The organism is Asticcacaulis sp. (assembly GCF_035497195.1).
In the GTDB taxonomy this organism is placed as follows: Bacteria; Pseudomonadota; Alphaproteobacteria; order Caulobacterales; family Caulobacteraceae; genus Asticcacaulis.
In genome coordinates this window covers 54,743-110,753 of sequence record NZ_DATJDZ010000017.1, presented here as the reverse complement: position 1 = coordinate 110,753, position 56,011 = coordinate 54,743, and the positions used below count along the sequence as shown (strand labels likewise).

Below are 56,011 nucleotides of genomic sequence, written 5' to 3'. Positions count from 1 at the left end.
CCTTGTCGGGCGCATTGTGGGCGTATCGTCCGATGTCAGCCGGGTGCTGATGGTGACCGACGTGACCAGCCATGTGCCGGTGATGATCCTGCGTTCCGACGCCCGCGCCATGATGAGCGGTGACGGCGGCGGCTATCCCAAGCTCGATTTCGTGCGTGGCAAGGACAGCGTAAAGGCCGGTGACCAGATCCTGTCGTCGGGCGATGGCGGCATCTTCCCGCGTGGCCTGCCGGTGGGCGAAGCGGTCAAGGGGGTCGATAATGTCTGGCGCGTCCGGCTCTATTCCAACCGCTCGGCGATCGATTTCGTCAAGGTGTTGCTGTTCAAGGATTTCTCGCAACTTCCCAACCGCGATACGATCCTGCGTACGCCGCCGGTCAGCGATGTGCTGCCGCCGCCCGCCCTGCCGGCGGTGCAGCCGGCGGCTTCATCGGCTGCCGCTGATAGCGCCTCGGTATCTTCCGCGGCTGTCGTGCCCCCAAAACCGGTCACCACCCCTGCGGTGACGAAACCCAGGCCGAACCCTGTGGCGTCAAGCTCGGCTGCATCAAGTTCTGCCTCCAGGCCGGTTACGCCCAAACCTGTCGCATCTGCATCTTCATCCGCCGCTGCGCCGATAGTGCCCGAACTGAAGCCCTACGTGCCGCCGGCGACGCCGGTGACCGAACCATCGGGGCAAAACTGATGAAAATGCCGGGGATGCTCGGTCTGAAAAAGCGCGGCTTCGGCGGCACGGTGATCAATCGTGGCGTCCGCGCCAGCATGGCGTCCAAGATCATCACACCGTGGGACTGGATTCTGGCGCCGGCCCTGATGAGCGTGGCCCTGACCATTGTCCTGGCCACTGCCTTTCAGCCCTTCGGTTTCTACCTGCCAGAACCGGTATCGCCGTTTATCCTGGCCTTTGCCTGGCCATTGATCCGGCCATCCTACATCGCGCCATTGGTTTTGGGGGCGCTGGGTTTTTTCCTTGATTTTTTCTGGGGCGCGCCGCTTGGCTTCTGGACGTTCAGCCTGGTGCTGGTCTACGGCGGGCTGGCTCTGGTGCGGACCTACCTGATCGGTCAGGAGTGGATTGTGCTGTTCGGCCTTTTCCTGTTGACCGAACTGGTGTTTTTCGGCCTGTGCGTTCTGCTGACCTTTATCGATACCGGCGCTGTGGCCCGTCTGTGGGGCGTGGTCGAACAGGCCTTCGCCACCACCTTGATGTTCCCGTTCGTATTGATGCTGCTTGAAAAGTACGTCCATACCGACGTCCGGTTTATGTGAGGGCGGTGAAAAATGGCTGAACCCTCCCTCGTCTTTACCGATGTCAACGAACGCCAGGGCATGTTCACGCGCCGCATCTTCCTGATGGGCGGCCTGGTAGCGTTCGGCATGTTCGCCCTGACCGGCCGTCTGGCGCATCTGCAAATCGTGCAGGGCGGCAAGTACAAGAAGCTGTCGGCCGCCAACCAGTACAATTTTCGCCTGGTGACACCGCCGCGTGGCGATATCTATGATCGCAACGGCAAACTGATCGCCGGTAACCGGTCGTCCTTTCGTGTGATGATCGAGACGAACGAGGTCAAGAACATCGACGATACGCTCGATCAGGTGTCCTACGTTCTGCCGCAGACCCTCTCCAGCCGCCGCCGTATCCTGCGCGACATCAACCAGAACCAGCGCTCGGTGCCGACCATCATCGCTGCCGATCTGAGCTGGGAGGATTTCTCCAGGGTCAGCCTTTATGCCAATGATATCCCCGGTGTGGTGGCGGACAGGGACGAGTTGCGCGCCTATTATTACGGCGGCGCCTTTTCGCATGTTGTCGGCTACGTGTCGAAAATCAACCAGAAGGATCTCGATAACGAAAAGGACGCGTCGGAAACGGACATCAACCTGCTGCACCACCCCAGCTTCCGCATCGGCAAATCGGGCATTGAACGCGCTTTCGATAAGGAGCTTCGAGGCGTAGCTGGCGGTAAGAAGGTGGAGGTCGATGCGCGCGGCAAGGTAGTGGCCGAGGATGGCGAAGGCTCGATCGAACCGATCCCCGGCAAGGACCTCGTGCTCACGCTTGACGCTGACATTCAGCAGCGCGCCATAGACGTGTTCGGTGAGGATTCCGGTTCGTGCGTCATGATGGACATTCACACAGGCGAAGTCCTGTGCATGACCTCCAGCCCCGGGTTTGATCCCAACCTGTTCGTTTCCGGCATCTCAAGCGATGCCTACAAACTTCTGTCCGATTACGACCATATTCCCTTGCTCGACAAGGCCCTGACCGCCACCTATCCGCCCGGCTCAACCTTCAAGACCCTGGTCGCGCTGGCGGCGCTTGAACATGGCTTTGATCCGAAGACGACCCATACCTGTAATGGGGTGTTTCCGTTCGGCAATCACGTTTTCCACTGCGACAGGCACCACGGCACGCTCGATCTGCACGGCGCCATTGTGACATCCTGCGACGTCTATTTCTATCAGTGTGCCCTGGCTGTGGGGCCGGACAAGATCGCTGATGTGGCGCGCAAGTTTGGTTTGGGCCAGATTTTTGATATCGGCATCAGCGGGCAAAAGGCAGGGGTTGTGCCCGATCGCGCCTGGAAGGCCGAATACTTTAAAAAGCGCGACCCTCGCAATACCAGGTGGCTCGCCGGCGAGACCCCATCGATGGGAATCGGACAGGGCTTCACCAACGTAAACGCCCTGCAAAATTGTGTGGCGGTCGCCCGCCTTGCCAATGGCGTAAAAGCTGTTCAACCGCGCCTGATCAAATCGATCGGTGGAAAACCGTACAAGGTGGCTGAGTTCGAAAACCTGGCGGCCGACCCGGCGCATATCGCCTTTGTTCGCGCCGCCATGGCCGATGTCACCGCAGCCGGGGGCACCGCCGCGGTTTCGGGAAAGCTCGATCTCGGCCCGATCATGATGGCGGGCAAAACCGGTACGGCCCAGGCTCATACCTATGGGTCAGGTTCACGCGCCACCCTGCATCTCGAATGGGAAAAACGCGACCACGCCTGGTTCGTTGCCTTCGCCCCGGCCGATGCGCCCAAATACGCCATGAGCGTTATCGTTCAGCATGGCGGTTGGGGCGGGTCATCGGCCGTGCCCAAGGCGCGCGAAATCATGCGCATGGCCCTACTGAAAGATCCGGAAATCCAGAAACGTATTGTCGGCATAAATCCAGCGGACCTGGTGGACAAGCCCTTGACCGACATCCCCGATCCTGAAAACGATACCGGCGCAGCACCTCCGCCCCCCGATATTGTGCCGACAAGCACATAGGTAAACAGCATGGTTGATTCTGCCCTTTCCCGTCCCGGACAACGCGATCGCTACGAAAGCAAGATCGCCCAGATCGACTGGCTGTTCGTCGGGCTGCTGTGCGCCCTGACCGGCATCGGCATTCTGATGCTGTACAGTGTTGGCGGCATGAGCTGGCAGCCGTGGGCCTATAAGCAATTGATCTTTTTCAGTGTTTGTCTGGTCATGATGTGCGCACTGGCCTTGGTCGACCTGCGTGTCTGGCTGATGGGCGCCTACTGGTTCTACGGCGCTTCGCTGTTGCTGCTTGTCGCGGTCGAGGCGGTTGGTGATGTGCGTATGGGCGCCCAGCGTTGGCTGAGCATCGGCGGATTTGGTTTCCAGCCGTCCGAATTCATGAAGCTGGCTGTCGTCCTGGCTCTGGCGCGGTTTTATCACGAGTGCTCGGCCAAGGATGCCAACCTGTCATGGAAACTGCTGATTCCGGCCGCCATGATCGGCGTGCCTGCCACGATGGTCATGCACCAGCCCGACCTTGGCACCGCCGTGCTGATCTCGCTGACCGGGGCCTCGGTTATGATTTTGGCGGGCCTGAACTGGAAGATTATTGCGACCGCCATCACGGGTGCGGTCATTACGGTACCGCTGGCCTTTCAATTTATTCTGCATGACTATCAAAAGCAGCGCATCGTAACCCTGCTTAATCCCGAAGCGGACCCCTCCGGGGCTGGCTATCACATCCTGCAATCGAAGATCGCTATGGGGTCTGGCGGCCTGCTCGGCAAGGGCCTCGGCCTCGGCTCGCAGAGCCAGCTCAACTTCCTGCCGGAAAAGCATACCGACTTCATCATGGCGGCGGTTTGCGAGGAACTGGGCTTCGCCGGTGGCTTCGTCATCTTCCTGCTCTATGCCCTGATCATCCTGATGGCTCTGCGCATGGCCTCGCTGTCACACTCGCATTTCGGCCGTCTGGCGGCGGCGGGCGCCACGGCGACGTTCGCGCTGTACGTGCTGATCAACGGCGCCATGGTCATGGGCCTGTTTCCGGTGGTCGGCGTGCCGATGCCGCTGGTCAGCTACGGCGGTTCGGCCATGCTGATGGTCATGACGGGCTTCGGTCTGGTGCTTGGCGTAAAAGTTCATCGCTATCAGGAATTGCCTAGGCAGGCCTCCATCTTCCAGCGCTTCGAGTAAAAGTCAGGTCTTTGGCCGACTAGCGAGTTGGCTGCGCTTGCAGGCCTCGGCGGCCCCGTATCAATCATACCTGCGTCGCTTGCCGCCTGCTATTCGTCGCATATCTCTGATTTTTACGCGCCGGTGCCGTGAAGTAATCCGCGCTGATTTTTTATGCTGGAGCAGGCACTGTCAGCCTATGTCCCCGCCTGAACTCCCTGTCAGCAAGACCGAAAGCCAGCGCGCCCTGTGGGCGGCGGCAGCAATTTTCGTGATCATCGGGCTGGTTATCGCGGCCATCCTGATCGCGCCGTCAGGCCCGCCAGATAAGCCCGGCGCGGATAATAATAACAAACCAGCCGTCGCGGATCCGGTCGCCAATGGGGCCATGACCGGACGGACAACGCCGGTTACACCTTAACTCAGGGCCACCAGGGCCTCATCGGCCGCCGAAACCAAGCCTTCGAGAATGCCCGGATCGCTCGATGAATGTCCGGCTTTTTTCACCAGATTGAAGCGGGCTTCCGGCCAGGCTTTCTTCAGATCCCAGGCGGTGGTCATCGGCGTTACCACATCAAAGCGGCCCTGCACGATCCAGCCGGGGATATGGCGGATGCGCCTTATATTTTCCAGCACCCAGTTTTCGCTTTCGAAAAAGCCGCCGTTCTTGAAATACCAGCTTTCGATGCGCGCGAAGGCCAGGGCGAAGGCCGGATCGGAAAATTTCGAGGCCGTTTCCGACGGGCCATCGATCGACAACGTATCGCCTTCCCAGCCACTCCAGGCGAGGGCGCAGCGCACGCTTTCGGCGCGATCCGGGCCATTTAGCCGCTTCACATAGGCAGAGAGCAGGTCGCCGCGCTCGGCTTCCGGAATCGGGGCGATAAACTTCTCCCAGATGTCGGGATATAAATGGCTGGCGCCCGATTGATAGAACCAGTCGAGTTCGGGTTTGCGCACCAGGAATATGCCGCGCAGGATCAGACCGCTGACATGATCCGGGTGGGTGAGGGCGTAGGCGAGGGAAAGCGTCGATCCCCATGAGCCGCCGAAAACCACCCATTTGTCGATGCCGAGTTTCTGTCGCAGGGTCTCGATATCGGCGACCAGATGCCAGGTGGTGTTATCCTCCAGCGATATGTCTTCCGAGGCGTGCGGCGTTGATTTTCCGCAGCCGCGCTGATCGAGCAGGATGATGCGATAACCATCGGGATTAAAATAGCTGCGCAGGTTGGGTGAGGTGCCGCCGCCGGGGCCGCCGTGCAGAACCACGACCGGCAGGCCTTCGGGATTGCCGCTTTGCTCATAATATATCTTGTGTTTGCCGCCTGTGGGCATATGACCGCTGTCATAAGGCTCGATATCGGGGTAAAGGCCGCGCACCGGCGCGCTTTTCTTGGGATTTACAGAGTCGGTCATAATCTTGAGATCAAATGGGCAAAGGGTTGGATATCACTAAGACGTAAAATGCCCGCGCTCACAACCCTTTTCCCTCTCACGACTTTGCGACGCCAGGCCATATTCTATGCCCTGGCCTATGCCGGCACGGGCGCCTCCTTGCCGTTCATGCCGCTGTGGCTGAAGACGCATGGCATGACCGCCAGCCAGATCGGGCTGATCCTGGCCGCGCCGCTGTTGCTGCGGGCGTTCAGCGGGCCGGTCAGTGGTTTGTGGGCCGACAGTTTCCGGCTCTACCGGACGCCGCTGATCGGGCTGGCCTGCGGTGGGGCGCTGTTCTATGCCCTGATGGTGATGGGCGGTGTCTTTCCGGCGGCGCGTTTTCCCATTTATCTAATCCTGTTCACGCTCGGCTTCAGTTGCATGACCAGTATTGCGCCGTTGAACGATTCCATGACTATGCAGTTGTCGCGTCTGGAGAATTTCGCCTACGCCATTCCGCGCGCCATCGGTTCTAGTGCCTTCATCGTCACCAATATTGTGCTCGGCTTTATCCTGCTGGTGATGCCAACTGACGCGATTCTGATCTGGCTCGTGGCCGCTGCCGTCCTGACGGCGCTGGGCGGCCGCTACCTGCTGGGGACACTGGTGCGTCCCGGACATGCGCCTCTCGGCACAACTGGCGCCGGTTTCAGCCGGTTGAAGGTGCTGATGCGTGATGAAGGCTTTCTGTGGCTGCTGGTGGCCGTTGGCTGTTTGCAGGCGTCACACAGTTTTTATTATGCCTTCTCAACCATCATCTGGAAAGAACGCGGTCTGTCTTCCAGCACCTGCGGCTATCTGTGGGCGGTTGGCGTGATGGCCGAGGTCGCCTTCATGTGGCTGGGCGAGGGGATCAGGCGCAAGGCTGGCCCGTGGCGGATGCTGGTGATTGCCGGTGTATTCGCCGTGGTGCGCTGGGGCGTGATGGCCTGTTCGCCGCCGCTGTGGGTGCTGTATCCGCTGCAATGCCTGCACGCCTTGTCGTTTGCCGCGACCTACCTGGCCGGGCTGGAACTGGTGCAGCGCCTGACGCCGAAGGGCTATGAAAGCCTGGGCCAGACGGTCAATGCCGCCTATGCCAATGGGGTGATGATGGGGATAGGCACGATCGTCTCCGGCGCGATATACACCGTTTTTGCTGTTAAGGGCTATGGCGTTATGGCGGGTGTGGCGGGGCTGGGATTAGGTTGCGCCGTGTGGCTTTATAGCCAGCGTGCACGGTTGCTGGCGATAAGAACCTAGCCCCACAACTCCGGCGTCGCCGGATGCAAAATCGAGCCGGTGATTTCCAGTCCGTGCTCGCGGTCGCGCGCCAGCAACAGAGGGCCGTCGAGATCAACAAAATCAGCCCCTTGCGCCACGATCATCGCCGGAGCCATCGACAGCGATGTCGCCACCATGCAGCCGACCATGATGCCCAAACCGGCTTCGATGGCTTCCGCTTTCAAGGCTAAAGCTTCAGTCAGGCCGCCGGTCTTGTCGAGCTTGATATTGATATGGCTGTAAAGCCGCGAACAGCGGTCCAGTTCCATGCGGGTATGCAGGCTTTCGTCGGCGCATAAAGGCATCGGACAATCATAGCCCAGCAACTGCTCGTCTTCGGAAACCTTCAGTGGCTGCTCGATCAGCTTGACGTCAAGCTTTTTCATCTCCGGCGCAATGCGCTGCAAATCCTCGAACGAAAGTCCTTCATTGGCATCGACGATCAACCGGGCATGCGGCGCCTTATGGCGCACGGCCTCGACGCGATCGAGATCATCGGCGGCGCCGATCTTGAGCTTGAGCACCGGCCGCCGGCCATTGACCGAGGCCTGCGCCCCCATCGCTTCGGGTGTGTCGAGGCTCAAGGTATAGGCCGTTTTTAGCGGATCGAGCCGTTTCAAACCGGCGGTCCGCCAGGCCGGGATGCCGGTCAGCTTGGCGTTCAGATCCCATAGGGCGCAGTCGATGGCGTTACGCGCCGCGCCGGCCGGCAGCAGGTCGTGCAGGTCGCTGAAGCTCAAACCGCTTTCGATACGATGGCGCACAGCCTCGATATCAGCCAGCGACTGCGCGATGCTTTCACCATAGCGGGCATAGGGCACGGATTCGCCGCGCCCGGTATGCCCCTGATCCTCAAGCTCGGCATAAAGCACACGCGCCTCGGTCTTCGAGCCGCGGGCAATGGTGAAGCGTCCGGCAATCGGGAAGGTTTCTTCGCGGAGGATCAGTCTCATATCAGGTCGCTGATGGCGGCATCGAGCAGCAGGTAGGCGCGGCCGGAATCGCTGGCCAGCACTTCATTCAGCCCCTGGATCACGTCCTTGCCAAGCAGCGCCATATTGATCTGCTGGTCGTAGAAGGTGGCGAAATCATTGGCCTGCTGCCGCAATTGCGCGTCGGACAGCAGCCGGCGGCTGAGTCGGCGGATGGCGGCGGGCGCGACGCGGCGGACCACGAGGCGGGCGCCTTCATTATCTTCGGCCATGATGGCGCCGATCACTTCCTCGATCCGGGCGCGGCCGAGCAGGGAGGCGGCATCGACCCCCATGGCGCTGACCTCGGCGATCATCAGGTCGTCCAGGCTGTCGAATTCCGGGTCGTGCGGTGGCTCGACCGTCGTTTGCGGCTGGGCGGCGGCCGGTGAAGGGGGGGCGGGTCTATCGCGGCCTTCCATGCCGCCGAGCAATTCGCGCCATGACCAGCCGTCCTGAACGGCGCGGGCCGGTTGAGCGGCGCGTGGCGCAGGTGCGGGAGACGGCCGTATTTCCGAAGCCGGCACACTCAGCGGCAGCAGACGGGCGCGCGTGACGGAAGGCTGGATCGGAGGTTGCGCCGGTGGCGGCGGTTCGGGCGATCTGCGAGCGGGGGGCACGGCGCGGCCATAATCACGTTCGCGTGGCGCCGGTGCGGCCACCTGAGGCAAGGACTGCTCGCCGGATATGACACCCATCAGGCGCACCGCCTCGGTCAGCATGTCGTAATTGCGCTTTACCCGCTCCTGGAAAGCCGTATCGACGGCCTCGGTTTCCTGAGAGGCCTTGCGGGCGGCTTCCAGCATGGCGTTGATGCCGTCTTCAACGCTCTGGCGGATTTCGACGATGCGCGCCTGAGCGATGGTCGGTAACTGGTCGGCGCCGCTGGCCAGGTCGTTCAGGGCCTCATTCACCTCGGCGATGGTCTGGCGCGTATGGGCGAAGCTGGCGTCGAGCTTTTGCGCCGTATGGTCGCCGGCCTCGCCGATCAGATCGGCCGATTCCTCAATCAGCCGGCGGGCGGCGGCGAAGCGCGTATCGAAGACCTCATCGGCCTTTTTGCTGGCTTCAAAGATCGATTCGTTGAGGCGATCGACGCGCATCTGGGCGGTTTGCGACGCCTGGTCGGCGGCGCGTTTGGCGTCCTCGGCCGAGGCATTGAGCTGTTCCAGCGCCCGGCGGGTTTCATCGACCAGATCATCACGCGCATCGGCGGCCATGACCGAGATATTGGACAGGGTGGCGTGAATGCGTGTCTCGAAGGCTGTGCGTTCGTTTTCTGCGGCGCCATGCACGGCGTGGAAATGCTCCTGCGCCGAAACGACGATATCGCGCAGCACATCGATGCCGCGCGCCGAGGTTTCGCCAAGATCGACGGTGGCGACACGGGTAATCGACAGCGCCTCGGTCAGTTGGGCGCGCTGGTTTTCGATATGGACGGCGAAATCTTCCTGGTCGGCGCGCAGGGAAAGGGCTGCCGAAACTAGTCCGGCGCGTTGCTGCGACAGGCCTTCCTCGACGCTGCGCACCTGATCGGCGACGCCGGAACCGGCGGTTTCCAGGCGTACCGTCTGGCGGTCGAGATCCTCGCTGGCGGTGCGGGCGACATCGGCCACATCGGCGGCGGCATTGACCACGGCGCCGGTCGAGGCGGCCAGGCTGGCCTCGGCTTCGCGCAGTTGCGTCTGGGCGAGGTCCGAGGCGTCGGCCACCATGCGGGCCTGGCGATCGACGGCCTCGATAATGCTGCTCGACTGGAGGCCGAGCGACTGGCTGAGCGCCCCCATGCTCTCGCGCTCGTGCGCCAGGGACTGGGTGATGCTTTGCGCCGCCGAGCGGGCGCTGGTCGCGGCCTCGGTTAGGCGGTCTGTTTCGGCTTTCAGTTGGGTGCTCAGTTCGGAAACATCGGCGTGAGCGAGGCGGACGGCGCGGACGGCGTGATCGACCTGTTCGCGCAGGGCAGCTACCAGGTCGCCGGTCTGAGCGGCAGCGGAAGCGGCGGGCGCCATCAGGGTATCGGCCAGTTGCGCGGCGCGATCGGCCTGGCGCGATAATATGGCGGCATTGCGCAGGGCGAAGGCGGTGGCGAAGATCAGCCCGGTCGGGAAGAGGGCGAGGAAGATCAGGACAACGATCCTGAACGGCTCATAGGTGAGGGCGGTCAGGTCGCTTTGGGCGCCCAGCGCGAAGGCGGCCAGGCCGCAAGCCCACAGCAGGCTGGCGAACGTGGCCAAGCCCCACAGCACGGTGGACGACGGCGCGTCCTTGCGGGCGACATTTTCCGGCTTGACCTTGTGCGGGCTGACGGCGCGGGCCGGTTTCGCCGGCGTTTTGTGTGTTCTGGCCGGCGGCGTGGTTTCAGGGGGCGCTTTCAGCCTGGTCATGATTTCAGAAATGTCCAGAACGGTTTCCGTGGGGGCAGGAGACGGCGTTGGCGCGCTTTCCGCCTGGGGCTTTAGTTCCGGTTCGGGCGTGGTGGCTGGCTCAGGCACGGGGTCGGGCCTGGTATCCGGCGCGACATGGGTCGGGTTGTCAAAGGGCGCTTCGAGAATATCGCCTGTTTCTTCCGCCTCTTTCACGACAGGCGTTGTCTCTTCCACTGTTGCTTCCGGCGCTGCTTCCGGTGTGTCGAAAAGCGGCCGCAGCTTGGAGCGGCCGAAAATATTCGTTTTCGGTTCGGACGGATTGAGCGGGGGGCGGGGTGGTTTCATTCATCAGTATCCTGAGGCCAGTCGTACCTGAAGCCGGTCTTTTTCAGTCGTGCGGCGTATTTTTCGGGAGAGAGGCGCGCTCTCCCGGCAGGAGAAAGCTACGTCAACTTACGCTTTTCGCAAAGCTTTTTGTCAGGTTTCGACCGAATCAGCCGTGACGGGAGGCTTCGTCTGCCGCGGGAGGGGCGTCAGGCATCCGGGTATTGTCAGACTGTGAGACCGGCGCCTGATCTTGCGGCGTAGCCTCCGGGGTGCCGCCGAAATGCAGCAGCGCCGCCGCAATCAGCACGGCGACCAGTCCACTCAGCAGATTTAACAACCAGGACACAGGAAAAGCCTTCGGGTTTGCGGTAGCCGGTGATCACGATATAGGCGATGGGCAAGCAAATTATTGGCAGTAAGCATGGCTTGAATCGCGCCTGGCGGCAATCGGTGCGCGGCGATTATGCCTCGCCTGCGGTAATCGGGTCACGGCTATGGGGATCGGGGCCGTAGGCATTTTCGCCGTCATCGCCCGGTTTCAGCGCCAGAAAGAAAATCAGCCCCCAGCACAGGATATTGGCCAGTATGCCGAGACCGTTCATCAGCCACAGGATAGCGCCGGGCAAATAGCCACCCATAGCCAGTGAGGTCAGGGCCATAACGGCCTGCGGAGCGAGCAGCCAAAGCCAGATGGCGGATCGTCCGGTATCATGCAGCCGCTTGATCAACAGGCAGAGCAGCGGCCAGACCAGCAAAATCCAGCATATACTCAGGATGATCGGGCCATTGACCGAAGGCACGGTGCCAAGGCCGAAGCCAATGACCACCATGATCAGCATGGCGACGGCGATACAGGAGAAGAACTGTGTGCCGCTGATACGGCCATTCGGTGAAAACAGGAATCTGACCATGCGCATCCCCCTCGCTGTTTAGTCAGCCTATGCCTGAGCCAGGGCGCTGTAAAGCATTTGTCGCTGATCCGGCTTTGGGTTATCTGTGGTCAAACCCTTTTGAGAGCCTGTCATGCTGTCCTTTCCCGCCGTTGATATTCGCGACGATGTTCGTCCGGTAGATTTAGCGGCGGTCCTGGCAACGCTGAACAGGCCGACGATCCTCAAGGGGCTGGTGGCGGACTGGCCGGCGGTCGAGCGGGCGAAGCGTTCACAGGCTGACCTGATCGACTACCTGAAAGCGTGCGACGCCGGCAAGCCCGCCGAAACCTTTCGTCAGGCGCCGGGCGGCGACGGCAAGTATTTTTATGGTGATGATCCGCAGGGTTTCAACTTCCAGCGCGCGCCCATTCCCCTGAGGCTGACGCTCGATCGCCTGAACGGGCTGAGAGGGCAGGCCGGGGCCGAGCACATCTATATCCAGTCAGCGCCGCTGAAAGACTACATGCCACGCTTCAAGGCGGAAAACCCCCTGACCGTAACAGGGGCGGAGCCGCGCATCTGGATCGGCAACCGCTCCGTGACCCAGACCCATTACGACGTCAACTATAATCTGGTCTGCATGGTGGCTGGCCGTAAACGCTTTGTGCTCTTCCCGCCCGATCAGACGAAGAACCTCTATATGGGGCCACTGGAGGCGACCATTTCCGGCGTGCCGACCTCAATGGCTTCGCTGGAGAAGCCGGATTTCGACGCGCACCCGCTTTTCAGGGAAGCGCTAAAGGCGGCTACGGTCGCGGAGTTGGAGCCGGGCGACGCCTTGTATGTCCCCTATATGTGGTGGCATCACGTTTCATCGACCGACGATCTCAATGTGCAGGTCAATTATTGGTGGAATACGGTGGGCGCGGAAATGGGCGCGCCGATGCTGGTGCTGATGCTGGCCATGCTGGGGCTGCGCGATCTGCCGCCGGATCAAAATGCGGCGTGGAAGGCGATGTTCGACCACCTTGTTTTTGGCGGCGAAACGGGCGCTCATCTTATGCCGGAGGTGCGTGGAATCTTGGGCGATATGGAACCGGACCAGCGCCTGATGATCCGCCGTGCTATCGGCCGCAATTTGCAGGATTAAGCGTCAGGCGAGGGACCATAGATATTGTCGCCCGGCTGTCCCGGCCAGACGGTCAGGATAACGCCCAAAACCAGCGCCAGTAAATTCCCTAATGCGGACGTCATATAGAGCAAACCCGCTAAATTTTCTTCGGGATCAATAGAATCGCGTCCCAGGAAGGAAATTAAAATCGGCGTAATGCCCGCAAACAGAACCAGGGCAATCCATGCGGTCAGGCTCAGGTCATGCAGCCGTTTGGCCATAAGACAGAACATCGCGTAATACAGCAATACGGTCAGTACCATAGCCAGCCATGTGACCGGCTGATCAAGCATGGCCATCACATCGTCGCTAAGGGCGTCAGGCAAAAATTCAACGCCTTGTAAAATCAGCCAAAGCACCACGACGCAGGCCCAGAAGTTGAGCAAAAATTGCAGGCGGTTGATGCGGCCATACGGCGAGAAGAGGGCGTTGGCGCCGACGAGAATATGATGTTTGGCCATGACGGCGAAGCCCCGGATTATAGCCTGTAATTGATCACAAAAGGCGTGATCTGTAAATCAGCCTTTGTGACGCTCGCGCAGGATATCCAGGACATTTTCGAGCTTCGTTTCGCGCGCCATCAAAAGCACTTCGAGATGATAAAGCAGGTCGGCGGCTTCGTTGTGCAGTTCGTCGAGATCACCGGCGCGACCGGCCAGAGCCGTCTCGAGACCTTCTTCTCCAACCTTCTGGGCGATCTTGGCGACGCCCTTGTGCATCAGGCGAGCGGTATAGCTGTCTGCCGGCGGCGCCTTGGCGCGTTCCTTCACGACATGCGCCAGATGGCCCATGAAGCCGATGCCGGGGGCGTCCTCATGGCCGAAGCACGAGGTCGTTTTGGTATGGCAGGTCGGGCCATTGGGGCGGGCATAGACGAGGAGGGCGTCTTCGTCGCAATCGGTCAGGATACGGTCGAGTTCGAGCGTGTCGCCGGAGGTTTCGCCCTTCTGCCACAGGCGGTTTTTCGAGCGCGACCAGAAGATGACGAGGCCGCCTTGCAGGGTGGCTTTCAACGCTTCGGCGTTCATGTAGCCGAGCATAAGCACCTGAAGGGTGTCGGCGTCCTGTACCACAGCGGGGACGAGGCCGTTACCCTTGGCGAAATCGATTTGGTCGATATCGGCGATGGTGAGCGGATTGGGCAGTTTATGGGCTTCGGGCATAATTTAAGGGCCTTGAAAGTAAGAAACCCCACCACCGCATCGCTTTCGCTATGCTCAGTTGTGCGGTCCCCCTCCCCGACAAGCGGGGAGGACCGATTTTTCTTGTACCTCCCCGCTTGTCGGGGGGGACCGCGCCATTCTTCATGGCGTGGTGGTGGGGTATCTGGCTTTATAGTCTCACCGCTATACCCGCGGCGCGAAGGTCGCGCTTCAGGTCCGGAATAGCAATGATTTTCTTATGGAATACGCTGGCGGCCAGTGCGCCGGAGACATCGGCTTGCTCGAACACGTCCTTGAAATGCTCTGGCGCGCCCGCGCCGCCGGAGGCCACAAGCGGAATATCTATCAGGTCACGAACCAGCCGTAACTGCTTGATATCATAACCCTTACGAACTCCGTCCTGATTCATGCAGTTAAGAACGATTTCACCGGCGCCGCGCTGCTTGGCCTCGACCACCCAGTCAAGCGTCCGCCGGCCCGCCTGACGAATCTTGTCCGGATCGCCGGAATACTGATGGACGTAGTAGTCACCATCCATTTCGCGGCTGTCGATGCCGACGACCACGCACTGCGAACCGGCCATTTCCGCCAGTTCGTTGATCAGGTCCGGGCGTTCGAGCGCCGGGGAATTGATCGACACCTTGTCGGCGCCGCTGTTCAGGCACTTCACAGCCTGTTCGGCCGTGCGGATGCCGCCGGCGACGCAGAACGGGATATCAAGCGCGCGGGCGATCTGCGACACCCAGTTGTAATCAACCGTCCGGCCTTCGGCGGAGGCGGTGATGTCGTACAATACCAGTTCGTCAGCGCCTTCGTCACGGTAGCGCAGGGCCATGTCGACGGCATCGCCGAGGATTTCATGGCCGACAAACTGCACGCCCTTGACGACCTTGCCGTCCTTTACGTCGAGACAGGGGATGATGCGTCTAGCCAACATTGAGCGCTGCCTTTAGGTCAATCAGACCTTCGTAAATCGCCTTGCCGACAATGGCGCCATGCACGCCCAAGGCCTTTAGATCATACAGGTCTTCGACCGATTTCACCCCGCCGGAGGCCTGGATTTCCAGGTCCGGACGCTTCTTGCGCAAAGCCTTCATCAGGTCCATGTTCGGGCCCATCAGCATGCCATCGCGCGACACGTCGGTAACGAGGATGCGCTGCGCCACACCGAAGGGATAATAGTCGAGCACGTCCCACAGGGAAATGCCTGAACCTTCGACCCAACCATGCAGGGCGGCATCGAAGTCGCCATCGGCGGTCGGCAACACGTCCAGCGCCAGGGTGATGCGGTCCTTGCCGAAGTCACGCAGCCAGCCGCGCACCTCTTCGGGGTTCTTCACCGCCGCCGAGCCGACCACGACCGCTGAGACCCCGGCATCAAGCAGGGTCTGGACGTGTTCGCGGGAGCGCACCCCGCCGCCGGTCTGGATTTTGGCGCGTGAGGCCTTGGCCAGACGACCGATCAGTTCATGCTGTTGTGGCGAGCCGGCCTTGGCGCCATCCAGATCAACGATATGGACCCATTGCGCGAACTCCTCATTGAACAGGTTGAGGCGCTTGAACGGATCGGAATCGTATTTCGTTACGGCGTCGAAACGCCCCTGCGCGAGGCGGACGCATTCGCCGTTGATCAGGTCGATGGCAGGGTAAAGGATCATAGTCAGTCCGTATTTTAAGAACCTCCCCTGATGTCAGGGGAGGTGGATTTTTAGCTTTAGCTAAAAAGACGGTGGGGTTAGCTACCGACGGTATAACCCCCTCCGGCCTTTCAGGCCACCTCCCCCTGATATCAGGGGGAGTTCTAAATTTTCAAAAAGCTTTCCAATATCTTTGCGCCGACAGTGGAGGAGCGCTCCGGGTGGAACTGGCAGCCGAACACATTGTCCTTGCGCACCATGGCGGCGAAGGGGACGTCGTAGGTGCTGGTGGCTAGTGTATAGGCATTGACCGGACAGACGAAGCTATGAACGAAATAAGCGAAGTCGCCATCGTTTACACCGGCGGTCAGCGGATCGGCCTTGATGATTTCCAATTGGTTCCAGCCCATGTGCGGCACCACCATATCCGGCGTGGCGGTCATTTTCGTCACCCGTCCGGGGATCAGGCCGAGGCACTCCACATCGCCTTCTTCCGAGCCTTCAAACAGCAATTGCTGGCCGAGGCAGACACCAAGCAGCGGCACTTTCAGCGCACGGATAGTGTCATAAAGTCCCAGTTCGCGGATGCGGGACATGGCGAAACCAGCCGCGCCTACACCGGGTAGGACGACCTTTTCCGCTGCGGCAATCTCCGCTGGATCGGAACTCAGGCGCGCCTCCGCACCCAGCCGTTCCAGCGCAAACAGGACGGAAGCGGTGTTCGCACATCCGATCTCAATAACGGTGATCATGCCAGCATTCCCTTGGTGGAGGGCAAGGCGTCACCTTCAATGCGGGTGGCCTGACGCAGCGCCCGACCGAGCGCCTTGAAACAGGCTTCGGTCTTGTGGTGATCATTGCCGCCGGTGACCTCGACATGAATCGAAGCGCCAAGCGTTTCTGATAGCGACCGGAAGGCGTGTGCCGTCATCTCGGTCTGGTAATCGCCTATGTGGGTCGATTGGAACTCGCCCTTGAAAACGCAGAACGGGCGGCCGCCGAGATCGATCGAGACCTTGGCTTCGGTCTCGTCCATTGGCAGGACAAAGCCGAAGCGCGCCATGCCAACGCGATCGCCGAGTGCGATCTTCAGCGCCTGGCCGAAGGCCAGCATACAGTCCTCGACCGTGTGGTGGGCGTCGATTTCGAGATCACCCTCGCAAGCCAGTTGCAGCGAGAACCCGCCGTGGGTCGCCACCTGATCGAGCATGTGATCGAAGAAGCCGACGCCGGTATGGACCTTGACCGGCTTGGGCTGATCGAGATTAACCTGCACGGAAATACGGGTTTCCTTGGTGTCGCGCAGGATCTCGCCGGTGCGCGGGGCCTTGTCGGCCGGGGCCACATCGAGTGCCCGGAGGATACGGTTATTGGTGGCGACATCGCCAAGTGCCAGCAGCAGGCCGGTCGGCGTCACCTGCGGGGCCAGGCCCAGGCGCTTGAGCGCAGTCTGGGTTTGCAGCAGGGTCTTGGGGCGCAGCAACATGAAGGGACCGTCATTGAGGTCAAAGCTCTCAAGTTGCTTCGATCGTGCCAGAGCTTCGCGCACACGTTCTTGTTCGGCGCGGATCAGATCGACGCGCGATTGCAGAGTGAGCGCCCGTGACGGCGACAGGGCGGCCTCGGCGGCGCGCACGGAAGGCGTGGGCAGGGGATGCGGTTCGCAGAATTTCAGGAGGCCTTGCAGGGTCTTGGTATTGGCGATCAGGGCGCCGACACGGGCGCCGGCCATGCCGAAGAGATAGGACAGGCTTTTCAACACCACCACGTTTGGCTCATTGATCGCCAGTTCGACCATGGTTTCAGCCGTGCAGGCATCGAAATAGCTTTCGTCAATCACCAGAAGGGTCGGGAACAGATCGACCGCCAGGGCGCGGGCGGCCGTGATATCCCACGCCTTGCCATCGGTCTGGCGCGGATTGTGGACCAGACAGAAGCCGCCGCCCTTGGCGAAGGGGCCATTTTCCGGCGGCTTGCGGATGCTGAGATTATAAACCCCGCACAGGTCTTCGAGATAGTGATCCGCCCCGGCCCAGACAAATTCATGACCGTGCACACGCAGGCGGCGCATCAGGATTTCCATGGCGTGAGAGGCCCCGCGCGTCACCTGTAACTGGTGCGTCTCGACACCGTAATAGTCGGCCATGCGTTCGCGCAGAGGTTCCAGCGATGGCGGCAGGGATTCAAGGCCCGCGCCGGAGGCATTCAGGGAAGAGAAGGGCGAATTGAACATCTAAACCTCTAAACGGAAATCAGCGGCAAGTGCGTGAGCCTCAAGACCTTCGAGACGCGCTAATCGGGCAGCGGCGGGAGCAATGGCGGCGGCGCCTTCGCGCGTCGCTTTTTGCACGACAAAGCTGGTCAGGAACGAGCGAACGGTGATGCCATCATGGCTGCGGGCAGCGCCATCGGTTGGCAGGACGTGGCTCGGTCCGGCGGCGTAATCGCCAAAGGTTTCCGCGGCATAGGTGCCGGCGAAGATGGTGCCGGCGGCAGTCAGTTGCGGGATGATGGCATCGACATCGGCGATCTGGATCGCCAGGTGTTCGGGGCCATAAAGATTGGAGACCTCGGCGGCGTCTTGGATCGAGGCCACGATGAACAGTCGGGCCTGTTCGAGCGAAGCGCGGGCGATGGTCTCACGCGGCAGGCGCGACACCTGTGCTTCGACCTCAGCAGAGATCTTTGTGGCGATGTCCGCCGAAAGCGCCACGAGAATAACCTGCGCATCGGCGTCGTGTTCGGCTTGGCTGAGCAGATCGGCGGCGACCAGTTTCACATTGGCGGTATCATCGGCGATGACCAGCAGTTCCGAAGGGCCGGCGGGCATGTCGATGGCCAGACCGGAGACGCGCTCGGTGGCCAGACGCTTGGCTTCGGCGACGTACTTGTTGCCCGGACCAAACAGCTTGTCGGCGGGTGGTGTATTCTCAAAAGCGCCGAGCGCCAGACCGGCAATGGCGTGTGCGCCGCCGACGAGCCACATATCTTCCAGTCCGGAAGCGGCGGCCGTGGCGATCATCATCGGCGCGATCGAGCCATCGCGCGCCGGCGGCATGACGCAGACGCGATTGGGCACGCCAGCCACCAGCGCGGGCACAGCGGTCATGATCAGGGTGGAGAACAAGGGCGCGGTGCCGCCTGGCACATAGAGGCCGGCGGTGGTGATCGGGCGATAGACGCGCTGCAGGCTGAGACCAGGCTTCGGCGCAATCAGTGGGCCATCGGCTGGCAGTTCGGCCTGCTGGAAAGCGCGGACGTTCTCAACCGCCAGTTCCATGGCGGCCAGGTCTCCGGGCGCCAGTTGCGCGCGGGCAGCATCCACGGTGCCTTGGCCGAGCTTCACATAGCGCGGGGCGTGGCCATCGAGCTTGATGGACCAGTCGGTGAGCGCGGCAAAACCGCGGGCTTCGACGTCATCAAAGATCGCGCGCACGGTCTCGGCCACGCGCGGATCGCGTCGGTTTTCCGGACGCGCCAAGGCCGTCTTCCGTTCCGTCGAGCTGAGATTTTTCCAAACAAAGGTCTTCATCGTTTTCACCAAAAGAAAGCAAGAAACCCCACCACCACTGCGCTTCGCTTGCGGTCCCCCTCCCCGACCAGTCGGGGAGGTATAAGAGATTTCTCTTTTTATACCTCCCCAGTTTTACTGGGGAGGGGGACCGCGCCTGAAAGGCGTGGTGGTGGGGTATCTTACTTCACTTATTTCATCATCTTTTCAATCGGCAGCACCAGGATCGCCGAGGCACCCGCCGCTTTCAGCTTGTCGAGCGTTTCCCAGAACACGTTTTCCTGACAGACCGCATGGACGGCGACCGTGTCTTCGCGGCCAGCCAGTTGCATGATGGTCGGGGCATCCGCACCGGGGATCATCCTGATGATCTCATCCAGATGGATACGCGGCGCATTCATCATGACGTACTTGGCGCCGGTGCTCGCCGTCACGCCATCGAAGCGGCGCAGCAGCATGTCATAGGTATGCGCCAGTTCCGGCGCAGGCGCATGGGGCGCCTTGATCAGCACGGCCTCGGATTTCAGCACCAGGTCGGTCGCCTTCATGCCGTTGGCTTCCAGGGTCGCGCCGGTCGAGACCAGATCGCAGATGGCGTGGGCGATCTTCATGCGGGGGGCCACCTCGACCGCGCCGCGCATTTCGACGATTTCCGCCGTGACGCCATTGTCCTTCAGCCATTTGCTGAGGATATTTGGGTAAGACGTGGCGATGCGCTTGCCTTGCAGCCATTTCGGGCCGGTGTAATCGACCTCATTCGGCACGGCGATCTTGAGCGTACAGGAACCGAAGCCGAGGCGCTGGACGATCATCTTGTCGAGATCGCGGTCGGGAAAATGCTCGGCCAAAACGTTAAAGCCGACGATGCCCAGTTCGGCCACGCCATCGGCCACGAAGGTCGGGATGTCGTCATCGCGCACGCGCAGCAGGTCGATTGGCTGGTTTTCAATGCGGTACAGCAGTTCGTTGGCGCCCTTGATGATGCGCAGGCCCGCGCCGGAGATCAGCTCGCCGGAGCGATCTGCCAGACGGCCGGATTTTTGAACAGCAATGCGTAAACGGGGTTCAGTCATAACGTCTTCTTCTTAGAACCTCCCCTGATTTCAGGGGAGGTTGGCCCAACGGGCCGGGTGGGGTTAATTGGCGCCGGCGAGATTTAACCCCCTCCGGCCTTACGGCCACCTCCCCCTGAAATCAGGGGGAGGTCTTACTTTTTCATCTTGTCCAGCACCCGCCGGTACCCCTGATGCGGCATTTCCCTTAAGAAGCGGGCCACGCGGGTGACGGTGGTGGTGCTGGCGCCGGTGCGCTCGGAAATCTCGCGGTACGACAACTGGCCTTCATCGAGCAGGCGCGCCACCTTGAACCGCTCGGCGAAAGCCCGCAGTTCCGAGGGTGTACACAGATCATCGAGAAAGGCTTTCACCTCTTCGATCGATTCCAGACCGAGCAGCGCCTCGGCGAGCGTGTCGGAATCCTGCTTGCTGATTTTCGTGTCGATAGTCATCTGTATCACTGTAGTAGCGTATTATCGTGCTGATACAGCAGGACAAGCAAAGGCGCAAGCTGAAAATGCAGCAATTGATGAGAAGTTTAGCTTCTGAGGCCGATAGCTCTAAAGGTATTTAAAACGTCTACGAAATCAGAGGCTACCTCGTTTGAGGCAAAAGCTGATTTCGGAATAATAAGTGCGCTGTTCTTACCCGTAAAGATCAACAAAGTTCTTTTCGTTTCAACGAAGTCGAGCACGTCAGCCCAAGCAGTCGTATGGCTAGTGCCATTAACCGTTTTAATAATACCTTCAAGCGATGCTTTCAGACTTTGTGGGTATTTACGGACCGGACCACTCAGAAATCGCACAGCTTGCCAAATGTAAATAAGAGCTGGGCTTAATATAAAAACCAGAAACGCAGCCAAAAGTAGAGCCAAAATTACTATAGCAATAACGAGAAAGCCGATCGCCATACCTTTTGTGGCCATACTTATCCCAGGAAAGATCAGACTTTCGCGGGAGTTCCATAGGAGTACGGCGCTGAGCAGGAACATATAAAGTGCTAGACGCCTGACTTCAGTCTTGAATAGCATATTTCGCTTACGCCACTCGCTATAAAATGCGCTGAAATCGCGCAGTGTTAGTTTGAATTCTGGCGTTTCTGTCTTGGTATCGTGCATGTCTGAGGTTGTGCAGTTTTGCCGTTCCTTCGTCAACCGCCAAACTGTTCCTTCGCCGCCAAACCTAACCCACTGGCCACAGACGAAAACCGGTCGCCATAGTTCATCTGTGCCTTCGGAAACGCCGCCTGCATCCCCGCTTCAAAACCGGGCAGGGCAGTCGAGCCGCCGGTCATGAACAGGGTCTGGACCGCATCGGCTTCCAGACCGGCGCGTTCCGTAACGGTTTCCAGCGCCGTAGCCACCACTTTCGCCACTTCCTTTTCGACGCTGCTTATCAGGGTGTCGCGGTCGATATCGAGTTGCCAGTCGGGATCGATGGCGGTGAAATCGACCGTTGTCGTATCAGAGTCCGACAGCGCGATCTTGGCCTTTTCGATGCGGTTGGCGATATCGTGGCCGGCCTGGCGCTCGATGACCTCCAGTAGCCGCGCGGTCTTTTCGCGCTCGCCAGAGAGATAGTGGGTCTGGCGCAGGGAGGTCATGACCTTCTGCGTGTAGAGGAAGTTGATCAGGTGCCAGGTCGCCAGTTGGAAATAGGGCTGGCTCGACATCTCGTTGCCGTTTTTCAGCTTGCCGCGATAGCCGAGATCGCGCATGGCGGTATCTAAGCTCAGACGGGTGTCGAAATCGGTGCCGCCGATATGGATGCCGGCATTGGCCAGAATATCACGAGTAAGCATTTCGCGCTGCCCGGAGCCTAAGCGCAGCACCGAGAAGTCGGATGTGCCGCCGCCGATATCGACCACCAGCACGATTTCCTCGGCGATCAGATTCTGCGCATAGTCGCGCGCTGCCGCCAGCGGTTCATATTCAAACGAGATGTTGCGGAAGCCTTGCGCCTCGGCGATGCCGCGCAGTTCGGCCTCGGCGCGGGCATCGGCTTCGGGATCGCCATCGACGAAATGGACCGGGCGCCCCAGCACCACGTCCTCGATAGTCTCGCCACAGAAGTCCTCGGCGCGCTTCTTCAGTTCGGAGATATAGTAGCCGATGATGGCGCGGAAATCCTGCCGGCGGGTGCCAATCTGCGTCGTTTCCGAGATCAGCCGCGAACCGAGGATCGATTTCAGCGCGCGCATCAGGCGGCCTTCGTAACCGTCGAGATACTGCGCGATCGCCTCGCGGCCAATGCTGACGCGGCCGGTCTCGAAATTGAAGAAGATGGCGGAGGGAAGGGTGACGGAGTCGCCTTCAACCGGCACCAGTTGCAGGTCGTCCTCAGTGCCGACGCAGACTGCGGAATTGGATGTACCGAAGTCGATACCGCAATAGGGACGGGACATGAACGCAAACCTTGGGGAGAAGGGGAGGCGCTGTTTAGCGGTGGGCTTGAGGAAAAGCCAGCGGGAAGTGTTTGAGGAAGCAAGAAACCCCACCACCAACGCGCAAGTTCGCGTCGGTTCCCCTCCCCACCAGAGGTGGGGAGGTACAAGATATGCGGCCTTAAATTTCGATCAGCACGTCCGGCAGTTCGTTGGGATTGTCCTCGCCCGGCGGGAAGTGCACGGCCAGGGCCTCGCCGCATTTCTCAACCGCCGCCTCGAAGCCGCCGGTCAGGTCGCCGCCCTTCACATGCTTCAGCAACACGGCCACTGTCTCGTTCCATAAGGTCTTGTCGACCTTGGCATAAATACCGGCATCGGCGATGACATCGACAAAATGTTCTTCCAGCGCGCAGAAGATCATGACGCCGGTCTGGGCCTGGGTCAGGTGCAGGCCGCGGGCGTAGAACTGTTCCATCGCCTTCTGGTGGGCCTTGCGGTTGCGCGTCGCCTTGGGCGTCAGCCAGAGTTTCAGCCCGGTGAAACGGATCAGCGCATAGACAAGGGCGAAGACGATGACTTGCAGGAAGCCATAGCTGATCAGCACTTCCCAGTCGGCGAAATCGCCGCTGACGCCGATACCGTTCCAACCGAAGAGGCGGCTCATCAGGGGTTCCAGCCACTCATGCGGCAGGGCGCCGAAGGTGGCCAGGAGCAGGGGGGCGATAAAGGCCGCGACCGCTGCCCAGCCGAGCGGGGTTTCGCCGTAATCGAGCGCCTTGGACTTGATCACGCAGGTGATTTCGCCGGAGGTTATTTCCTCGGCCCTAGAGATGGCCGCATTGATGCGGCTGTGGTCTATTTTCAAGGTCATGCTACCAACTCCCCGAACTGCCGCCGCCGCCGAACGAGCCGCCGCCACCACTGAATCCGCCGCCGCCGCCGAAGCCGCCTCCGCCGCCCCAGTCACCGCCGCCACGTCCGCCGCCCAGCAGGCTGCCAAGCAGGAACCACGGCAGCCAGCCACGTGAGAACATCACAAAGATGATGATGATGAAAATAATGAGGGGCAGAGGCAGGCCGCCCTTGCGGCTGCCACCGGTATCGGCGGCCGTTTGTGCGGCCTGCGCTTTTTGAATGGCGACCTGACGATCCTGCGCCAGTTGCGCGATGATCTGGTCGGTGCCGGCCACGATGCCGGCGGAATAATCGCCCGCCTTGAACTGCGGCAGGATGGCGCGCTGGATGATGAGGGAAGACATGGCGTCGGTCATCACCGGCTCAAGCCCGTAACCGACCTCGATGCGGACCTTGCGCTCATTGGGCGCCACGATCAGCAGGATACCGTTGTCCTTGTAGGTCTGGCCGTTGCTGGCCGCCGGTCCGCCGGCCTTCTGGCCAATGCCCCAGTGACGACCGAGCTGATAGCCGTAGTCGGCGATATCATAGCCTTCCAGATCCGGCACGGTGACAATGACCACCTGATCGGTGGTAGCGTCTTCCAGCCCTTTGAGCTTGAGAGTCAGGTCGGCCTTGGTGGCTTCGGAAAGCAGGTGCGCGTCATCGACGACGCGCTGGTTATTCAGGTCGGGGTATTTGGGTTCGGCAAAAGCCTGACCGGCCAATAGACCGGCCATAAGCACAACCAAGACCACCCAGAAGGGTTTAAGAAAACGGTTCATTCCGGGTGGCCTTGCTAGCTACTGACTTAGTTCGAAGCGGGCGCGGCTGCCGGTGCGGTGGCGGCAGGGGCTGCGGGCTTGTCGAAATTGACGACAGGCGCGGTTTCGGCGCCGGCCGAAGCGGTGAAGAGTTCCATCGGCTTGCTGGAGCCGTAGAGGGTCTTCGCCCAGATCACGCTCGGGAAGGTGCGCAAGGAGAGGTTATACGCGGTCGCGGCGGCATTGTAATCGCGGCGGGCCACGGTGATGCGGTTGTTGACGCCCTCGATCTGGCTTTGCAGGGTCAGGAAGTTCTCATTGGCCTTCAGGTTAGGGTAGGCTTCCTGGATAACCATCAGGCGGCCGAGCGCTGAGGACAGGCCGTCCTGCGACTGCTGGAACTGCTTGAACTTGGCCGGGTCATTGATTGTCGAGGCATCGACGTTCACGGAAGTCGCCTTGGCGCGGGCCTCGACCACGGCGGTCAGGGTGCCTTCCTCGTGGGCGGCGGCGCCCTTGACGGTGGCGACGAGGTTAGGCACCAGGTCGGCGCGATTCTGATAGGCGTTCTGGACATCGGCCCAGGATTGCTTGGCCTGTTCCTGCTTGGTGGGGATATTGTTGACCCCACAGCCGGCGAGGCTCAGCGCCAGGCCGGCCACAGCGACAAGACCGAGAATACGCGAAAATTTCATGAAAGGCGCTCCTTTGTTGCCCAATGCGCGGAAGGAAGCCGAACGCGCCCCCACACCGTGATTATGTGGTCCTTCTTAGCGCAATTTAAAGAGGGACAAAAGGGGCGGTTTCATTCCCGGCGCACTTAGCCTTGCAAAGGCTTGCCTCCAGCCCTCAGCTTTTCCGTCTCTACCTTGAGTACGTCGATGGTCTGGCTGAGATAGCGGTCGATAACGGCCAGTTGTTCCGGCGTATACTGGCCTGACATCTGGGTCATGGCGGCGCTCAGGGAGCCATAGATCGGCCCCAGTATCTGCGCGATTTTTTCTGGTTGGCGAATGCGGACCAGCAGGCTGCGGCGGTCGTCCGGATTGGGTTCGCGTTTAGCGTAACCTGCCTTTTCCAGCCGGTCGACAATGCCGGTGATGGCGCCGGTGGTCAGGCCGGTCGCCTGCGCCAATTGGCCGGGGGTGGCTATCTCAAAATCATTCAATACACCGAGGCAGCGGCTTTCCGCCGCGCTCATGCCAAGCGTGCGCGCGACGGTTTCGTGGAAGGTAATGACGGCCGTCGCCAGTTCGCGGCCGAGATTGCGACTTGTATTTATCTTAGACATAAGATATTTATACGTGAGATTTTTTAAAAGGAAAGAAAAATCTCATGCCGGAAACTGAAAAAACTGAGAAAAAATCCTGGTTTTATAAAATACTGCCCGCCCTGAGTCTTTTGGTCATGGCGCCGCTGATTGCCGAACTTTTGCCGGGCGCGACGCGGGTGTCGTCGTCTTTCGTCTTTCCGATCGAAATGCTGATCTGGGGTTCCGGCGCGGTATTCGCGCGCTATTTCGTGCGGCGCTTCCGGTTGGGCTGGTTCAATCTGGTGCTGCTGGCGGTAGCGCTGTCCATGGCGGAGGAACTGCTGATCCAGCAGACCTCATTCGCATCGCTGGTCGTCCAGTTGAAAGGCGTCGAATACGCCCGTGCTTTCGGCTTCAACTATGTCTATTTCATCTGGGCGGTGCTGTATGAAGCGATCTTCGTCGTGCTGATCCCGGTGGCGCTGTGCGAGATGATCTTTCCGAAACGGCGGGAGGAGACCTGGCTCAACATCGGGGGCATGATTCCGCTGCTGGTGCTCTTCCTGCCGGCCTGCTACGCCGCGTGGTACGGCTGGAACATGTCGGCGCGGCCAATGGTCTTTCACCTGTCGCCCTATGTCCTGCCGGTGAATATGGCCGTGACAGGGGCCGTGGCGCTTGCCGCTGTGCTGCTGCTGGCGCTGGGGCCGGCGCGCCGCGTCCTGGCCGCGCCCGCCAAACCGCTGACGCCGCCGCACCCGGTCGTCATGGCCGTGTTGGGCGTGTTGACGAGCGGATTGATTTTTGCGTTGCTCGCTTTAGCGATGGGCATCGCGCCGCAAATAACGCCACTGGCGCCGGTGGCGGCGGGGCTGGTTCTGACGGTTTTGATGCTGGTCCTGGTGCCGCGCTGGCTGGCCTCGCCGCAATGGCGCGTATCGCATATGATCGCCATGACCTACAGCATGGTCTGGGGGAATTGTGCGCTGATGTTCCTTGCCTTCCAGGACGGCGGCTTCGATTTCTACGGCAAGGCCATCCTCGATGCTTTGGGCGCGTTGCTGATGATCTGGCTGTCGGTTCACGCCCTGCGCAAAAAGGCGTAAGCTGACGGGATGATCCGTCGCCTTAAACGCTCACTTCTGACATGGCCGGATGCACACGGCGGGGTTCAGTGCTTCCTCATCGGGGCGCTGAGTCTTTTACTGATCGGTATAGTGGCCGGGCTTGGCGGGTTGCTGACCTGGCAGCCACGGCTCGACGGCTGGCTATTACGCCTGATCAGCGCTCTGTGCGTACCGGCTTTTACCGAGGAATTGATCTTTCGCGGCCTGCTGATACCTGACAGGGGCGAAGTGCATCACCCGATAATTTGGATGACATTTGCCATCCTTCTCTTTGTGGTCTGGCACGTCTTTGAGGCATTGGTGCTGCTTTCGGGCGCGAGACTTTTTCTCCGCCCGATCTTCCTGCTGTGTGCCGCCATTTTGGGTACAGGCTGCGCATTGATGCGCTACCGCACCGGATCGATATGGCCCGCCGTCATCCTGCATGGCCTGTTAGTGTGGGCGTGGCAGGTGTTTTTTGGCGGGCCGGATATCGCTCAGTTGTTACGCTAGGCTGCGCACATCTGAGCTTGCGGCATATGCTTGTGCATGACGTAATCGGTCAGGCCGCCTAATTCCGACGGGATTTCACGGGCAATCTTGAAACCGCTGCGCAGGCAGAAATTGACCGCCGGATCGTGATCCTTGTGGATGCACATGACGACATCCTCAGCCGGCGCGAAATAGTCCTGCGCGGCGCGGATCAGCGCCTTGCCGAGGCCGAAGCCGCGGAAATCGGGCAGAACACACAGTTTGGTGATCCAGATACGGGTGCTTTCGAGGTGCGCCGAGCAGAAGCCGACAGCGATGCGACCGACATATATGACGAGATAGACATGGCCGCGCTGCATAATGTCGTCTTCCAGCCGATCAAGATCAAAGGTCTGGCTGACAAGGGAGTCGATCTGGTCGGGCGGGACACTGGCGCGGTAGGATTTCGGCCAGATCTGCATGGCGAGATCACGGACGATATCGAGTTCGGAAACGGAGACAGGGCGGGTTTGCGGCATCGGGGTCATGGTGTGGCTCCATAACGTCTGGGTGAGTGGGTAAGGCACGTCCTCAGATCGGGCTTTAGCTGGCTCTATAATATGCGCGAAATTAGGGCGAGCTTTGTGTCGCCTCTGTTTTAATAAATCGTTAGGAGAGGTTAACACGGAAATTGTGCGCGGTTAAGTTGTTAAATGAGTGGTAACAGGCTTGTTATGCTACGTGATTTCGCGTCACGCGCGTATAGTTAATGAGACGTAAATATAAATTCTGGCGAACGCTGTCATTCGCTGAATTTACAGCGCCCGCTGCATAACGTAATCGGTAAACGCATAGGGGCCCATCTGTACAGGCACCTCGGCTTCGACCTGGAAACCTGAGCGCAGGTAATAGTTTATCGCCGGCGTATTGTCCTTGTTGACGTAAAGCGCCAGGTCTTCGGCGGTAAAATGACCAAGCGCCGTCTCGATCAGCGCCTTGCCGAGGCCAAGGCCGCGGAACTCATCACGGACATACAGTTTTTTCAGCCACAGACGACCGCCATCTGTATAGGCGGAGGCATACCCGACATCGATCTCATTGACGCGGGCGATCCAGAAGATATGGCCCTCAGTCAACATTTCACGTTCGAGCGTATCGGTAGCGTAGAGGACGGCCAGCATGGCGTCGACCCGATCGGGGCCGATGATGTTGCGATAACATTTCGGCCAGATGATCAAGGCCAGTTCGCGGACAATTTCCAGTTCATCAACGCCGATACGACGTATCCGGACGGTTCTGGCCATAGTTTCTTCCTGTTTATCCAAGCGTTTCCTGTCCTTAGATAGAGACTATGTTGTACAATTCCAGAAACACCAAGAAAATAATACTGTAATCAAACAGCTTATTTCGTTGTCTTGAGCCCGACCACGCGGCCAGGCATACCGGCGGCATCGAGATAGGTCTCTGCTCCGACGCTCTGGCTTTCCAGCACGGTGATGAAGCCGTTGGCGGCCGGTGTCGAACGCATGACGTGCGGCGTGCTGTCGGTCGTTGCGGGGCCGCTGACCAGTGCTTCACCGATAGCGCGGCCTTTCAGCGTGCCTTTTGCAGGCATATCGAAGCCCAGTACATGCGCCAGGGTGGGCGTGATATCGGCATTGGAGACCGGCGCCAGGTCGGCATAGCCCGCCTTGAAATCCGGCCCTATGGCGGCCATGAAGTTGCGCGTATTGGCGCGGGTGAAACCGCCATGATTGCCTTGGCCCTGTTGCAGGTTGGTGTCGGTGATCATGACGGAGCACAGTTCCGGCAGAAGCCATTTTTTCAGGCACGAGGGCAGAGTGTAGTCCGAGAAGCTGACATAGATGGCCGGGCGCGGGGTGAGGGCCGCACCGCGCAGGCCGACCGCGCCCATCGGCAAGGCGCCGGGGATCGGCCCCAGTTCGTCATCGACAAACAGGCCAGCCACATAATCCTGTTTCGTCAGAGCGGCGATGATCCTGGGCGCCAGGTCTTTTGCCTTGGCCGGGTCGAGATAGATCAGGTCCGATCCACCGGATTCAGCGACCGTGATATCGGGATGGGCCGGATCGGCGCCGATTGACGCGCTGTTCTTCGGGTGATCACCATGGATGACGTTGATCGGCGTATTATAGGCGTCGAAGATCGGCAGTTTCAGGTCGCGCGCGAGATCAAGCGCCAGAAATCCCTCCGGCAGGAAGCCCTTCATCGTATCGTCCGGGTAGGACTGCTTCGCCGCCCAGGAGGTCTTCGACTGGCGGCTGATAGTTGAAAAACCATGATCGGCGGTGACGAAGATATCGGTATTGTCGTAGACGCCCAGTTCTTTCAGTTTGTCGATCAGGGCTTGCAGGTTGTCGGAGGCATTGCGTACGGCCGCCAGAGAGGTCGGGCCGTTGATGCCGGGCGACAGGGTGTTGAGGCTGTCGCCGGTGTTGTGCTGGGTGCCATCGGGATCGCGCGACCAGTAGACCAGGGCGAACGGCTTGCCGCTGGCGACGAAGCGCGGCAGGATCACCTTGGTGGCGACGTCGGTGAACCACTGCTGCTGATAGATATTGGCCACCATAACGCCCGGCAGGTTATAGGCGCCGGCGGATTGATTAAGGCCGCGATCGCGCGCCATGGTTTCAACGCCGGCGTCCTTCATGGCCTGAACAACGGCCGGATCAAGCGGAATGGCGTGATCCTTTTCCCAATAGGTTCCGGTCGAGTCGTCGATAAAAATGGTGCTCGCGCCGTCAGAAGCCGTGATGTCCTGGATCAGAACGGGGCCTTCCTTGCCGATGGCGGCGGTCTGGTAATCATGTTGGCGCGCCAGGGCGAGCAAGCTCATTTCGTTGAAATAGTTGTTGCCGTAGATCCCGTTGGTTTCCTTCAGGATCAGGTCGCTTTCCATGAAATGGACGATGCCCGGTTCGGATTTCAGAGGCGGCAGGACGATGGCGTTCGACCATTCGCCGGTATCGCCGATGCCGTGACCGGTGGCGATGGCCGAGGCATTGGCGGTGGTAACCGTCGGGTAGACCGAGTGCGAATTACGGAAGTCGACGCCGTTTTTCTGGATATCGGCGAAGGTCGGCGCGGTGTCGTGATTGACGATGCCATAGCGCAGGCCGTCGGCGACGAAGACGATAACGTTTCTCGGCTTGTCGGCCGCGTGAGCTACGCCGCTGGCGACCAGAAAACCGAAGACCGTCAGACACAGGTTTCGGGTCAAACGACGGGATTTCATCATCATGGCAGGCTCCTCACAAACGCTGACACGTCATAAAGCCTGTACGGTGACACTTTGATGTACAAAGCCTGACCGCAGAGAAATAATGCCGGAGATCAGGCGGCTTAATTGAACTTCAGCTTCCATTATGTTTTCAACTAACATGATCCTGTTGCAGGGGTAATTTCTCGAATTTTGTCGCTTGATCCGGCAAGTGAGAGGATATATTCTCAATTTCATGGCAAATAACGACAAATTTTCCGATCTTGATTCGTTCGACCGCGAACTGATCAAGGTCTTGCGCATTGATGCCCGCGCCACCTCGGCCGAACTCGGTGAAGCTGTGGGGCTTTCGCCTTCCGCCGCGCACCGTCGTGTGAAAATCCTGGAGCAGAAGGGCGTCATCACCGGCTATCGCGCCGTCATCGCCGAAAACGTCCAGGGCAAGCAGGGGACGGTGTTCGTCCATGTCACCTTGACCGACCAGCGCCGCGAGACCTTCGAGAAGTTCGAGAAGGCGGCGTTGGCCTGCGCCGCCATCGAGGAATGCCACCTGATGTCGGGCGAGGCGGACTACCTGCTGAAAATCGTCCTGCGCGAAAGTCTGTCCTATGAGGACGTCCACCGTGATGTGTTGAGTATCATGCCAGGCGTCTCGAAACTGGCGTCGAGCTTCTCCATCCGCACTGTGAAGATGGGCTAATTCGACGTATCGTCGTCGCTGATCGCCTTGACGACATCGGCGCGGTCTGCGGGCGGCAGTTTGTCGGCGGCATTGAGCAGCATATCCTGCGCCACGATCTGCGCCTGATTGTTCTTTTCACGCAGGGCGGCGAAGCGTTTCTGCGCTTCGGCGCGGTTATAATGCGGGCTGGCGATGTAATGTTTGAGGTCGCGTCGCGCCTTGCGCACCTCTGTCAATCGGGCGCGCAGCACCGGTTGGGCGTCAGCCAGGCTGGCCTTGACCGCCGCCTGGGTCGGCGCCGGCATCTGCGCGATATGCGCCTCGCTCAGGGCGATCGGCGCAGTGTCATGCCGGGTTTTGATATAAAGACCGAGTAATATGGCGCCCTGAATCACATTCAAACCGAGCAGCACGGCGATGAGGGCGCCTGTTTTCCAGTTGGGTTTCATCCTAGCCGCCTATGCCAGCCATCAGGGCGACGCCGGCGATATCCAGCGTCTCCCCGGCGGCGATCCCGATGCCGAGACCGAGCGCCACACAGCCCGCCAGGGCTGCCAGTTTGTAACCGATGGCGTATTGCCATTCGGTCAGGGCGCGCCGGGCGTTTTCTGTCACGATCTGCCGCCACGGTTTTTGTTGCGGGTGGCGAAGGGCCTCGTTAATCAGGCGTGCGTGCATATCTGGCGCGGGGGGGGGCATCTCCCATTGGCGCAGGTGTGATTTCAGTTCGGAATCGATTGGATCTGTCATGGCGTCAATCTTTGCTTGAGTCCCTTCTTTCCGCGGAACAGAAGGGCCTCCAGGGCGCTGGTGGTGATGTTCATGATGCGGGCGGCCTCGGCTTGCGAAAAGTCTTCGTAATAGACGAGGGTGATGGCCATTTGCTGCGTCGGGGGCAGGGCGGCGATGGCCTGTTTGATATGGCGGGAAGCGTCCGCCATGATACGCAAATCCTCACCGGTCGGGGCGTTGTCGCTCAATTGCTCGCTGTAATCGTCGAGATTTTCGGACGGTGGTTTTCGCCGGCGCAGACGATCGAGCGCGGCATTGGAGACGATGCGGTAAAACCAGGTGCCGAAAGCGCTGCGCGAGGGATCGAAAAGCGCGGCCTTTTGCCAGACCTTTGACACGGCTTCCTGCGCCACCTCTTCGGCGTCTTCGCGGTTATGCACCAGACGAAAGGCGATGGCGTAGGCGCGGCCCAGATGACGGCCCGCCAGTTGCCGGAAGGCGGCGGAATCCCCGCGCACCACCTGCGTCATGAGCTGTTCATCTGTCTGGAGGGTCGTCATCGGTATTGCAAACGGCCCGCCATCCGCCATGTCGAGGAAATATCTCACTGATCTACGCCTGTCTCTCCATCCGATCAAGCCGGCTGAAGATGATACGCAGCGGGCGGCGAAAAACCTGCGGTCCCCAATAATGGCAAAGAAAAACCTCCGGGATCGCCTGCTCCCGGAGGTTTTTTCTGCTGCGCCGCTCGAACCTGGCGCATTCAGAATTCTTTTGATTTAGCGTCTCAGGCGAGACTTACTGGACGGTTTCCAATACGTCCTGTCGCTGAATGGTCTTGATCCGCTCAATCTCCTCCTTGAGTTTGAGCTTCTTTCTCTTGAGTTCATTTAGGTATAGAGAATCCACGGAGGGGCTTCGCTCCTCGCGGGCAATGATCGTTTTGAGGGATTGATGACGCAGGTCGAGTTCGCGAACTCTCGCTTCAATAGCCATAGGATGTCCTTCAATGTCACAAACGCCGGAACCCCAATGTCCCGGCCCTCATAGAGAACACTCGTATGGCGGCAATGTAGAATCACAATCCGTTTCATTTGATCACGGTAACGAGAGAATTATAGTATAGGGTGTGTTAAACAGTTTTACGTCATGACGAATGATAAAATGAAACCCAATCAACGTCTTATTGTGGCCATAAGTGGCGCGTCCGGAGCAATTTACGGTATTCGGGCGCTGGAGATGCTGAAAGCGGCCGGTATCGAAACGCATCTGGTCGTCTCAAAGGCCGCGACGCTGTCGCTGGAGGCCGAGACGGATCTGTCGCTGGCCGATCTCCAGGCCCTGGCCGATGTCGTCTATAAACCGGCCGATATCGGTGCGGCGATCGCGTCCGGGTCTTTCAAGACACTCGGTATGCTGATCGCGCCCTGTTCGGTGAAAACGCTCGGTGAAATCACCACGGGCGTCACCTCGTCGCTGGTCAGCCGCGCCGCTGATGTCTGCCTCAAGGAACGCCGCCGGCTAGTATTGATGGTGCGGGAAAGCCCGCTGCATCTGGGCCATCTGCGTTCCATGGCGGCGGTGACGGAGATGGGCGCCATTGTCGCCCCGCCGATGCCGGCCTTCTATACCAAGCCGCAAAGTCTTGATGATATGGTGCGGCAGAGCGTGGCGCGGACCCTGGCCCTGTTTGATATTGACGTGCCGATGACGCGCTGGGGCGAGGATATCAGCCTGTGAGTTTTTGGAACTGGGCGGTTAAGGCCTATGGCGGCGAGGGCGTGGCCGAGGCCTGTCTCAGCTTGCAGAACGAGGACGGCCAGAGTGTGCCGCTGCTGCTTTGGGCCGTCTGGCTGGCCAGTGAAGGCTTCGGGATTAGCGACTCACTGGCGGCGGAAGCGGTCGCATTGGCGCGAAACTGGTCGGATGAACTGATTGTGCCGTTGCGACTCCTGCGCCGTCGGTTGAAAACGCAACTGTCAACGGGGGACGAGGCCATGCGGCTGCCCTTGCGCGAAAAAATAAAAGCCATCGAGCTGGAAGCCGAGCGAGCACTGATGACAAGGCTCACTTCGCTTGAGGGATCAGTAAAATTTGAGGAAAATCATGATGTTAAGGTGGCGGTGATGGCCAATTTGCGTGTCATATCCCAGACATGGGGCAGGGGTGTGCCGGAATCCGGATTGTCACGGCTGATCGAAGCCCTTTCGGCGGGGCGTTTTTTGCAGTATAACCTCTAGGATCAGGCGGCTTTCATGCCTCCTTTTGTCCTTTAGCTTCAACCCCTTAAGCCAGAGAGGAGTCGGCGTCTCATGCACGACGACAGCAACATCCGGACCTTGCGCGGAAATGACAATCTGCATCTGGTCAAGTCGGATGGCCAAAACGGCAAGGGGGATTCGGACAAGGATATCGAGCGCCGCATCGCGCAACGCCTCGAAGGCGACCACACCTATATCGGTCTTGTCACCGAAGAAGCGCCCGCCCAGGTGGACGATCTGGAGCCACGTGTTCGCGAACTGCCGATCGACGGCGAAGTGGTGGCCCTGCGTAACGAATGCGCCCTGCTGAAGCAGGAGCACAAGGACTTGGACGATTCGATCAGCGCGCTGGGAATCGTGCCCCTGCCGGACCAGATTCTGATTGCCCGCCTCAAGCGCAAGAAACTGGCCCTGCGTGACCAGATCGCCAAGATCGAAGACAAGATCCGCCCGGATATCATCGCCTGATTAAAAAGAAAAAGCCCCGCTGAGGGGCTTTTTTATGCCTGTTTGGGGCCGGTAGAGCCTTAAGCGGCCACTGTCTCATCCGACCTGGCGCCAATAAAGACGCCCCTGACCCGCAAGTCAGCATCCATCCAGACGATATCCGCCCGCTGACCGATGGCCAGCGATCCGCGCGATGACCCCAAGCCAAGGAAGTGCGCCGGCGCGGTGGCGGCCATGATGGCGGCTTCGGGCAAGGTGCGGCCGATATGCTCGACCGTGTTGCGCACGGCCGTTGCCATATCGAGATCGGAACCGGCCAGCGTACCATCCGGTCCAACGCAGACGCCATCACGGACGGTAATGGTCTGGCCGTTGAGCACGAAGGTCTTGGTTTCGGAACCAACGGTTGGCATGGCGTCAGTCACCAGCATGAAGCGGTCGATCGGACGCGTGCGCAAAGCGATACGCAGGGCGGCCCAGTCAACATGATGGCCATCGGCGATAAGGCCGGAATAGCTGGTCAGGTTTTCCAGCGCCGCCCCGACCACGCCCGGCGCGCGATGATTGAGCGGCGACATGGCGTTGAACAGGTGGGTAAAGCCGGTGATGCCGGCCTTGAGCGCCGCGACTGTGGTTTCATAGGTGGCGTTGGTATGACCGGCGGCCACAATGACGCCCGCCGCCGCCAGTTCGGCGATATCTTCCGGCGTGCAGTTTTCCGGCGCCAGGGTCACCATCGCCTTACCGCGTTTCAGACTTTTCAGCAGGGCTTTGGACTCGGCGTCGAGGGTGCGGAACATCTCCGGATTGTGGATCCCCTTGCGCTGCTTCGAGATAAACGGCCCTTCGATATGGATGCCGAGCACGCCGGGCACGCCTTGAGCTATAGCGTCTTCGGTGGCGCGCATGGCGGCGTCGATCACGCTGAGTTCGTCGCTGATCAGGGTCGGCAGGAAGGCGGTGGTGCCGTATTTACGATGGGCCGCGCCGATGGCGGCGATGCCTTCGGCCGTGGTCTCGTCATTGAACAGCACGCCGCCGCCGCCATTGACCTGGGTGTCGATAAAGCCGGGCAGCAGATAGCCGCCCTGGACATCGATCACCTCACCGGTGGCCGCATGGTCGCCGACCGCCGTGATGGTCTCGCCTTCGCAGGTCAGGGTTCCGCTGATCAGCCGGCCATCGGGTGTGGCGATCTGTGCGTTGATAAAGCTTACGGGGGTCATACTGTCTTGGTGACCTTATTGAGGTGAGGCGGGCTGTCGGGATCGAGACCGCGCGCCACAGAGAGGCTGTTGGCCAGGCGGTAAAAGCTCTGGATTTGCAGGATGGGTTCCAGCGCCGGCACGCTCAGCAGGGCCGGCAGATGGACGGTATTTTCCAGAACGCCGGCCGGATTGGCCAGCAGGACCGAAGCGCCGCGCGCCGCGAATTCCTGCGCCGCTTCGCGCACGCCGTCGCCGGCCGTATCCGAGGTGGCGAAACCGAGGATAGGAAAGCCGTCATTGATGATGGCCATCGGGCCGTGCTTGACCTCGGCGGAGGAGAAGGCTTCGGCGTGCAGGGCGCAGGTTTCCTTGAGCTTGAGCGCCGCTTCCTGGGCGACGGCGAAACCGTAGCCGCGGCCGATAACGAACAGGTTACGCGCCGGTTGCAGCACGGCCAGGGCGGGAGTCCAGTCGAGCGCAAAGGCGGCGTTCAGTTGCGCCGGCAGGTCACGCAGGCCGTGGGTCAGGGCCTCGTCACCCGACCAGGCGGCGACGATAGCCGCCAGGCCGCCGAGCGAGGCGATATAGGACTTGGTGGCGGCGACAGACTTTTCCGGTCCGGCACACAGGGGCAACAGTTCGTCGGCCAGAGCCGCCAGCGGCGAGGCCTCGTCATTGACGAGCGCCACGACATAGGCGCCGGCCTTGCGGTGGGCCTCGACCGTGGTCAGCAGGTCCGGCGAGCGGCCCGACTGCGAAATGGCGATGCACAGCGAATCCGCAGCCACCACGGGCGCGGCGTAGATGGAGGAGACCGACATGGCGGCGGTCGAGGTCGGTACGCCGGTCAGGGTCTCGATCAGGTACTTGCCATAGGTGGCGGCATGGTCCGACGAACCGCGCGCCACGGTGGTAACCGAGCGCGGCGGATTGGCTTGCAGGCGCGCGCCGAGGCGGGCCAGCGCGACCTTGTTATGGGTAAGAAAACGTTCAACCGCCGCGCCGCCTTCGGCGGCTTCGGAGAACATCAACGTCTTTTCGGCGTTGATGAGCGGTTGGGTAAGCGTAGAGGGCATGGTCATTCCTTGAGGGTATCAGCTTATATCGTTGAGTTCGGCGACCACATCGTAGGCGTCTCCGCGATAATAGGACTGGGTGAATTCGGCGGCGCGGCCATCCTGGAGGAAGCCGCGGCGTTCGATAAAGAGACCCGGATCGCCGGGTTTGACGCCAAGGCGTTCGGCCTGTTCCGGCAGGAAGGCGACGGCGCGCAAGCGTTGCAAGGCTCGCACCGGGCGGTGGCCGGTCTTCTCCAGCGCGTCATAAAGCGAACTGGTGACGGCTTCGGGCGATGACAGGCAGTAGCCGGGGATGGTCGAATATTCGAGCGCCATAGTGGTGTTGTCGGCGTAGCGGACGCGGTGGAAGCGGTAGACCAAAGCCCCTGGAGACAGGCCCAGCGACAGGGATTCTTCCGGCGTGACCGCGCCGGCGGATTTCGACACCCATTCCGAATGGGGCTTACGGCCACGCGAGATCATGTCTTCCGAGAACGACGACAGTTTGGAGAAGCTCTTTTCGACGCGCGAGGCGACAAAGGTGCCGGCGCCCCGGCGGCGCGTCAGTAGTCCTTCCGAGACCAGGCCGTCAATGGCCTTGCGCACCGTGATGCGCGAGACGTCGAAATCCTCGGCCAGGTCGCGTTCCGGCGGAATGGCGTCGTCCTGATGCAACTGGCGGCTCTGGATGGCGTCGCGCAGGTGTCGCTGCAATTGCAGGTACAGCGGCGCGGGATCATCCTTGGTCAGGCGGCCAATGGTTTCGGCAAACGACATATCTGGAACCTTTGTAGTCATATAGGATCGGGGTTGGTGGAGGCTCATGAGCGGCCGCCTTTCCCGGACAGTATGGATTTTATCTGCGCCACCGATCGAGCATCGGTGTCGCGCATTCCGGCGCTGACGTAACCGAGCGCAAAGGCCCGGTTGTCGTGCGCCGGCAGGGGCGCACTGCATGAGGCGTGGACGGCGGTGACACCAGAAGTGAGGATCGCCTCGACATTCTCCGTCGTGACGCCCTTGCCGGCCAGGATTTCAATCCGGCCTGCCGCTTGTTTCACCAATGCCGCCAGCCCTTCGATACCCTGCGCCGCCGCTGTAGCGCCGCCGGATGTCAGAATGGTGTCAATGCCGAGCGATATGGCGATTTCGAGCGCTTCCCGCGGATCAGGCACGAGGTCGAAGCCGCGATGCAGGGTGACGGCCAGGCCATGCGCCTTGGCGTGCAGCACCATGCCCCTCATCGCGGCTTCGTCCAGCGCCCCCGAAGTCTGGTTGGCCCCCAGCACAACCCCTTCGAGTCCGCACGCGGCCGCAGCCACGATATCATGGTGCATGATATGCAGCTCATCCGCCGTGTAGGTAAAATCGCCGGCGCGCGGCCGGATCATCGCCCGCGTCGGGCAACCTGTCTCCGCCGCCAGCTTCATCAGGCCGCTGGAGGGCGTCAGCCCGCCTTCGGAAAGCGCCGCGCATAGTTCAATCCGGTCGGCGCCGTTATCGACCGCCGCGCGCAGGCCCGCCGCCGTATCGACGACGACTTCGAGCAGCGGGCTGGTGACGGGGTGATACATGTCAGGCATTACGCGCTCACCGTCTGGTTCAGGCCGTTGCTGACACCGTGGGCCATCAGCAGGCCGCCTTCCAGGGCGTCGTGTTCGGGCTCGGCGAGCAGGGCGCGAGCCTGCGGATCGATCCACGGCAGGAGGATGGGCGCCATGCCGCCGACCAGGCAGACCCTGGCCGCGCCGATGGCGTGCAGGCGGTTGATGTAACGCGCCAGATCGTCGGCCGAACGCTGCACCAGACTGACGGCCACTGTATCGCCGGCATCGACGAACGACATGACCAAGGGGGCCAGGGCGCCATAGTCGCGCGGCTTGGCGGTGGTGACCCAATGAACGATTTCAGACGGATGGCCGCCGAAATGCCCGATCACGGCGCGGGTGAAATCGGTATCGGGCGCCAGGCCGTCCTGACCTTCGAGCGCGGCACGGATGGCGCTGCGGCCGAGATCCGCCGCCGAACCGTTGTCGCAGACCTCGAAGCCCCAGCCGCCAATCTGAATGCCTTTTTGCCTGACCCAGGCATAGGCGTTGCTGCCGGTGCCGGAGATCAGGATGCCGCCGTCATGTCCGGAAAAGGCGCCAAGGCAGGCGGTATGCGCGTCCGATGACGCATCGCAGCGGCCAAATCGCGGGCCGGCCTTGAGAGTGCGCTCGGCGTCTTCGGCGGAGGCAATGCCGGCGAGGCCGAGGCCGATACTGATCTTGCCCCAGTCGCCGGAGGTGTGCCCGGCCTGGACCAGTGCCTGGTCGAGTGTACCCAGTATATTGGCCCACACCATGTTGAGGCCCAGCCGGATATTGGCGGCACCGCCTTCGGCCTCACCCAGCAGAACGCCTTCGGCATTGCGCAGACGGACGCGGCATTTGGTGCCGCCACCGTCAACACCGGCGAAAAGCTGAATACGGGGATCGGGATTGTTCATAAGGGGCAACATAACACGGCTGGCTTTGGACGACTTGTCAGGTTTCGGTGAGGGGGCGGCTTTTCAAATGTCGGCGGGCACCGGCGCAGCCACGATCGTCTTGATCTTGCGGCCGGCGAACAGGCCGAAAAACAGGATATAGGCGTAGCAGGGCACCATGAGGCACAGAAAGACGAGTTGAAAGTCGTAGGTTTCCTTGAGGTGCGCGAAGAGTTGCGGCACAACCGCGCCACCGGCGATGCCCATGACCAGCAGGGCGCCGCCCAGTTCGGTAAGCTTGCCGAGGCCGCGAACGCCGAGCGGGAAGATGGCCGGCCACATCATGGCGTTGGCGAAACCGAGCGCGGCGACGAAGCCGACCGAGACATAGCCCTTGGTCAGGAAGGCGCCGATCGTGAGCGCCACGCCCAGGATGGCTGAGAAAATCAGGTATTTTTCCTGCTTCACGAAGCGCGGGATCAGGATGATGCCGGCGACATAACCGACCAGCATGGCGATCAGAGTGGCGGAGGTGAAATACTTGGTCAGGTCGAGCGGCAGGCCGAAGCCGTTGGCGTAGGTGGTGATGGCATCACCGGCCATGACCTCGACCCCGACATAAAAGAAGATGGCGAGGAAGCCGAAGAACATCTGGATATAGGCGAATTTGCTGCCCTGGCCGTTATCCGGATTGGCGTCGTCGCCAAGCGCCGGCAGGGGCGAGAACCAGGTAAAGACGGCGAGTATGGCGAGCAGGCCGGCCATCATCAGGTAAGGCGTATGGATGCGGGCGGCGAAAGCGTTGAGAATCGCTTCCTTCGCGGCCGGATCAGCGGCGGCCTTCACGCTGGCGTCGAAATCGCTCATGCCGTGCAGGATGAAGGTGCCGACGACGATCGGGGCCAGGAAACCGGCGAACTTGTTGAAGATGCCCATGACGGCGATGCGCTGAGCGCCGCTCTCGATCGGGCCAAGCACCGAAATGTAAGGGTTGGAAGCGGTCTGCAACAGCGAAACGCCGGCGCCGATAATGAACAGCGAGGTCAGCGCGCCCGGAAAGATCCGCAGGGTGGCGAACTGGCCGAAACCGGCTGCGCCAATGGCCATAATGAAGAGGCCAAGCGCCATGCCCTGTTTCATGCCGGTTTTGCGCAGGATGAAGGCGGCGGGAATAGAAAGGAAGAAATAGGAGAGGTAGAAGGTGGACGGCACCAGGAAGGCTTCAACATCCGTCAAATTGAAGGCAAGCTTGACGAAGGTGATCAACGGGCCGTTCAGCCAGGTTACGAAACCGAAGATAAAGAACAACATGCAGAAAAGCAGGACGGCGCCCCAAGGTGTCTTTGTTGGCGCTTTTACACTCAGCGTGGTTTCGTTCGGCATGGCTTGTGTTTCCCCTTATAATACCAATTCGTTTAAGTGGTATGTCCGAATTAAATCCAAAATGCAATCGGTCTTCGCAAAATTTTGTCGCAAACAATGAACTCCAAGGAAAATATATGATTTTGCGCAAATTATCGTACAAAATATGCGATAAATTTGTAACATTTCCTACACAAGAGTAGCCCAATTGAATATCTCTGCGATTCTAAGTTGACAGTTTTGTGAGACCGGAGATAGCAGTTGTGCGGCGGCAGGTATTTTATTGGTTCCATTTGGTATTGTAGTGGTTTTCAATCAAGGCCTGTCCAATGAGAAGTGCGGCAGTATCAAGGTTTAGGGGTTCGCCCTGCCGCGGGCGGCACACTGCATAATAGGGAAGCTACACACATGAAATTCAAACGTCATATCCTCATGACCAGCGCGGCGGCCTTGGCCCTCAGCCTGTCCATGAGCGCCCACGCCTACGCTCAGGACGCGGCGCCGGAAGCCGCACCGGCCGAGGACACAACCGTCATCGTCACCGGCATTCGTAAATCGCTGCAATCGGCGCTGAAGCAAAAACGCAATGCCGACCGTGTTTCGGAAATCATTACGGCCGAAGATATCGGCAAGTTCCCTGACAAGAACGTCGCCGACTCGCTGTCGCGCGCCACGGGCGTCAATGTCGTCACCGGTTCGGCCAATGCCGGCGGTTTCGGTGAAAACGAACACATCTCGATTCGCGGCACCGACCCGACGCTCAACCTGACCCTGATGGACGGTCATAACATGGCGACCGGCGACTGGTTCGTCCTCGACCAGACCGCCGGCGGCCGTTCGTTCAACTACACCATGCTGCCTTCCGAAGTGGTCGGCACTATCGAAGTCATCAAGTCGTCTTCGGCGGAAATTCCCGAAGGCGGCATCGGCGGTACGGTTGATGTCCACGTGCGCAAGCCGCTGGATCTGCCGGCCAATACGTTCGCTGCTTCCGCGCAGGGCATGTATTCCACCCTGGCCGACAAGTGGAACCCGAACGTCTCCGGCATGTATTCCTGGCGCAGCGAAAACCGTGACTTCGGCATCCTGATCGGCGCCTTCTACGAGAAGCGCAGCTTCCGTCGTGATGGACAGGAAATCCTTGGCTATACGCCGCAGGCCAACTTCGCCGGCTCGGGCCAGACGCTGTTGGTGCCGTCGCTGATCGGTTCGGCCTACTTCACTCAGGAGCGCGCGCGCAAGGGCGGCAACTTCATGATGCAGTGGAAGTCCGACAAGCTCGAAATCGGCTTCTCCGGCCTCTACACCTATCTGGAAGCTGATAACGAAAACCATAACTTCATGCTGTGGGGGTCGCATCTGGCTGGCCGCACGCCGACCGCCTATACCTCGGCTGACGGCTATGTCACCTCGGCGAGCTGGACGGCAGCCGACGCTGCGGCTGCCGGTGGTTCGCTGGTTCAGGATGACATCTTCCGCAAGGCCCACTCCAGTTCGTGGAATCTCAACCTTGATGTCGCCTATCAATTCACGGACCGCTTAAGCATGAAGGCGCAACTCGGCTATACGGCCGGCGAAGGCGTCACCGATGACACGGCTGCCTGGGAAACCTACTGGGACAATGTTGGCGCGTCCTATACCCTCGGTACGCCGACTACGCAGGTCAGCTTCCCCGGCCTTCCATCGGACCCGACCTCGGCCGCTTACCTGAACAACAAGTTCAGTTGGTCGTGGGGCGGCACCATCTCCTCGCCGGATAAGGAATCCTATGCCAAGGTCGATTTCGCCTATGATCTCGACAAGAGCGTCTTCAGGAGCATCCTGTTCGGCGCCCGCCTGACCGATCACACCCGCGATCTGAACTACCTGGCCTACGCCTGGGGCGGCAATGGCGCGAACAGCGGCACCACGACGGTTGGTCTTGGCACAGTCTTCACCGGCGGCGTCACGCCTTCTGACTATGCCAATGATGTCGGCGACATCCCCGGCTATTCCTATGCCGACGCCGATGCGGTTTATAAGTATCTCGACGCCAATAACGGTGGCCGCACTTTCGCCTTCTATCCGCCGCTCAGCTTCAGCGTGAAGGAAAAGACCACGGCCCTCTATGCCATGACCAAGTTGGGCGGTGATAACTGGCGCGGTAATATCGGCGTCCGCGCCGTCAAGACCGAGACGGAATCAACGCAGTGGTCGGCGAATGCGCCGGTCAAGACCGTATTCAATGTCTTCTCGCCGGTCGTTGGCTGGGGGGCGATCGTCACTGATAAAGAATATTGGGATTACCTGCCCAGCGCGAACCTGGCCTATAACGTATCCGACAAACTGTTGCTTCGTGCCGGTGCGGCGAAAGTCATGACCCGTCCGGGTTACGCGCAACTTGCCGGTTCGGTCTCGCTGGTCGATTCCAACTTCACCGGCAGCGCCGGCGGTAACCCGAACCTCGATCCGTACCGCGCCTGGCAGTACAATCTCGGCGCCGAATATTACTATGCGCCGGACGCCCTGGTTTCCTTCGGTGTGTTCGAACTGGATATTTCCAACTACATTACGACGGAAAGCTTCCAGCAGTTCTTCACCACGCAGCAGACCCCGGCGGGCCACCTGTTCACCTTGTCCGGTCCGGCAAACGGCGGCAAGGCGAAGGGACTGGGCTATGAGTTCAGCGTCCAGCAACCCTTCGGTGACACCGGCTTTGGCTTTATCTTCAACTACACCTATGTCGACACCAAGGATCGTAACGATGAACCGGTCGATGGTAATTCAAAGAACACGGCGAACCTGACGGGTTACTTTGAAAACGACCTGATCAGCGCCCGCCTGGCCTATAACTTCCGCTCGAAGTTCAAGTCCGGCACCGATCGCGGCACAGCCATGTGGCAGGACGATTTCGGCACCCTCGACGGGTCGTTCAGCTATAACCTGACCAGCCATATCGCCCTGACGCTCGATGCCCAGAACCTGCTGCACGAAAAGCTCTATTATTTCGTCGGCAATCCGAACATCCCGCGCGCCTATTATGACAACGGCCAGTCTTTCTATGTCGGCGCTCGCCTCAAGTACTAAAGCCTGAGCGGGGACGGTTCGCGCCGTTCCCGCACCTGTTTCCTCTCCTCAGAGCAAGCTTCGCAAACCGGGGCTTGCTCTTTTTTATGAAGCAGTCAACCTGCACAATAATCCAGAGGGAACCCCATGATGCTCAACCTTCGCAAAGCCCTGATCCTGTCGACCTGCCTGCTGGGTTTCGCCGCATTGCCCGTGTGGGCCGCGCCCGCCCTGACGCCGATACCGGCGCAGATGACGGTGGGCGAGGGGACATTCGCGCTCAGCGACACGACGCAGATTTATATGCCGGCGGGCGATGCCGAACTGATGGGCGTCGCCGTCTGGCTGCGCGACATGCTGAAGGAGACGCGCGGCCTGACGTTGGAGATCAGCGATGCCGCGCCGGCTGAGGGCGAGAAAGCTATCCGGCTGAACCGCATCCAGACCCTGGTGGCCGAGGACGACGAGGCCTATCATCTCGGTGTTTCCAAGGAGGGCGTGACGATCGACGCCGTCAACCGCGCCGGTATTTTCTATGGCGCGGTTACCCTGTGGCAACTGGCGACGCCGGATGCCGCAAAGGGCACGGTGGACCTGCCGGCCGTCAGCATTTTCGATACACCGCGTTTCAAGTGGCGCGGCCTGATGATCGATTCCGTGCGACATTTCCAGACGCCGGAAGAGATCAAGCGCCTCATCGACGGCATGGCCTCGCAGAAGCTGAATGTCATGCAATGGCACCTGACCGACGACCAGGGCTGGCGGCTGGAAATCAAGGCTTATCCCGGCCTGACCGCCAAGACGGCTTTCCGCCAGGAAGCCGGTGCGGCGGGCGTGGACGGCAAAGGCAAGCCGCTGATGTACGGCGGGTTTTATACGCAGGATCAGGCGCGCGATATCGTGGCCTATGCCGCGGCGCGTAATATCACCGTCGTGCCGGAAATCGATGTGCCGGGCCATGCCACCGCCGCCATCACCGCCTACCCGGAACTGGGCACGGAAGGCACTGTGCCGAAGCAGGGCCTGTCGGACTGGGGCGTCTATCCCAACCTGTACAACGTCAAGGACAGCACCTTTACCTTCATCGATACCGTGCTCGATGAGGTAATGGATATCTTCCCCAGCCGCTATATCCATGTCGGCGGCGATGAGGCGATCAAGCCGCAGTGGGAGGCCAGTCCCGAAATCCAGGCGAAGATGAAGGAACTGGGCCTGAAGAATGAGATGGAGTTGCAAAGCTGGTTCATCGGTCGCGTCGGCCAGCACCTGACGGAAAAAGGCCGGCGCCTGATCGGCTGGGACGAAATCCTCGAAGGCGGCATCGCGCCCGACGCCACGGTCATGAGCTGGCGCGGCATAGATGGCGCGGTGGCGGCGGCGAAGCTGGGCCACGACACGGTGTTGTCGCCGGCGCCGGTCCTTTATCTCAATCACCGTCAGAGCGGATCGCCCGACGAGCCGCCGGGGCGCGGCCAGATCATCACCCTGAAGGACGCCTATAGTTTCAATCCGGCGCCGGACGAGATCGCGCCGGAGGCCCGCAAGCATATCCTGGGGCTTCAGGGAAATATCTGGACCGAGCACGCCCGCACCGATGAACGCATCGAGCGGCAGGTCTTTCCGCGCATGGTGGCCTTCGCCGAAATCGGCTGGAGCGCGCCGGAAGTGCGGTCGTGGTCTGGGTTCACCGAGCGATTGCCGGCGGATTTGAGCCGTTTGACCGCGCTCGGCATCCGCTATGATCAGGCGCCATTCGATGCGCAACTGTCGCTGGCGCCGGCGGGTGCGGCAAAAGTCGTGGCGACTCTGAGCAAAGATCTGGAACTGGGGGAGGTGCGCTACGCCACCGGCGGTCCGGCGCCGATCGTTACGTCACCCGTTTACAGCGAACCGCTTACCCTGCCGCTCGGCACGCAACTGACGACGCAGACCTTCCTGAACGGTCAGCCACTTGGCCAGCCGAAAGGCTATCTGCTGACCCGTCCGTTGCTGGAAACGCGCGTCAGCCAGCAACTGGAAACCTGCGCCGGCAAGCTGGTGCTCAATCTAGAAGATGACAGTACGGACTATAAAGGTGACCGCGCGGTGATCCTGATGGACATCCTCAATCCGTGCTGGATATGGCGCAAAGCCGATACCTCGAAGGGCTTCGATGTCACGGTCCATGTCGCTGATTTTCCGTTCAACTTCCAGCTTGGCAATCATCCCGATCCGGTCAAGGTCGATGCGCCTGTGACGCCGGAGGGCGAATTCAATATCCATCTTGATACTTGTGAGGGGCCGCTTGTCGCGGCCTTGCCGCTTGGCAAGATGATCCGGCGCGGCGGATTGAACGAATTGCGCGCAGAGGTGCCGGCCACGGCGGGGGCGCACGATCTCTGCCTGACCTTCGCGCAGAAAGCCCCGCCGGTTCAGTGGGCGCTGAAGGATATCCGCCTGTCCCCTAAATAAGCCGGCTCCTGTACCTCCCCGCTTGTCGGGGAGGGGGACCGCGCCGCTCTTGCGGCGTGGTGGTGGGGTATCTTACTTTTCATATCCCAGCGCCGCGATCACCGGACCGATCTCATCCATAAAGGGCGCGAAGAAACGCTCATAGGGTTTCCAACGGCCGATCGAGCGATCGTTGAGCGGCTTCGATACCTGCGCGTAGGAAGGCGTCGGGGCGTGGCGCGGATTGGTATGGAAGCGCAAACACGCTTCGTGGAAGCCCAGTCCGATATGGCCGAGCACGCGCAGGGTGTGACCGCGTTGCTCCGCCACGAACTGTTCGTATTTCAGGTCGAGCGCTGGATGGCCGAGCGCCGCGTCATAGTGGCTGTTCAGGTCGTGCATGGCCACCATATGGGCGATAATGGTGTCCAGCTTATAACCCGAATTATAGCCGTGCGTCAGGTTATGCGACAGCATGGAGATGGCGACATCGAGCGGATGACGGATCATGCGGATAACCGCAGCCTCAGGGAAGGCCAGGCGGATCAGCGGCAGGTGGATATCATTGAGCGGCATCTTGTCGGTGAAGAAGCGCTTGTTCTCGCCTAATAGCCCGTAGGTTTCGGCGCGGCCAAGATAATAGTCACGCAACAGGCCGGGGATATGGTGGAAATCGGCGGTCTGCGATTGCGCCAGCCGCTGCGGGAAGGGCTGGTCGCCGGGCAGGAGGTCATCGATAAGCTTTTGCCACTCATGTACGAACGGCAGTTCACCGCCGGCGCTGACATCGGGATGGCTGTTGAGCATCTGCTCGATCAGGGTGGTGCCCGAACGCGGAAAGCCGAGGATAAAGATCGGCTGTGGCGTGTCCTTGCGGACACTGGCTTTGGGCAGCCGCGCCATGTTTTCCATTGTGAAAAAGTCTTTCAACCCGGCGAATTCGGCGGCCACCTTCGCCGCATCGTAACGCACGCCCATATCGCCGGCCAGCCGCGCCTTGGCGGTGACAAAACCCTGCATGGCCTCGTCATGACGGCCCAATTTATCGAGCAGAACGGCACGTTCGAGCAGGGCGGGCGCGGCCATTTGATCTTTCGACGGGTCGATCAGGTCCAGGGACTGTTGTGGTTGGTCGGCATGGCGCAGGTAAAGCGCGCGCAGCAGGGTGAAATCTTCGCCGGTGCGTTTGCCGAGCGCTTCGGCGCGTTCAAGCCAGATATAGGCATCGGCCATGTCGCGCTTGGCCTCATAGGCACGGGAAATATGCGCCATGATCTGCGCCACGTCGGACTGGAGCTTGTGCGCGTCCAGCAGGGCGGGCAGGGCCTCGTCGACCCGCCCTTGGTTGTATAGAGTTAGACCGAGATTGACGAGGATCTGTGGATGCGGTCCGGCGAGTTCGAGGGCGCGGCGGTTATGGAATTCGGCGGCGGGCAGGTCGTCCTTTTCGCCAAGAATGACCGCCAGTTGCAGATGGGCCTGCGGGTCTTCCGGCCGGGCGATCAGGGCGGCGCGGGCGGCGGTTTCCGCGGCCGTCTTCTGGCCTTGATCGTGCAGCAATTGCGTCAGGTCGTTGAGCGCCCAGTCGCTGGCTGGATCGTAGACGATGGCCTGCCGCATAGTCGCTTCGGCGGCGCGGAAATCCTTGCGTGACGACTGAATAACCGCCTTCAGTTCCAGCGCGTCGCCGTCGCTCGGCGCCTCGTTCAACCGCATCCCGCACAGGCTGAGCGCCCCGGAAATATCACCGGCCTGAAATGCCTGACGGCCCTTGAGAACAAGCGGGTGGGGCGATGCGGTCAATAGAACTCTTTCATGCGGCACTAACCCGTTATCTGTAGGGGGATTCTCGGCTTTCCTCAATAGAGCCTAACGGGCCAGGGTTTGCGCCACATAGGCCTTGAGCTGCTTTTCGATTTCCGGCGTCATGGCGCCGAACAGGCCGCGGGCATGGGCGGGGATGTGCGCCACGGCTTCCCCTTCGGGCTGAAAGAGAAAATGGTCGAATAGGGTACGCCAGCGCAGGCGTTCTTCCAGCGGCAAGTCGCGCAGGGTGAGCAGGCCGTGCATCAGGGTGGTCAGCGGCGTCGAGCGGGTGAGGTAGAGCGGCCCTTCGCGCCACCAGAAATTGATCATGGCGCCGAAATTTTCCATTGATTCAACGTGGTGGAACCACAGGCTGGGCAGATAAAGTACGTCGCCAGGCTCCAGATCGGCCACCTCGGCATGAGGCATGGCGTCGGCGAATTTCGGGAAGGCGTCGAAATCCGGCTTGTAAAAATCGACCAGGCTGGTCGGTTGTCCGGCCAGGGTCAGGTCAAGTGGGGTGATATAGAGATTGTCGATCTGGTCGATCGGAAAGAGGGTGAACCGCCGCTTGCCGGCCACCACACAGGCCAGGTTTTGCGGCAGGTCCCAATGCGCGGCCGTGCGCGTCTTGTTGCCGATCCACAGCGAAATCTGGCGCGGTTTATCTGGGGGCATCAGGTCGAGCGTGTTTTCAGCCAGCACGCCCGGCATGATGTGCTGAACCGGTACGCCGCCGGCATAGTGGGTTGGCGCGGTGTCATCGTCACGGTCACGCAGCAGCAGGCCGGCGATCACGGAAAAAGGCAGTTGCCGCTGCTGGTGATTGAGGCCGCGCAGGTCATCGCTGAAACTGTAGCGACCGTCTATCTCCGGCCTGGCGGAGAGAAATGTGATCTTTTGCTCGTTGGCGTGGGCGCTGAAGTAGTCGCAAAGGGCCTCAACGCCTTGCGCCGCTTTTGCCACCGCCGGCCAGTGGCGGGCAGCGCTTTTCAGGATGGCGGGGCGTTGGAACGGCAGGATGTCACGCTCGAAGACCTGCCGGTCAACGCCCTCAAAAATCTGAACTTTTTTAGCCTCATCCAACCACATGCGGCAGAGGTAGCACCTCCGCCGCACAAGGGTCAAGCCGCGGGTTTTGCGCGTAACGGCAGCCCGAAGACCGGCCGCAGGATTGGTATCCGCCGGACGATGAGGTAGGTCAGGCCGCAGCCGCCAATGGTGAGGATGACCAGCAATGTGGCTTCCAAGGCGACGGGCAAATGCAGCCGGTTGAGGTTATAGGCGGCCACAACGATGATCGTCTGGTGAATGATGTAGAAGGGAAAGATCGCTTCGGTGAGCGTCCGGCGGATCGGGCCGTCAGCAGCAGCAAGATGCTGGCGGGCGAAGCCGAGCAGGGCCATGATAGCGAAGATTGCCTGCTGAGACTTCAGCCCGGCGCCGAGAATATGTCCCATCCGTTCGCTCAAGGTCCCGCCGATGAGGCCGAAATAGGCCAGCACTAGGATGCCGTAAGCGATGAGCGCCATGAACAGGCTGAGGAAGCGCGCCTTGCGGGCGATTTCAAAAAACCGGTCGAACCGCGCCACCATCACGCCCAGTATGAAGAAACCGAAGGAATTGGCGTGGACATACCAGTCGCCGACAAAGGCGTGGGTTTCCTCGAAAAGCGGCATAAGGAACACCTTGGCGGCCCAGAACAGCGCAAAGGGGACGAGAAAATAGACCGGTGCGGGCAGTGCTCTGGCCCATTGCATCGGCAGGCGTTTCAGCAGGGGCCAGACGCAAGCAAAAATGAGGCAATAAGCCAGCAGATAGGCGACATACCACAGATGATTCCAGGTTGGCACGATCAGGCAGCCGTTATGGTCGCACCAGCCCTTATGCGCGGTCAGGTACTTGCCGTAGAAATCGAGATAACCGCCGGAGAAATGGAGATCCGAGACGATCTCGTAATAGCTCTGCGGCGGCACGATGACCAGCATCCCGAACAGAAGTGGCCAGAACAGGCGATTGAAACGCGAGTCGGCGAAGCGCAGGGGCGTGGTTTTGTCGACCATGAAGCGCGCCGCCACGCCGGAAATAAAGAACAGCAATTCCAGTCGCCATGGATTGACCAGCAACATCAGCGGTTCGATCGCTGTGCCGGCATGGTCGCTTTTGACATGCCAGTCCCAGGTCACATAGAACATGCCGATGTGGTAGAAGATCAACAACCCGAAGGCGATGATGCGCAGCCAGTCGAGGTCATAGCGCCTGGTCGTCGTATCCATTTCTCTCTCCCATAAAAGTCACTGGAAATGTCATAGACACGCGGCTAGTCTGGCCGAAATCGCCAAGACATGGATGGCGGCCGGCATGGGACAAGCGGTGATGAGCGGAGACAAGACAGGGACAGGCGGTAGCCTTGCAGTGACGAACGGATTCATCCCTTTCCGGCTCTATGCAACCTTTGCCGCGTTTCTGTTGGTCGTGATTATTGTCAATATTTCCTCTCATGCCATCGAGGAACCGGGGCTGGCTCTATGGGAACCCGCGCTATGGGAGTTTTCCAGCTATGTCGCCATCCTGATCCTGACGCCGGCGGTCTGGCTCGGTTATCAGCGGTTCCACTGGCAGAGACTGGGCGTGCCGCGTTTTCTGATGGTCCAGATTGCTTTTTGCGGGCTGTTTTCACTGGCTCATATTGCGATCATGGTCGCTATTCGCGTGGTGGGCTATGGTGTTGTCCATGAGCATTACAATTTCGCGCAAGGTCATCTGTCGCTGGAACTGATCTATGAAGGCCGCAAGGACGCGCTGACCTTCCTGGTGATTTGCGGGTTCATTTGGGTCTATGAGCGCCTGAACCAACCGGCGGCGATGGCGTTACCGGAACGTATCGAGGTCCGTTCGGATGGCCGCACGCTTTATCTCACGCCAACCGAGATAGTCTATGCCGAGGCGGCGGGTAATTATGTTGAATTGTATCTGACCAATACGCCGAAGCCGCTGCTGCTGCGCGGCACCTTGAGCGAATACGAAAAGCGATTGGGTGCTTATGGATTCGCGCGTATCCATCGTTCCCGGCTGCTCAATCGCGCCCATATGCGCAGTTTTGCCGCCACGCCTTCGGGTGATCTGCGTATCACCCTGACCAATGACCGCGAACTGATCGGCAGTAGAAGATTTCGTAATAATCTCCTCCCCATTTCTTAAATGGGGAGGAGATTTCTAGCCGAACTGAAACGACGGCGGCCGGTCGGCGATATCGAAACCGAACGCCGGATTGGGTTTGTCCGACATCACAAACACCAGTTCGCCGCCCTGCATCAGGTCGGCATGGCCGATCCATGAGCGCGGATACGGGCGTCCATTCCATAAAACGCGTTCGATATAGGGCTTGTCACCGGCGCCTTCGGCCGTAATGGTCAGGCGTTTACCGTCGGGCAGGGCGACGCGCGCCTGCGGAAACAATGGCGAGCCGAAGACATAGACACCGCCAACGGGATCGACCGGATAGAAGCCGAGGGCCGACAGGATATACCACGCGCTCATCTGGCCGCAGTCTTCATTACCGGCCATGCCGTCGGGCGCGGCGTGGTACTGGGTTTTCAGTATCTCGCGGATGCGTGCCTGGGTTTTGTAATGCGCGCCGCACCAGGCGTAGAGATAGGCGATATGGTGGCTCGGTTCGTTGCCATGAACATATTGCCCGATCATGCCGGTCATGTCGGGCGGGGCATCCGGCGGCAGATCGGACGGCGCATTGAACAGGGCGTCGAGCCTGGCTTCGAAAGCCGCATCACCGCCGAACAGGCTGATATGGCCATAGAGATCATGCTGGTTCAGGAAGGTGGCTTGCCAGGCATTGCTCTCGGTATAGTCCCACCAGCGTTTGGAATCGTGTCCCATGCTGCGCGGATCGAAGGGCAGCGCCCACTGGCCGCTCATCAGGCGCGGCCGGCAGAACTGCGTTTTTGCATCGAAGACATTGCGGTAATTGCGCGAGCGTTCACGCAGAAGCGCCGCGTTCATATAGTCGCCGGCGGCCTGGGCGATATGCGACATGGCCCAGTCGTCATAGGCATATTCCAGCGTCTTGGAGACGGATTCGCCTTCCAGGTCGCAGGGGATGAAGCCAAAGCCGCGATAGGCATTAAGGCCCGGCGTGTTGCGACCAAAGGCCAACTGGCGATAGAGCGCCCAGGCACGCTTGGCATCGACGGGGAGGCCCTTGTGGATCGCTTCGGCGATAACCACAGCCGAGTGCCAGCCGATCATGCAGAAGGTCTCGACGCCTTGCAGCGGCCAGATCACCGGCCCCGATGGACTTTGTTCGCCCTGTTCGATCAGGTTTTGGGCGAAGGCAGCTGCGCGTGATGGATCGATGATTGTCATCAACGGATGCAGGGCGCGATAGGTATCCCACAGGCTGTAGGTGCTGTAGTTCAGCTTGCCGGCTTCAAGCTGATGTATCTGCTTGTCCATGCCACGATAACGGCCGTCAGAATCGCAGAACAGTGTAGGCGCCAATTGCGCGTGGTAAAGCGCGGTATAAAAAATCGCGCGCTGATCGGCGTCATCCGTGGTGATTTCGATCGGCGACAGATGCGTGTCCCACTGCGTTTGCGCCTGCGCCGACATCGCCTCGAAGTCGAAGCCCAATCCGTCTTCGTCGAGATTTCGCAAGGCTCCGGCGATATCGACCGCCGACAGGCCCACCTTGACCAGCAGCGGACCTTTCAGCGTCTGTCCGAAATGCAGGGCCACCTTCAGAGATTGCCCTTCATAGGTGGTGGCGCCGGTAATCTCGGTGTCATCCTTGTAGAAGGTCATCGAATCGGCCGGCTGCGACAGCTTCATGGCGAAATGGATATAGCGCCCCTGCGCCCATTGCCGGACCTGCCGAGAGCCGACCAGCACCTGCTCGTCACGCAGTTCGATCGACGAGGCGATGATCTTTGTGGCGCTGCCATCGTAATTGCGGAAGCCATGCGCCCAGTCGATCAGCAGGTGGGCGTCCTTGCCTGTGGGGAAGGTATAGCGATGGATACCGGCGCGGGTTGAGGCCGTCAGTTCGGCGCGGATGCCGGTTTCCGGTAAAACAAGACTGTAATAGCCGGGGCGCGCCGTCTCCTGATCGTGGCTCATCGGCGTGCGGTAGCTGCCTTCGGGATCGGCCAGCGTCCCCGGCTTGATGCGCACCTCGCCGATCGCCGGCACCACCAGAAGATCGAGCATATCCGAGGCGCCGGTGCCGGAGAGGTGGGTGTGCGAGAAGCCGAGCAGGGTTTTGTCGTCGTAATAATAGCCGGAGCAGGCGTCCCAGCGGGCGTTGTCGGTATCGGGCGACAACTGCACCATGCCGAAGGGCACGCTGGCGCCAGGGTAGACGTGGCCGTGACCGCCGGTGCCAATCATCGGATCGACATATTGGGCGTAACCGGCGGTTTGCGCATGGGACAGACGGGGCATGGCGGAGGCAAATCCCGCAGCGGCGGCGGAGGTCAGAAGTGAGCGACGCGAAAGCATTGAACCCCCGAAAACATACTTACATCAGTTTCGACTTGCGCCGCACAATGTCAAGCACCAGCTCACCGAACAATGTATTGGCCCAGGCGAACCATGGCCGGGTGAACTGTGTCGGATCGTCCTTGTGGAAGCTCTCGTGCATGAAGCCGGTATCGGCCGTGGTCGCTTTCAGGGTAGCAAGCGAGGCGGAAATCTCAACCTCGTCATCACTGGTGAGCGCCCGCATGATCAGCGACATCGGCCAGATCATGTCCAGGCCGATGTGCGGGCCGCCAATGCCTTCCGCCGCCGTGCCCTTGAAGAAGTACGGATTGGCGTCGCTCCACACGGCGGCGCGCGTGGCCTGGTAAAGCGGATCGGTCGTCTCACAGATATCGAGATAGGGCAGGCCCAGCAGGCTGGGCACATTGGCGTCGTCCATAAAAAGCGTATTGCCGAAACCATCCGCCTCATAGGCCCAGACGATGGTGCCGCCAAAAGAACCACCAGCCATCCGGTGCTTGCCATATTGTGCGGCGGCGGTGCCGATCTCATCGGCCAGTTCGGCGCAGGTGGTGCGGAAAGCGGCGTCGAAACCGAGACTGGCCATTTCCGCCAGTTGCCGCAAGCTGACAGCGGCAAACAGATTGGACGGGATGAGGAAGGGCAGGACGCAGGCATCATCCGAAGGCCGGAATCCGGAATGGATCAGCCCGACTTTTTTGGTCGGCGCGCCATAGCCGTTGAGCGGCATCATTTCATTGGAGGAAGTGGCCTTGCGCATAAAGCGATAGGGGCCGGGATCGGTCTTGCGCTGCTGGGCTTTGAAGGTTGCCACGATCGTCTGCATGGCCTGTCGCCATTCGGCATCAAACGGCGTCGTGTCGCCGGTGGCCTTCCAGTAGCCATGCGCCAGGCGGATCGGATAGCACAGGCTGTCGATCTCCCATTTGCGCTCGGCCACGCCCGGTTTCATCTCAGTGTCGTCGGCCTGCGACCATTCGAGGTTCGATTTCGCCGCCGGATCGCGCATGAAGGCGTTGGCGTAGGGATCGATCAGGATACAGCGCGCCTGCCGGCCGATCAGGCCCTGGAAAAGCTGGGTGAGCGCCTTGTCCCTGGCGGCATAGGGCAGGTAAGGCCAGACCTGCGCCGACGAGTCGCGCAGCCACATGGCGTCGATATCACCGGTGATGATGAAGGTATCGGGTTTTCCATTGATAATGGAGGTGGTGACGGTGGTGTCGAGCGTATTGGGGAAGCAATTCTCGAACAGAACCGCGAGGGGCTTGTCCTTCAGCTTCTTTTTGGTCTGGGTGATGACCTGCTCGATGGCCGGACTGACGAATTTGCGCTCGCTGACCGGCGGACGGCCGGATTTGGTCTGGGCTTTGGCGTTTCCTGCGGCCAACAGGGCGGCCAGGCTTACGAGCAGTTCACGCTTGCTGAGTTTCACGCCGTACCCCTGATATCGATTTCATTACTGTCATAGTGACAAAGGATGACAGCAGCGTAAAGCCTATACCCGTTTGAGGTGCGGCATAACGCGGGCTTCCAGCAAAGCGATCAGTTCCGGTTGCATAAAGGTGTAGTCGTCAGGAATATCGAGGCAGACGACTCTTGCCCAGCCGAGATATTTTTTGAACTGACGGTTCAGCTTGGCGCGGTGCGTCTTTTCCATGACGAAGATGATATCAACGCCTTCGAGGTGTTCCGGTATCAAAAGTTCCTCGGCATCAGGTGCCAGTCCTGCCGAATTGGCTTCCACGTCGGGATATGCGGCGAAGACCTGCTCGGCGGTCGGACTGCGCAAGCGGTTGCGACTGCAAATGAATAGAATACGTTTCATTGTGTGGGTGTAGCAGAAAGCCAGAAACCCCACCACCAACGCACAAGTGCGCGTTGGTCCCCCTCCCCAACACGTTGGGGAGATATAAGAGGAACAATTTTTTGTACCTCCCCGGTTTAACGGGGAGGGGGACCACGCCTGAAAGGCGTGGGGGGGTGGCTTTCTTACAAATTCAGCAAGGCCGGATCGCCGCCCTGCGCGGTGATGTTGATCGACACCGCCCGTTCGGACGCATAGCGCGTCAATGACAATGGCCCGCCGGCTTTCGGACCGGTGCCGGAAAGGCCCTCGCCACCAAAAGGCTGCACCCCGACCACTGCGCCGATCACCGTGCGGTTGACATAGACATTGCCGGCCGGGATGCTATGCATGATCTTTTCGGCAAAGGCCTCCAGCCGTGAATGTATGCCCAGGGTCAGGCCGTAACCGCGCGCCGCCAAGGCTCGCGTCATCTCTTCCGGCTTTTGGGAATCGTAGCGAACGATATGCAGAACCGGTCCGAAGACCTCGCGTTCCAGTTCCGCCGGAGAATGCAGTTCGATCAGGGTCGGCGGGAAGAAATGGCCATTCAAACCGGCCGGGACCGGTGTCTGGTAGATATTCTTGCCGGCGGCTTTCATTCTCTCGACATGCTCTTGCAGCAACTCCAGCGCATCGGCGTCGATCACCGGGCCGGTATCGGTGGTGAAGTCGGCGGGATCGCCGATGATCAACATATCCATCGCGCCTTTCAGCGTTTCGATATAGGCGTCGGCCACTTCATTAGGCAGGAACAGCAGGCGCAGGGCCGAACAACGCTGGCCGGCGGAGCCAAAAGCCGAGGCGATGACATCATCGACCACCTGTTCCTTGAG

General features: G+C 60.3%; 56 protein-coding genes (2 of these 56 cut by a window edge). 16 read left to right on the top strand and 40 right to left on the bottom strand.

Annotated elements, in window-relative coordinates; translation table 11 throughout:
* From mreC to VL130_RS09375, 5 genes are all read left to right on the top strand, one after another.
* Positions 1-685: the 3' portion of a rod shape-determining protein MreC gene (gene mreC / locus VL130_RS09395; RefSeq protein ID WP_325362601.1), read on the top strand. The gene continues 506 nt to the left of window position 1, outside the view; the window shows 685 of its 1,191 coding nt (coding positions 507-1,191); the start codon falls outside the window, past its left edge; the stop codon is at positions 683-685.
* Positions 685-1,269 (top strand): hypothetical protein, encoded by a 585-nt coding sequence (locus VL130_RS09390; protein ID WP_325362600.1) that lies wholly within the window; start codon positions 685-687, stop codon positions 1,267-1,269. Before mreC ends, VL130_RS09390 begins: the two co-directional genes overlap by 1 nt.
* Before the next feature lie 12 nt (positions 1,270-1,281).
* Positions 1,282-3,270 carry a penicillin-binding protein 2 gene (gene mrdA, locus VL130_RS09385; RefSeq protein ID WP_325362599.1) on the top strand — a complete coding sequence of 663 codons (1,989 nt, stop codon included), beginning with the start codon at positions 1,282-1,284 and terminating at the stop codon, positions 3,268-3,270.
* A gap of 9 nt (positions 3,271-3,279) precedes the next feature.
* The gene (rodA, locus tag VL130_RS09380) at positions 3,280-4,443 is read left to right on the top strand and encodes a rod shape-determining protein RodA (RefSeq protein WP_325362597.1); all 1,164 of its coding nucleotides are present in this window, start codon (positions 3,280-3,282) and stop codon (positions 4,441-4,443) included.
* 178 nt (positions 4,444-4,621) lie between these two features.
* A complete protein-coding gene (locus VL130_RS09375; protein WP_325362596.1) occupies positions 4,622-4,843 on the top strand; it encodes a hypothetical protein in 222 nt (73 codons plus the stop codon).
* On the opposite strand, the gene pip is transcribed toward VL130_RS09375, so the two are convergent.
* Positions 4,840-5,841 carry a prolyl aminopeptidase gene (gene pip / locus VL130_RS09370; RefSeq protein WP_325362595.1) on the bottom strand — a complete coding sequence of 334 codons (1,002 nt, stop codon included), beginning with the start codon at positions 5,839-5,841 and terminating at the stop codon, positions 4,840-4,842. The two genes, VL130_RS09375 and pip, sit on opposite strands and share 4 nt — an antisense overlap.
* Before the next feature lie 48 nt (positions 5,842-5,889).
* On the opposite strand from pip, the gene VL130_RS09365 reads away from it, so the two are divergent.
* On the top strand, positions 5,890-7,104 hold the full coding sequence (locus VL130_RS09365; protein WP_325362594.1) for an MFS transporter: 1,215 nt from the start codon (positions 5,890-5,892) through the stop codon (positions 7,102-7,104).
* Here VL130_RS09365 and dgcA read toward each other — a convergent pair.
* The 4 genes from dgcA to VL130_RS09345 form a co-directional block, all read right to left on the bottom strand.
* Positions 7,101-8,078: an N-acetyl-D-Glu racemase DgcA gene (dgcA, locus tag VL130_RS09360; protein WP_325362593.1), complete on the bottom strand. Its 978-nt coding sequence runs from the start codon at positions 8,076-8,078 to the stop codon at positions 7,101-7,103. The genes VL130_RS09365 and dgcA overlap by 4 nt on opposite strands.
* Positions 8,075-10,807 carry a tipN gene (locus VL130_RS09355; RefSeq protein WP_325362592.1) on the bottom strand — a complete coding sequence of 911 codons (2,733 nt, stop codon included), beginning with the start codon at positions 10,805-10,807 and terminating at the stop codon, positions 8,075-8,077. The genes dgcA and VL130_RS09355 overlap by 4 nt, the downstream gene beginning before the upstream one ends.
* A gap of 148 nt (positions 10,808-10,955) precedes the next feature.
* Entirely contained in the window at positions 10,956-11,135 is a 180-nt protein-coding gene (locus tag VL130_RS09350; protein ID WP_325362591.1) for a hypothetical protein, read from the bottom strand.
* Between the two features lie 115 nt (positions 11,136-11,250).
* Complete coding sequence (locus tag VL130_RS09345; protein ID WP_325362590.1) at positions 11,251-11,700, bottom strand: DUF805 domain-containing protein; 450 nt, start codon at positions 11,698-11,700, stop codon at positions 11,251-11,253.
* Between the two features lie 112 nt (positions 11,701-11,812).
* Between VL130_RS09345 and VL130_RS09340 the strand changes: the two genes are divergently transcribed.
* Positions 11,813-12,811 (top strand): cupin-like domain-containing protein, encoded by a 999-nt coding sequence (locus VL130_RS09340; RefSeq protein WP_325362589.1) that lies wholly within the window; start codon positions 11,813-11,815, stop codon positions 12,809-12,811.
* On the opposite strand, the gene VL130_RS09335 is transcribed toward VL130_RS09340, so the two are convergent.
* The 15 genes from VL130_RS09335 to VL130_RS09265 form a co-directional block, all read right to left on the bottom strand.
* Positions 12,808-13,293: a DUF805 domain-containing protein gene (locus tag VL130_RS09335; RefSeq protein WP_325362588.1), complete on the bottom strand. Its 486-nt coding sequence runs from the start codon at positions 13,291-13,293 to the stop codon at positions 12,808-12,810. The two genes, VL130_RS09340 and VL130_RS09335, sit on opposite strands and share 4 nt — an antisense overlap.
* Before the next feature lie 57 nt (positions 13,294-13,350).
* Positions 13,351-13,995, bottom strand: a complete 645-nt coding sequence (gene hisIE / locus VL130_RS09330) for a bifunctional phosphoribosyl-AMP cyclohydrolase/phosphoribosyl-ATP diphosphatase HisIE (protein ID WP_325362587.1) — start codon at positions 13,993-13,995, stop codon at positions 13,351-13,353.
* A gap of 169 nt (positions 13,996-14,164) precedes the next feature.
* On the bottom strand, positions 14,165-14,932 hold the full coding sequence (hisF, locus tag VL130_RS09325) for an imidazole glycerol phosphate synthase subunit HisF (protein ID WP_325362586.1): 768 nt from the start codon (positions 14,930-14,932) through the stop codon (positions 14,165-14,167).
* Positions 14,922-15,653 (bottom strand): 1-(5-phosphoribosyl)-5-[(5-phosphoribosylamino)methylideneamino]imidazole-4-carboxamide isomerase, encoded by a 732-nt coding sequence (gene hisA, locus VL130_RS09320; protein ID WP_325362585.1) that lies wholly within the window; start codon positions 15,651-15,653, stop codon positions 14,922-14,924. Before hisA ends, hisF begins: the two co-directional genes overlap by 11 nt.
* Positions 15,654-15,796: 143 nt before the next feature.
* Positions 15,797-16,384 carry an imidazole glycerol phosphate synthase subunit HisH gene (hisH, locus tag VL130_RS09315; protein ID WP_325362584.1) on the bottom strand — a complete coding sequence of 196 codons (588 nt, stop codon included), beginning with the start codon at positions 16,382-16,384 and terminating at the stop codon, positions 15,797-15,799.
* The gene (gene hisB, locus VL130_RS09310) at positions 16,381-17,865 is read right to left on the bottom strand and encodes an imidazoleglycerol-phosphate dehydratase HisB (RefSeq protein WP_325362583.1); all 1,485 of its coding nucleotides are present in this window, start codon (positions 17,863-17,865) and stop codon (positions 16,381-16,383) included. Before hisB ends, hisH begins: the two co-directional genes overlap by 4 nt.
* On the bottom strand, positions 17,866-19,164 hold the full coding sequence (gene hisD, locus VL130_RS09305) for a histidinol dehydrogenase (RefSeq protein ID WP_325362582.1): 1,299 nt from the start codon (positions 19,162-19,164) through the stop codon (positions 17,866-17,868).
* A 170-nt stretch (positions 19,165-19,334) separates the two neighbouring features.
* On the bottom strand, positions 19,335-20,216 hold the full coding sequence (gene hisG / locus VL130_RS09300; protein ID WP_325362581.1) for an ATP phosphoribosyltransferase: 882 nt from the start codon (positions 20,214-20,216) through the stop codon (positions 19,335-19,337).
* Between the two features lie 134 nt (positions 20,217-20,350).
* On the bottom strand, positions 20,351-20,650 hold the full coding sequence (locus VL130_RS09295) for a YerC/YecD family TrpR-related protein (RefSeq protein ID WP_325362580.1): 300 nt from the start codon (positions 20,648-20,650) through the stop codon (positions 20,351-20,353).
* A gap of 86 nt (positions 20,651-20,736) precedes the next feature.
* Positions 20,737-21,315 carry a YcxB family protein gene (locus VL130_RS09290; protein WP_325362579.1) on the bottom strand — a complete coding sequence of 193 codons (579 nt, stop codon included), beginning with the start codon at positions 21,313-21,315 and terminating at the stop codon, positions 20,737-20,739.
* Positions 21,316-21,347: 32 nt separating this feature from the next.
* A complete protein-coding gene (locus VL130_RS09285; RefSeq protein ID WP_325362577.1) occupies positions 21,348-22,601 on the bottom strand; it encodes an Hsp70 family protein in 1,254 nt (417 codons plus the stop codon).
* A 160-nt stretch (positions 22,602-22,761) separates the two neighbouring features.
* Positions 22,762-23,454 (bottom strand): hypothetical protein, encoded by a 693-nt coding sequence (locus VL130_RS09280; RefSeq protein WP_325362575.1) that lies wholly within the window; start codon positions 23,452-23,454, stop codon positions 22,762-22,764.
* Between the two features lies 1 nt (position 23,455).
* The gene (locus VL130_RS09275; RefSeq protein WP_325362573.1) at positions 23,456-24,262 is read right to left on the bottom strand and encodes a TPM domain-containing protein; all 807 of its coding nucleotides are present in this window, start codon (positions 24,260-24,262) and stop codon (positions 23,456-23,458) included.
* A gap of 26 nt (positions 24,263-24,288) precedes the next feature.
* A complete protein-coding gene (locus VL130_RS09270) occupies positions 24,289-24,936 on the bottom strand; it encodes a LemA family protein (protein WP_325362572.1) in 648 nt (215 codons plus the stop codon).
* 125 nt (positions 24,937-25,061) lie between these two features.
* Positions 25,062-25,532: a MarR family winged helix-turn-helix transcriptional regulator gene (locus tag VL130_RS09265; protein ID WP_325362571.1), complete on the bottom strand. Its 471-nt coding sequence runs from the start codon at positions 25,530-25,532 to the stop codon at positions 25,062-25,064.
* 116 nt (positions 25,533-25,648) lie between these two features.
* Between VL130_RS09265 and VL130_RS09260 the strand changes: the two genes are divergently transcribed.
* Positions 25,649-26,599 (top strand): hypothetical protein, encoded by a 951-nt coding sequence (locus VL130_RS09260; RefSeq protein WP_325362570.1) that lies wholly within the window; start codon positions 25,649-25,651, stop codon positions 26,597-26,599.
* A gap of 9 nt (positions 26,600-26,608) precedes the next feature.
* The gene (locus VL130_RS09255) at positions 26,609-27,112 is read left to right on the top strand and encodes a type II CAAX prenyl endopeptidase Rce1 family protein (protein ID WP_325362569.1); all 504 of its coding nucleotides are present in this window, start codon (positions 26,609-26,611) and stop codon (positions 27,110-27,112) included.
* Here VL130_RS09255 and VL130_RS09250 read toward each other — a convergent pair.
* From VL130_RS09250 to VL130_RS09240, 3 genes are all read right to left on the bottom strand, one after another.
* Positions 27,109-27,618 carry a GNAT family N-acetyltransferase gene (locus VL130_RS09250; RefSeq protein WP_325362568.1) on the bottom strand — a complete coding sequence of 170 codons (510 nt, stop codon included), beginning with the start codon at positions 27,616-27,618 and terminating at the stop codon, positions 27,109-27,111. The genes VL130_RS09255 and VL130_RS09250 overlap by 4 nt on opposite strands.
* A 267-nt stretch (positions 27,619-27,885) precedes the next feature.
* Positions 27,886-28,374, bottom strand: coding sequence for a GNAT family N-acetyltransferase (locus VL130_RS09245; protein WP_325362567.1), 489 nt, complete (start codon positions 28,372-28,374; stop codon positions 27,886-27,888).
* 98 nt (positions 28,375-28,472) lie between these two features.
* On the bottom strand, positions 28,473-30,332 hold the full coding sequence (locus VL130_RS09240) for an alkaline phosphatase family protein (RefSeq protein WP_325362566.1): 1,860 nt from the start codon (positions 30,330-30,332) through the stop codon (positions 28,473-28,475).
* A 214-nt stretch (positions 30,333-30,546) separates the two neighbouring features.
* On the opposite strand from VL130_RS09240, the gene VL130_RS09235 reads away from it, so the two are divergent.
* Positions 30,547-31,011, top strand: a complete 465-nt coding sequence (locus VL130_RS09235) for an Lrp/AsnC family transcriptional regulator (protein WP_325362564.1) — start codon at positions 30,547-30,549, stop codon at positions 31,009-31,011.
* On the opposite strand, the gene VL130_RS09230 is transcribed toward VL130_RS09235, so the two are convergent.
* The 4 genes from VL130_RS09230 to VL130_RS09215 all read right to left on the bottom strand — a co-directional run bounded on the left by VL130_RS09230 (position 31,008) and on the right by VL130_RS09215 (position 32,721).
* Entirely contained in the window at positions 31,008-31,442 is a 435-nt protein-coding gene (locus VL130_RS09230; protein ID WP_325362563.1) for a periplasmic heavy metal sensor, read from the bottom strand. The genes VL130_RS09235 and VL130_RS09230 overlap by 4 nt on opposite strands.
* Position 31,443: 1 nt before the next feature.
* Positions 31,444-31,743 carry a hypothetical protein gene (locus tag VL130_RS09225; RefSeq protein WP_325362562.1) on the bottom strand — a complete coding sequence of 100 codons (300 nt, stop codon included), beginning with the start codon at positions 31,741-31,743 and terminating at the stop codon, positions 31,444-31,446.
* Positions 31,740-32,333 (bottom strand): sigma-70 family RNA polymerase sigma factor, encoded by a 594-nt coding sequence (locus tag VL130_RS09220; RefSeq protein ID WP_325362561.1) that lies wholly within the window; start codon positions 32,331-32,333, stop codon positions 31,740-31,742. The genes VL130_RS09225 and VL130_RS09220 overlap by 4 nt, the downstream gene beginning before the upstream one ends.
* Positions 32,334-32,523: 190 nt before the next feature.
* On the bottom strand, positions 32,524-32,721 hold the full coding sequence (locus VL130_RS09215) for a DUF465 domain-containing protein (protein WP_325362560.1): 198 nt from the start codon (positions 32,719-32,721) through the stop codon (positions 32,524-32,526).
* Between the two features lie 168 nt (positions 32,722-32,889).
* Here VL130_RS09215 and VL130_RS09210 point away from each other — a divergent pair, with 168 nt between their 5' ends.
* From VL130_RS09210 to VL130_RS09200, 3 genes are all read left to right on the top strand, one after another.
* Positions 32,890-33,465, top strand: coding sequence for a UbiX family flavin prenyltransferase (locus VL130_RS09210; RefSeq protein WP_414636244.1), 576 nt, complete (start codon positions 32,890-32,892; stop codon positions 33,463-33,465).
* A complete protein-coding gene (locus VL130_RS09205) occupies positions 33,462-33,965 on the top strand; it encodes a TIGR02444 family protein (protein WP_325362558.1) in 504 nt (167 codons plus the stop codon). The genes VL130_RS09210 and VL130_RS09205 overlap by 4 nt, the downstream gene beginning before the upstream one ends.
* Before the next feature lie 72 nt (positions 33,966-34,037).
* Positions 34,038-34,454 carry a YdcH family protein gene (locus tag VL130_RS09200; protein ID WP_325362557.1) on the top strand — a complete coding sequence of 139 codons (417 nt, stop codon included), beginning with the start codon at positions 34,038-34,040 and terminating at the stop codon, positions 34,452-34,454.
* A gap of 59 nt (positions 34,455-34,513) precedes the next feature.
* On the opposite strand, the gene nagA is transcribed toward VL130_RS09200, so the two are convergent.
* From nagA to VL130_RS09170, 6 genes are all read right to left on the bottom strand, one after another.
* The gene (gene nagA / locus VL130_RS09195; protein ID WP_325362556.1) at positions 34,514-35,659 is read right to left on the bottom strand and encodes an N-acetylglucosamine-6-phosphate deacetylase; all 1,146 of its coding nucleotides are present in this window, start codon (positions 35,657-35,659) and stop codon (positions 34,514-34,516) included.
* Positions 35,656-36,717 carry an SIS domain-containing protein gene (locus VL130_RS09190; RefSeq protein WP_325362555.1) on the bottom strand — a complete coding sequence of 354 codons (1,062 nt, stop codon included), beginning with the start codon at positions 36,715-36,717 and terminating at the stop codon, positions 35,656-35,658. The genes nagA and VL130_RS09190 overlap by 4 nt, the downstream gene beginning before the upstream one ends.
* 18 nt (positions 36,718-36,735) lie before the next feature.
* The gene (locus VL130_RS09185) at positions 36,736-37,476 is read right to left on the bottom strand and encodes a GntR family transcriptional regulator (protein WP_325362554.1); all 741 of its coding nucleotides are present in this window, start codon (positions 37,474-37,476) and stop codon (positions 36,736-36,738) included.
* 44 nt (positions 37,477-37,520) lie between these two features.
* Positions 37,521-38,282, bottom strand: coding sequence for a copper homeostasis protein CutC (locus VL130_RS09180; protein WP_325362553.1), 762 nt, complete (start codon positions 38,280-38,282; stop codon positions 37,521-37,523).
* Positions 38,282-39,190 (bottom strand): BadF/BadG/BcrA/BcrD ATPase family protein, encoded by a 909-nt coding sequence (locus VL130_RS09175; RefSeq protein WP_325362552.1) that lies wholly within the window; start codon positions 39,188-39,190, stop codon positions 38,282-38,284. The genes VL130_RS09180 and VL130_RS09175 overlap by 1 nt, the downstream gene beginning before the upstream one ends.
* A gap of 63 nt (positions 39,191-39,253) precedes the next feature.
* Positions 39,254-40,552: a sugar MFS transporter gene (locus VL130_RS09170; protein ID WP_325362551.1), complete on the bottom strand. Its 1,299-nt coding sequence runs from the start codon at positions 40,550-40,552 to the stop codon at positions 39,254-39,256.
* A 387-nt stretch (positions 40,553-40,939) separates the two neighbouring features.
* Here VL130_RS09170 and VL130_RS09165 point away from each other — a divergent pair, with 387 nt between their 5' ends.
* Positions 40,940-43,597, top strand: a complete 2,658-nt coding sequence (locus tag VL130_RS09165; protein WP_325362550.1) for a TonB-dependent receptor — start codon at positions 40,940-40,942, stop codon at positions 43,595-43,597.
* A gap of 126 nt (positions 43,598-43,723) precedes the next feature.
* On the top strand, positions 43,724-46,027 hold the full coding sequence (locus VL130_RS09160; RefSeq protein WP_325362549.1) for a beta-N-acetylhexosaminidase: 2,304 nt from the start codon (positions 43,724-43,726) through the stop codon (positions 46,025-46,027).
* A 72-nt stretch (positions 46,028-46,099) separates the two neighbouring features.
* On the opposite strand, the gene VL130_RS09155 is transcribed toward VL130_RS09160, so the two are convergent.
* From VL130_RS09155 to VL130_RS09145, 3 genes are all read right to left on the bottom strand, one after another.
* The gene (locus VL130_RS09155) at positions 46,100-47,809 is read right to left on the bottom strand and encodes a tetratricopeptide repeat-containing sulfotransferase family protein (RefSeq protein WP_325362548.1); all 1,710 of its coding nucleotides are present in this window, start codon (positions 47,807-47,809) and stop codon (positions 46,100-46,102) included.
* Positions 47,810-47,875: 66 nt separating this feature from the next.
* A complete protein-coding gene (locus VL130_RS09150) occupies positions 47,876-48,904 on the bottom strand; it encodes a cupin-like domain-containing protein (protein ID WP_325362546.1) in 1,029 nt (342 codons plus the stop codon).
* 32 nt (positions 48,905-48,936) lie between these two features.
* On the bottom strand, positions 48,937-50,088 hold the full coding sequence (locus tag VL130_RS09145) for an acyltransferase family protein (RefSeq protein ID WP_325362545.1): 1,152 nt from the start codon (positions 50,086-50,088) through the stop codon (positions 48,937-48,939).
* Between the two features lie 139 nt (positions 50,089-50,227).
* On the opposite strand from VL130_RS09145, the gene VL130_RS09140 reads away from it, so the two are divergent.
* Positions 50,228-51,013: a LytTR family DNA-binding domain-containing protein gene (locus VL130_RS09140; RefSeq protein WP_325362543.1), complete on the top strand. Its 786-nt coding sequence runs from the start codon at positions 50,228-50,230 to the stop codon at positions 51,011-51,013.
* Positions 51,014-51,028: 15 nt separating this feature from the next.
* Here VL130_RS09140 and VL130_RS09135 read toward each other — a convergent pair whose 3' ends face one another.
* The 4 genes from VL130_RS09135 to putA form a co-directional block, all read right to left on the bottom strand.
* Positions 51,029-53,272: a GH92 family glycosyl hydrolase gene (locus tag VL130_RS09135; RefSeq protein WP_325362541.1), complete on the bottom strand. Its 2,244-nt coding sequence runs from the start codon at positions 53,270-53,272 to the stop codon at positions 51,029-51,031.
* Between the two features lie 76 nt (positions 53,273-53,348).
* Positions 53,349-54,764, bottom strand: coding sequence for a glycoside hydrolase family 125 protein (locus VL130_RS09130; protein WP_325362540.1), 1,416 nt, complete (start codon positions 54,762-54,764; stop codon positions 53,349-53,351).
* Between the two features lie 63 nt (positions 54,765-54,827).
* Entirely contained in the window at positions 54,828-55,121 is a 294-nt protein-coding gene (locus VL130_RS09125) for a phosphotyrosine protein phosphatase (RefSeq protein ID WP_325362539.1), read from the bottom strand.
* 200 nt (positions 55,122-55,321) lie between these two features.
* On the bottom strand, positions 55,322-56,011 hold the final stretch of the coding sequence (putA, locus tag VL130_RS09120; protein WP_325362538.1) for a bifunctional proline dehydrogenase/L-glutamate gamma-semialdehyde dehydrogenase PutA. Its footprint extends 2,430 nt past the window's final position; 690 of the gene's 3,120 nt are visible here — the last part of the coding sequence; the start codon falls outside the window, past its right edge; the stop codon is at positions 55,322-55,324.

What these genes read in the sequence shown, in the direction of transcription:
- VL130_RS09390 (WP_325362600.1), top strand. Translation starts at nt 685, where the DNA reads ATGAAAATGCCGGGGATGCTCGGTCTGAAAAAGCGCGGCTTCGGCGGC.
- mrdA (WP_325362599.1), top strand. Translation starts at nt 1,282, where the DNA reads ATGGCTGAACCCTCCCTCGTCTTTACCGATGTCAACGAACGCCAGGGC.
- rodA (WP_325362597.1), top strand. Translation starts at nt 3,280, where the DNA reads ATGGTTGATTCTGCCCTTTCCCGTCCCGGACAACGCGATCGCTACGAA.
- VL130_RS09375 (WP_325362596.1), top strand. Translation starts at nt 4,622, where the DNA reads ATGTCCCCGCCTGAACTCCCTGTCAGCAAGACCGAAAGCCAGCGCGCC.
- pip (WP_325362595.1), bottom strand. Translation starts at nt 5,841, where the DNA reads ATGACCGACTCTGTAAATCCCAAGAAAAGCGCGCCGGTGCGCGGCCTT.
- VL130_RS09365 (WP_325362594.1), top strand. Translation starts at nt 5,890, where the DNA reads ATGCCCGCGCTCACAACCCTTTTCCCTCTCACGACTTTGCGACGCCAG.
- dgcA (WP_325362593.1), bottom strand. Translation starts at nt 8,078, where the DNA reads ATGAGACTGATCCTCCGCGAAGAAACCTTCCCGATTGCCGGACGCTTC.
- VL130_RS09355 (WP_325362592.1), bottom strand. Translation starts at nt 10,807, where the DNA reads ATGAAACCACCCCGCCCCCCGCTCAATCCGTCCGAACCGAAAACGAAT.
- VL130_RS09345 (WP_325362590.1), bottom strand. Translation starts at nt 11,700, where the DNA reads ATGGTCAGATTCCTGTTTTCACCGAATGGCCGTATCAGCGGCACACAG.
- VL130_RS09340 (WP_325362589.1), top strand. Translation starts at nt 11,813, where the DNA reads ATGCTGTCCTTTCCCGCCGTTGATATTCGCGACGATGTTCGTCCGGTA.
- VL130_RS09335 (WP_325362588.1), bottom strand. Translation starts at nt 13,293, where the DNA reads ATGGCCAAACATCATATTCTCGTCGGCGCCAACGCCCTCTTCTCGCCG.
- hisIE (WP_325362587.1), bottom strand. Translation starts at nt 13,995, where the DNA reads ATGCCCGAAGCCCATAAACTGCCCAATCCGCTCACCATCGCCGATATC.
- hisF (WP_325362586.1), bottom strand. Translation starts at nt 14,932, where the DNA reads ATGTTGGCTAGACGCATCATCCCCTGTCTCGACGTAAAGGACGGCAAG.
- hisA (WP_325362585.1), bottom strand. Translation starts at nt 15,653, where the DNA reads ATGATCCTTTACCCTGCCATCGACCTGATCAACGGCGAATGCGTCCGC.
- hisH (WP_325362584.1), bottom strand. Translation starts at nt 16,384, where the DNA reads ATGATCACCGTTATTGAGATCGGATGTGCGAACACCGCTTCCGTCCTG.
- hisB (WP_325362583.1), bottom strand. Translation starts at nt 17,865, where the DNA reads ATGTTCAATTCGCCCTTCTCTTCCCTGAATGCCTCCGGCGCGGGCCTT.
- hisD (WP_325362582.1), bottom strand. Translation starts at nt 19,164, where the DNA reads ATGAAGACCTTTGTTTGGAAAAATCTCAGCTCGACGGAACGGAAGACG.
- hisG (WP_325362581.1), bottom strand. Translation starts at nt 20,216, where the DNA reads ATGACTGAACCCCGTTTACGCATTGCTGTTCAAAAATCCGGCCGTCTG.
- VL130_RS09295 (WP_325362580.1), bottom strand. Translation starts at nt 20,650, where the DNA reads ATGACTATCGACACGAAAATCAGCAAGCAGGATTCCGACACGCTCGCC.
- VL130_RS09290 (WP_325362579.1), bottom strand. Translation starts at nt 21,315, where the DNA reads ATGCACGATACCAAGACAGAAACGCCAGAATTCAAACTAACACTGCGC.
- VL130_RS09285 (WP_325362577.1), bottom strand. Translation starts at nt 22,601, where the DNA reads ATGTCCCGTCCCTATTGCGGTATCGACTTCGGTACATCCAATTCCGCA.
- VL130_RS09280 (WP_325362575.1), bottom strand. Translation starts at nt 23,454, where the DNA reads ATGACCTTGAAAATAGACCACAGCCGCATCAATGCGGCCATCTCTAGG.
- VL130_RS09275 (WP_325362573.1), bottom strand. Translation starts at nt 24,262, where the DNA reads ATGAACCGTTTTCTTAAACCCTTCTGGGTGGTCTTGGTTGTGCTTATG.
- VL130_RS09270 (WP_325362572.1), bottom strand. Translation starts at nt 24,936, where the DNA reads ATGAAATTTTCGCGTATTCTCGGTCTTGTCGCTGTGGCCGGCCTGGCG.
- VL130_RS09265 (WP_325362571.1), bottom strand. Translation starts at nt 25,532, where the DNA reads ATGTCTAAGATAAATACAAGTCGCAATCTCGGCCGCGAACTGGCGACG.
- VL130_RS09260 (WP_325362570.1), top strand. Translation starts at nt 25,649, where the DNA reads ATGGCGCCGCTGATTGCCGAACTTTTGCCGGGCGCGACGCGGGTGTCG.
- VL130_RS09255 (WP_325362569.1), top strand. Translation starts at nt 26,609, where the DNA reads ATGATCCGTCGCCTTAAACGCTCACTTCTGACATGGCCGGATGCACAC.
- VL130_RS09250 (WP_325362568.1), bottom strand. Translation starts at nt 27,618, where the DNA reads ATGACCCCGATGCCGCAAACCCGCCCTGTCTCCGTTTCCGAACTCGAT.
- VL130_RS09245 (WP_325362567.1), bottom strand. Translation starts at nt 28,374, where the DNA reads ATGGCCAGAACCGTCCGGATACGTCGTATCGGCGTTGATGAACTGGAA.
- VL130_RS09240 (WP_325362566.1), bottom strand. Translation starts at nt 30,332, where the DNA reads ATGATGATGAAATCCCGTCGTTTGACCCGAAACCTGTGTCTGACGGTC.
- VL130_RS09235 (WP_325362564.1), top strand. Translation starts at nt 30,547, where the DNA reads ATGGCAAATAACGACAAATTTTCCGATCTTGATTCGTTCGACCGCGAA.
- VL130_RS09230 (WP_325362563.1), bottom strand. Translation starts at nt 31,442, where the DNA reads ATGAAACCCAACTGGAAAACAGGCGCCCTCATCGCCGTGCTGCTCGGT.
- VL130_RS09225 (WP_325362562.1), bottom strand. Translation starts at nt 31,743, where the DNA reads ATGACAGATCCAATCGATTCCGAACTGAAATCACACCTGCGCCAATGG.
- VL130_RS09215 (WP_325362560.1), bottom strand. Translation starts at nt 32,721, where the DNA reads ATGGCTATTGAAGCGAGAGTTCGCGAACTCGACCTGCGTCATCAATCC.
- VL130_RS09210 (WP_414636244.1), top strand. Translation starts at nt 32,890, where the DNA reads ATGAAACCCAATCAACGTCTTATTGTGGCCATAAGTGGCGCGTCCGGA.
- VL130_RS09200 (WP_325362557.1), top strand. Translation starts at nt 34,038, where the DNA reads ATGCACGACGACAGCAACATCCGGACCTTGCGCGGAAATGACAATCTG.
- nagA (WP_325362556.1), bottom strand. Translation starts at nt 35,659, where the DNA reads ATGACCCCCGTAAGCTTTATCAACGCACAGATCGCCACACCCGATGGC.
- VL130_RS09190 (WP_325362555.1), bottom strand. Translation starts at nt 36,717, where the DNA reads ATGCCCTCTACGCTTACCCAACCGCTCATCAACGCCGAAAAGACGTTG.
- VL130_RS09185 (WP_325362554.1), bottom strand. Translation starts at nt 37,476, where the DNA reads ATGTCGTTTGCCGAAACCATTGGCCGCCTGACCAAGGATGATCCCGCG.
- VL130_RS09180 (WP_325362553.1), bottom strand. Translation starts at nt 38,282, where the DNA reads ATGCCTGACATGTATCACCCCGTCACCAGCCCGCTGCTCGAAGTCGTC.
- VL130_RS09175 (WP_325362552.1), bottom strand. Translation starts at nt 39,190, where the DNA reads ATGAACAATCCCGATCCCCGTATTCAGCTTTTCGCCGGTGTTGACGGT.
- VL130_RS09170 (WP_325362551.1), bottom strand. Translation starts at nt 40,552, where the DNA reads ATGCCGAACGAAACCACGCTGAGTGTAAAAGCGCCAACAAAGACACCT.
- VL130_RS09165 (WP_325362550.1), top strand. Translation starts at nt 40,940, where the DNA reads ATGAAATTCAAACGTCATATCCTCATGACCAGCGCGGCGGCCTTGGCC.
- VL130_RS09160 (WP_325362549.1), top strand. Translation starts at nt 43,724, where the DNA reads ATGATGCTCAACCTTCGCAAAGCCCTGATCCTGTCGACCTGCCTGCTG.
- VL130_RS09150 (WP_325362546.1), bottom strand. Translation starts at nt 48,904, where the DNA reads ATGTGGTTGGATGAGGCTAAAAAAGTTCAGATTTTTGAGGGCGTTGAC.
- VL130_RS09145 (WP_325362545.1), bottom strand. Translation starts at nt 50,088, where the DNA reads ATGGATACGACGACCAGGCGCTATGACCTCGACTGGCTGCGCATCATC.
- VL130_RS09135 (WP_325362541.1), bottom strand. Translation starts at nt 53,272, where the DNA reads ATGCCCCGTCTGTCCCATGCGCAAACCGCCGGTTACGCCCAATATGTC.